The 57,143-nt window shown below is 52.4% G+C and carries 58 protein-coding genes, 1 tRNA gene, 1 other RNA gene and 1 other annotated feature (2 of these 61 running past the window's edge); of the genes, 35 read left to right on the forward strand and 25 right to left on the reverse strand.

Annotated features, from left to right (window positions below; genetic code table 11):
* A protein-coding gene (gene hxpB / locus QMZ30_RS12935) for a hexitol phosphatase HxpB (protein WP_283227688.1) crosses the window boundary here: on the reverse strand, positions 1-473 show its 5' portion. Its footprint begins 196 nt before the window's first position; 473 of the gene's 669 nt are visible here — the first part of the coding sequence; it begins with the start codon at positions 471-473; the stop codon falls past the left edge of the window.
* 143 nt (positions 474-616) lie between these two features.
* On the opposite strand from hxpB, the gene QMZ30_RS12940 reads away from it, so the two are divergent.
* Positions 617-1,153 (forward strand): YniB family protein, encoded by a 537-nt coding sequence (locus QMZ30_RS12940; protein WP_039335910.1) that lies wholly within the window; start codon positions 617-619, stop codon positions 1,151-1,153.
* A 4-nt stretch (positions 1,154-1,157) separates the two neighbouring features.
* Here QMZ30_RS12940 and QMZ30_RS12945 read toward each other — a convergent pair whose 3' ends face one another.
* Both QMZ30_RS12945 and ghoS read right to left on the reverse strand, forming a co-directional pair.
* The gene (locus QMZ30_RS12945; RefSeq protein WP_283227689.1) at positions 1,158-2,051 is read right to left on the reverse strand and encodes a fructosamine kinase family protein; all 894 of its coding nucleotides are present in this window, start codon (positions 2,049-2,051) and stop codon (positions 1,158-1,160) included.
* Positions 2,052-2,140: 89 nt separating this feature from the next.
* Positions 2,141-2,431, reverse strand: a complete 291-nt coding sequence (gene ghoS, locus QMZ30_RS12950; RefSeq protein WP_283227690.1) for a type V toxin-antitoxin system endoribonuclease antitoxin GhoS — start codon at positions 2,429-2,431, stop codon at positions 2,141-2,143.
* A 330-nt stretch (positions 2,432-2,761) separates the two neighbouring features.
* Here ghoS and QMZ30_RS12955 point away from each other — a divergent pair, with 330 nt between their 5' ends.
* From QMZ30_RS12955 to QMZ30_RS13030, 16 genes are all read left to right on the forward strand, one after another.
* Entirely contained in the window at positions 2,762-3,523 is a 762-nt protein-coding gene (locus QMZ30_RS12955; protein ID WP_283227691.1) for a DUF481 domain-containing protein, read from the forward strand.
* 244 nt (positions 3,524-3,767) lie between these two features.
* Positions 3,768-5,696 (forward strand): threonine--tRNA ligase, encoded by a 1,929-nt coding sequence (gene thrS, locus QMZ30_RS12960; protein ID WP_039335731.1) that lies wholly within the window; start codon positions 3,768-3,770, stop codon positions 5,694-5,696.
* Between the two features lie 4 nt (positions 5,697-5,700).
* Positions 5,701-6,252, forward strand: coding sequence for a translation initiation factor IF-3 (gene infC / locus QMZ30_RS12965; protein ID WP_039335733.1), 552 nt, complete (start codon positions 5,701-5,703; stop codon positions 6,250-6,252).
* A gap of 99 nt (positions 6,253-6,351) precedes the next feature.
* Complete coding sequence (gene rpmI / locus QMZ30_RS12970; RefSeq protein WP_006118955.1) at positions 6,352-6,549, forward strand: 50S ribosomal protein L35; 198 nt, start codon at positions 6,352-6,354, stop codon at positions 6,547-6,549.
* A 167-nt stretch (positions 6,550-6,716) separates the two neighbouring features.
* Positions 6,717-7,073: a 50S ribosomal protein L20 gene (rplT, locus tag QMZ30_RS12975; protein WP_283227692.1), complete on the forward strand. Its 357-nt coding sequence runs from the start codon at positions 6,717-6,719 to the stop codon at positions 7,071-7,073.
* Between the two features lie 115 nt (positions 7,074-7,188).
* Positions 7,189-7,314: a sequence feature (Phe leader region), on the forward strand.
* Positions 7,194-7,238 (forward strand): pheST operon leader peptide PheM, encoded by a 45-nt coding sequence (gene pheM / locus QMZ30_RS12980; RefSeq protein WP_123912837.1) that lies wholly within the window; start codon positions 7,194-7,196, stop codon positions 7,236-7,238. It overlaps the preceding feature by 45 nt.
* 71 nt (positions 7,315-7,385) lie before the next feature.
* Positions 7,386-8,369: a phenylalanine--tRNA ligase subunit alpha gene (gene pheS / locus QMZ30_RS12985; RefSeq protein ID WP_039335741.1), complete on the forward strand. Its 984-nt coding sequence runs from the start codon at positions 7,386-7,388 to the stop codon at positions 8,367-8,369.
* Between the two features lie 14 nt (positions 8,370-8,383).
* Positions 8,384-10,771: a phenylalanine--tRNA ligase subunit beta gene (gene pheT / locus QMZ30_RS12990; RefSeq protein ID WP_283227693.1), complete on the forward strand. Its 2,388-nt coding sequence runs from the start codon at positions 8,384-8,386 to the stop codon at positions 10,769-10,771.
* 4 nt (positions 10,772-10,775) lie between these two features.
* A complete protein-coding gene (gene ihfA / locus QMZ30_RS12995) occupies positions 10,776-11,078 on the forward strand; it encodes an integration host factor subunit alpha (RefSeq protein WP_007892687.1) in 303 nt (100 codons plus the stop codon).
* Positions 11,079-11,270: 192 nt separating this feature from the next.
* A complete protein-coding gene (locus QMZ30_RS13000; protein WP_283227694.1) occupies positions 11,271-11,633 on the forward strand; it encodes a DUF2502 domain-containing protein in 363 nt (120 codons plus the stop codon).
* 88 nt (positions 11,634-11,721) lie between these two features.
* Positions 11,722-12,705 carry a vitamin B12 ABC transporter permease BtuC gene (btuC, locus tag QMZ30_RS13005; protein WP_502921479.1) on the forward strand — a complete coding sequence of 328 codons (984 nt, stop codon included), beginning with the start codon at positions 11,722-11,724 and terminating at the stop codon, positions 12,703-12,705.
* Positions 12,706-12,744: 39 nt separating this feature from the next.
* Positions 12,745-13,290 (forward strand): glutathione peroxidase, encoded by a 546-nt coding sequence (locus tag QMZ30_RS13010; RefSeq protein ID WP_283227695.1) that lies wholly within the window; start codon positions 12,745-12,747, stop codon positions 13,288-13,290.
* On the forward strand, positions 13,291-14,037 hold the full coding sequence (gene btuD / locus QMZ30_RS13015) for a vitamin B12 ABC transporter ATP-binding protein BtuD (protein ID WP_283227696.1): 747 nt from the start codon (positions 13,291-13,293) through the stop codon (positions 14,035-14,037).
* A 69-nt stretch (positions 14,038-14,106) separates the two neighbouring features.
* On the forward strand, positions 14,107-14,568 hold the full coding sequence (locus QMZ30_RS13020; RefSeq protein ID WP_039335754.1) for an NlpC/P60 family protein: 462 nt from the start codon (positions 14,107-14,109) through the stop codon (positions 14,566-14,568).
* 312 nt (positions 14,569-14,880) lie between these two features.
* Positions 14,881-15,624: an EAL domain-containing protein gene (locus QMZ30_RS13025; protein WP_349306833.1), complete on the forward strand. Its 744-nt coding sequence runs from the start codon at positions 14,881-14,883 to the stop codon at positions 15,622-15,624.
* Positions 15,625-15,723: 99 nt separating this feature from the next.
* Positions 15,724-17,163: a protein adenylyltransferase SelO gene (locus QMZ30_RS13030; protein WP_283227698.1), complete on the forward strand. Its 1,440-nt coding sequence runs from the start codon at positions 15,724-15,726 to the stop codon at positions 17,161-17,163.
* A gap of 5 nt (positions 17,164-17,168) precedes the next feature.
* Here QMZ30_RS13030 and QMZ30_RS13035 read toward each other — a convergent pair whose 3' ends face one another.
* Together QMZ30_RS13035 and ppsR are read right to left on the reverse strand one after the other, a co-directional pair.
* A complete protein-coding gene (locus QMZ30_RS13035; protein WP_283227699.1) occupies positions 17,169-18,215 on the reverse strand; it encodes a 3-deoxy-7-phosphoheptulonate synthase in 1,047 nt (348 codons plus the stop codon).
* 149 nt (positions 18,216-18,364) lie between these two features.
* Positions 18,365-19,198, reverse strand: a complete 834-nt coding sequence (gene ppsR, locus QMZ30_RS13040; RefSeq protein ID WP_283227700.1) for a posphoenolpyruvate synthetase regulatory kinase/phosphorylase PpsR — start codon at positions 19,196-19,198, stop codon at positions 18,365-18,367.
* Positions 19,199-19,643: 445 nt separating this feature from the next.
* Here ppsR and ppsA point away from each other — a divergent pair, with 445 nt between their 5' ends.
* Complete coding sequence (gene ppsA, locus QMZ30_RS13045) at positions 19,644-22,031, forward strand: phosphoenolpyruvate synthase (protein ID WP_283227701.1); 2,388 nt, start codon at positions 19,644-19,646, stop codon at positions 22,029-22,031.
* 99 nt (positions 22,032-22,130) lie between these two features.
* Here the strand turns inward: ppsA and rprA are convergent.
* Both rprA and ydiK read right to left on the reverse strand, forming a co-directional pair.
* An RNA gene (gene rprA / locus QMZ30_RS13050) (antisense sRNA RprA) lies at positions 22,131-22,239 on the reverse strand.
* Positions 22,240-22,552: 313 nt separating this feature from the next.
* Positions 22,553-23,665 carry an AI-2E family transporter YdiK gene (gene ydiK, locus QMZ30_RS13055; RefSeq protein ID WP_034821692.1) on the reverse strand — a complete coding sequence of 371 codons (1,113 nt, stop codon included), beginning with the start codon at positions 23,663-23,665 and terminating at the stop codon, positions 22,553-22,555.
* A gap of 206 nt (positions 23,666-23,871) precedes the next feature.
* On the opposite strand from ydiK, the gene ydiJ reads away from it, so the two are divergent.
* On the forward strand, positions 23,872-26,925 hold the full coding sequence (gene ydiJ, locus QMZ30_RS13060) for a D-2-hydroxyglutarate dehydrogenase YdiJ (protein WP_283227702.1): 3,054 nt from the start codon (positions 23,872-23,874) through the stop codon (positions 26,923-26,925).
* Positions 26,926-26,955: 30 nt separating this feature from the next.
* On the opposite strand, the gene QMZ30_RS13065 is transcribed toward ydiJ, so the two are convergent.
* Positions 26,956-27,360 (reverse strand): hypothetical protein, encoded by a 405-nt coding sequence (locus QMZ30_RS13065; RefSeq protein WP_039335769.1) that lies wholly within the window; start codon positions 27,358-27,360, stop codon positions 26,956-26,958.
* A 390-nt stretch (positions 27,361-27,750) separates the two neighbouring features.
* Here QMZ30_RS13065 and sufA point away from each other — a divergent pair, with 390 nt between their 5' ends.
* The 7 genes from sufA to QMZ30_RS13100 all read left to right on the forward strand — a co-directional run bounded on the left by sufA (position 27,751) and on the right by QMZ30_RS13100 (position 34,411).
* Positions 27,751-28,125, forward strand: a complete 375-nt coding sequence (gene sufA / locus QMZ30_RS13070; RefSeq protein WP_283227703.1) for a Fe-S cluster assembly scaffold SufA — start codon at positions 27,751-27,753, stop codon at positions 28,123-28,125.
* 7 nt (positions 28,126-28,132) lie between these two features.
* The gene (gene sufB, locus QMZ30_RS13075) at positions 28,133-29,626 is read left to right on the forward strand and encodes a Fe-S cluster assembly protein SufB (protein ID WP_283227704.1); all 1,494 of its coding nucleotides are present in this window, start codon (positions 28,133-28,135) and stop codon (positions 29,624-29,626) included.
* Between the two features lie 39 nt (positions 29,627-29,665).
* On the forward strand, positions 29,666-30,412 hold the full coding sequence (gene sufC, locus QMZ30_RS13080; RefSeq protein ID WP_167143889.1) for a Fe-S cluster assembly ATPase SufC: 747 nt from the start codon (positions 29,666-29,668) through the stop codon (positions 30,410-30,412).
* A complete protein-coding gene (gene sufD, locus QMZ30_RS13085) occupies positions 30,387-31,664 on the forward strand; it encodes a Fe-S cluster assembly protein SufD (protein ID WP_283227705.1) in 1,278 nt (425 codons plus the stop codon). Before sufC ends, sufD begins: the two co-directional genes overlap by 26 nt.
* Positions 31,661-32,884, forward strand: coding sequence for a cysteine desulfurase SufS (sufS, locus tag QMZ30_RS13090; RefSeq protein ID WP_283227706.1), 1,224 nt, complete (start codon positions 31,661-31,663; stop codon positions 32,882-32,884). The genes sufD and sufS overlap by 4 nt, the downstream gene beginning before the upstream one ends.
* Positions 32,885-32,904: 20 nt before the next feature.
* Entirely contained in the window at positions 32,905-33,321 is a 417-nt protein-coding gene (gene sufE, locus QMZ30_RS13095; protein WP_039335784.1) for a cysteine desulfuration protein SufE, read from the forward strand.
* A gap of 61 nt (positions 33,322-33,382) precedes the next feature.
* A complete protein-coding gene (locus tag QMZ30_RS13100) occupies positions 33,383-34,411 on the forward strand; it encodes a L,D-transpeptidase family protein (protein ID WP_283227707.1) in 1,029 nt (342 codons plus the stop codon).
* A 65-nt stretch (positions 34,412-34,476) separates the two neighbouring features.
* Here QMZ30_RS13100 and QMZ30_RS13105 read toward each other — a convergent pair whose 3' ends face one another.
* The 4 genes from QMZ30_RS13105 to QMZ30_RS13120 form a co-directional block, all read right to left on the reverse strand.
* Positions 34,477-34,713 (reverse strand): major outer membrane lipoprotein, encoded by a 237-nt coding sequence (locus tag QMZ30_RS13105; RefSeq protein WP_007374746.1) that lies wholly within the window; start codon positions 34,711-34,713, stop codon positions 34,477-34,479.
* Between the two features lie 305 nt (positions 34,714-35,018).
* Positions 35,019-36,431: a pyruvate kinase PykF gene (pykF, locus tag QMZ30_RS13110; protein WP_283227708.1), complete on the reverse strand. Its 1,413-nt coding sequence runs from the start codon at positions 36,429-36,431 to the stop codon at positions 35,019-35,021.
* A 344-nt stretch (positions 36,432-36,775) separates the two neighbouring features.
* Positions 36,776-36,852: transfer RNA gene (locus tag QMZ30_RS13115), tRNA-Val, on the reverse strand.
* Positions 36,853-37,006: 154 nt separating this feature from the next.
* Entirely contained in the window at positions 37,007-38,380 is a 1,374-nt protein-coding gene (locus QMZ30_RS13120; RefSeq protein ID WP_282996995.1) for an MATE family efflux transporter, read from the reverse strand.
* A 198-nt stretch (positions 38,381-38,578) separates the two neighbouring features.
* Between QMZ30_RS13120 and QMZ30_RS13125 the strand changes: the two genes are divergently transcribed.
* The gene (locus QMZ30_RS13125) at positions 38,579-39,223 is read left to right on the forward strand and encodes a riboflavin synthase (protein WP_058972790.1); all 645 of its coding nucleotides are present in this window, start codon (positions 38,579-38,581) and stop codon (positions 39,221-39,223) included.
* Positions 39,224-39,274: 51 nt separating this feature from the next.
* Here QMZ30_RS13125 and cfa read toward each other — a convergent pair whose 3' ends face one another.
* On the reverse strand, positions 39,275-40,423 hold the full coding sequence (gene cfa, locus QMZ30_RS13130; protein ID WP_282996996.1) for a cyclopropane fatty acyl phospholipid synthase: 1,149 nt from the start codon (positions 40,421-40,423) through the stop codon (positions 39,275-39,277).
* 309 nt (positions 40,424-40,732) lie between these two features.
* The gene (punC, locus tag QMZ30_RS13135) at positions 40,733-41,935 is read right to left on the reverse strand and encodes a purine nucleoside transporter PunC (RefSeq protein WP_283227709.1); all 1,203 of its coding nucleotides are present in this window, start codon (positions 41,933-41,935) and stop codon (positions 40,733-40,735) included.
* Between the two features lie 108 nt (positions 41,936-42,043).
* Here punC and punR point away from each other — a divergent pair, with 108 nt between their 5' ends.
* Positions 42,044-42,955: a DNA-binding transcriptional activator PunR gene (gene punR, locus QMZ30_RS13140; protein ID WP_283227710.1), complete on the forward strand. Its 912-nt coding sequence runs from the start codon at positions 42,044-42,046 to the stop codon at positions 42,953-42,955.
* On the opposite strand, the gene purR is transcribed toward punR, so the two are convergent.
* On the reverse strand, positions 42,952-43,977 hold the full coding sequence (purR, locus tag QMZ30_RS13145; RefSeq protein WP_283227711.1) for an HTH-type transcriptional repressor PurR: 1,026 nt from the start codon (positions 43,975-43,977) through the stop codon (positions 42,952-42,954). The genes punR and purR overlap by 4 nt on opposite strands.
* A gap of 274 nt (positions 43,978-44,251) precedes the next feature.
* Here purR and cydH point away from each other — a divergent pair, with 274 nt between their 5' ends.
* Positions 44,252-44,341 (forward strand): cytochrome bd-I oxidase subunit CydH, encoded by a 90-nt coding sequence (cydH, locus tag QMZ30_RS13150; RefSeq protein ID WP_097119278.1) that lies wholly within the window; start codon positions 44,252-44,254, stop codon positions 44,339-44,341.
* Positions 44,342-44,405: 64 nt separating this feature from the next.
* Here the strand turns inward: cydH and QMZ30_RS13155 are convergent, their stop codons facing one another.
* Positions 44,406-45,194, reverse strand: a complete 789-nt coding sequence (locus QMZ30_RS13155) for a C40 family peptidase (protein WP_039335803.1) — start codon at positions 45,192-45,194, stop codon at positions 44,406-44,408.
* Between the two features lie 365 nt (positions 45,195-45,559).
* On the opposite strand from QMZ30_RS13155, the gene QMZ30_RS13160 reads away from it, so the two are divergent.
* Positions 45,560-45,895 (forward strand): Grx4 family monothiol glutaredoxin, encoded by a 336-nt coding sequence (locus tag QMZ30_RS13160; RefSeq protein ID WP_197063369.1) that lies wholly within the window; start codon positions 45,560-45,562, stop codon positions 45,893-45,895.
* A gap of 42 nt (positions 45,896-45,937) precedes the next feature.
* Here QMZ30_RS13160 and rnt read toward each other — a convergent pair whose 3' ends face one another.
* The 5 genes from rnt to eptA all read right to left on the reverse strand — a co-directional run bounded on the left by rnt (position 45,938) and on the right by eptA (position 50,653).
* Positions 45,938-46,606, reverse strand: coding sequence for a ribonuclease T (gene rnt, locus QMZ30_RS13165; protein ID WP_283227712.1), 669 nt, complete (start codon positions 46,604-46,606; stop codon positions 45,938-45,940).
* Between the two features lie 108 nt (positions 46,607-46,714).
* On the reverse strand, positions 46,715-47,122 hold the full coding sequence (gene gloA / locus QMZ30_RS13170) for a lactoylglutathione lyase (RefSeq protein ID WP_034821634.1): 408 nt from the start codon (positions 47,120-47,122) through the stop codon (positions 46,715-46,717).
* 109 nt (positions 47,123-47,231) lie between these two features.
* Positions 47,232-48,329, reverse strand: a complete 1,098-nt coding sequence (locus QMZ30_RS13175) for an alkene reductase (RefSeq protein ID WP_039335810.1) — start codon at positions 48,327-48,329, stop codon at positions 47,232-47,234.
* Positions 48,330-48,379: 50 nt separating this feature from the next.
* Positions 48,380-48,976, reverse strand: a complete 597-nt coding sequence (locus QMZ30_RS13180; protein WP_283227713.1) for a TetR/AcrR family transcriptional regulator — start codon at positions 48,974-48,976, stop codon at positions 48,380-48,382.
* A 39-nt stretch (positions 48,977-49,015) separates the two neighbouring features.
* Positions 49,016-50,653, reverse strand: coding sequence for a phosphoethanolamine transferase EptA (eptA, locus tag QMZ30_RS13185; protein ID WP_283227714.1), 1,638 nt, complete (start codon positions 50,651-50,653; stop codon positions 49,016-49,018).
* Positions 50,654-50,881: 228 nt separating this feature from the next.
* On the opposite strand from eptA, the gene QMZ30_RS13190 reads away from it, so the two are divergent.
* From QMZ30_RS13190 to QMZ30_RS13205, 4 genes are all read left to right on the forward strand, one after another.
* Positions 50,882-51,121, forward strand: coding sequence for a DUF1289 domain-containing protein (locus tag QMZ30_RS13190; protein WP_039335816.1), 240 nt, complete (start codon positions 50,882-50,884; stop codon positions 51,119-51,121).
* A gap of 72 nt (positions 51,122-51,193) precedes the next feature.
* The gene (locus QMZ30_RS13195) at positions 51,194-52,090 is read left to right on the forward strand and encodes an aldo/keto reductase (protein ID WP_283227715.1); all 897 of its coding nucleotides are present in this window, start codon (positions 51,194-51,196) and stop codon (positions 52,088-52,090) included.
* A gap of 81 nt (positions 52,091-52,171) precedes the next feature.
* Entirely contained in the window at positions 52,172-52,690 is a 519-nt protein-coding gene (gene sodC, locus QMZ30_RS13200) for a superoxide dismutase [Cu-Zn] SodC (RefSeq protein WP_283227716.1), read from the forward strand.
* A gap of 131 nt (positions 52,691-52,821) precedes the next feature.
* Positions 52,822-53,289 (forward strand): hypothetical protein, encoded by a 468-nt coding sequence (locus tag QMZ30_RS13205; protein ID WP_283227717.1) that lies wholly within the window; start codon positions 52,822-52,824, stop codon positions 53,287-53,289.
* Here the strand turns inward: QMZ30_RS13205 and QMZ30_RS13210 are convergent, their stop codons facing one another.
* From QMZ30_RS13210 to QMZ30_RS13220, 3 genes are read right to left on the reverse strand one after another with little or no spacing between them, the layout of a single operon-like run.
* On the reverse strand, positions 53,290-55,290 hold the full coding sequence (locus tag QMZ30_RS13210; protein WP_283227718.1) for an FUSC family protein: 2,001 nt from the start codon (positions 55,288-55,290) through the stop codon (positions 53,290-53,292).
* Positions 55,291-55,297: 7 nt separating this feature from the next.
* Positions 55,298-56,155: an efflux RND transporter periplasmic adaptor subunit gene (locus tag QMZ30_RS13215; protein ID WP_283227719.1), complete on the reverse strand. Its 858-nt coding sequence runs from the start codon at positions 56,153-56,155 to the stop codon at positions 55,298-55,300.
* Positions 56,156-56,161: 6 nt separating this feature from the next.
* Complete coding sequence (locus QMZ30_RS13220) at positions 56,162-56,398, reverse strand: DUF1656 domain-containing protein (RefSeq protein WP_039334194.1); 237 nt, start codon at positions 56,396-56,398, stop codon at positions 56,162-56,164.
* Between the two features lie 152 nt (positions 56,399-56,550).
* On the opposite strand from QMZ30_RS13220, the gene slyA reads away from it, so the two are divergent.
* Positions 56,551-56,988 carry a transcriptional regulator SlyA gene (gene slyA, locus QMZ30_RS13225; RefSeq protein ID WP_039334192.1) on the forward strand — a complete coding sequence of 146 codons (438 nt, stop codon included), beginning with the start codon at positions 56,551-56,553 and terminating at the stop codon, positions 56,986-56,988.
* Positions 56,989-57,029: 41 nt separating this feature from the next.
* Here the strand turns inward: slyA and slyB are convergent, their stop codons facing one another.
* Positions 57,030-57,143 carry the end of an outer membrane lipoprotein SlyB gene (gene slyB / locus QMZ30_RS13230; protein ID WP_283227720.1) on the reverse strand. Its footprint extends 354 nt past the window's final position, so 114 of the gene's 468 nt are visible here — the last part of the coding sequence; its start codon lies off the right edge, out of view; its stop codon occupies positions 57,030-57,032.

Raw genomic sequence — 57,143 nt, forward strand, 5'->3', positions numbered from 1 at the left:
GCAGCGTCCAGATACACCTGAGGATGTGGCTTGCTATAAGGAAGGGCTTCCGCCGACGCAATCGCATCGAAATAGCGACGCAGATCGAACATCTCCAGCACACGCTCTAACATAAACAGAGGGGAGGCAGAGGCGAGGGCGATTTTTAACCCTTGCTGCTGGCAAAGTTGCAGTGCCTGCTCCACACCCGGCAACAGTGGTCGTGTCTCCTCAACCAAGGCCAGCGCACGCGCAATAATCCGCTGCGTCACCTCGGCTTGATCTGGCCCATTCCACGGCAGCGCTTCAAACCACATGCGCACGGTCTGATCAATACGCAGACCTAAGGTATCCGGCAGTTCGTGGCGGCGTGAGATATCCACACCCAGACTGGAAAAAATATCCAGCTCGGCCTGATCCCATAACGGCTCTGAATCGATCAGCAATCCGTCCATATCAAAAATAGCGGCCACGACAGGGCGACGATAAGACATACAACAGCTCCGTTTAAAAATTTGTCATACCTTAACATGGCAGGCCTGGAAAACCGACTCACGGCAGGTTACGCATTTTTCAGGAAAAAATGCATCAGTGCAGGTAGACTTAGGGCAAAACTACTGTATGTGAAGGAAACACCATGACTTATCAACAGGCTGGCCGCATCGCCATCCTTAAGCGAGTGGCCGGCTGGGTCATTTTCATTCCAGCGCTGCTATCGACCATCATCTCAATCCTCGGCTTCATGTTTAAACACAGTGAAAAGCAGCCTGGCATTGATGCCGTCATGCTCGATTTTGTCCACGTCATGGTGGATATGGTCAAGTTCAACACGCCGTTTTTAAACGTATTTTGGCAAAACTCTCCGGTGCCTGAATTTAACGGCGGTGCCAACATCGGCTTCTGGATCATCTACATTCTGATCTTTGTCGGGATTGCGTTGCAGGCGTCTGGTGCTCGGATGTGGCGTCAATCTCGCCATATTAAAGAAGGGATAGAGGATCAAATGATTCTGGAGCAAGCGAAAGGTTCGGAAGGGCGGACTCGCGCGCAGTTGGAAGAAAAAATCCATGTGCCGCGCCACACCATCCTGTTACAGATATTCCCGCTCTATATCCTGCCCATCGTCATTGCGATTGCCGGATACTTTGTACTCAAGCTATTAGGCATGCTTTAAGCGGTCAGGCCGGTTTGGCCTGACGCTGTCCTGCCACATCTTCTTCCAGCAACTGGTCAATGGCGAATTGCGCTTCATTTGCCCAGTTGCCAGCAAACACATTGGCACGGTTCAACAGATAATACAGTTGGTAAACCGGCTGACGCTGTGAAAAACCTTCCGCCAGCGGCCACACGGCGTGGTAACCCTCGTAAATCTGCCGAGGCAAATCGGCGTAATAGCTCAGCATTGCTAAATCACATTCGCGATCGCCCCAATAACAGGCCGGATCAAACAACCATGGACCGCTGCTGCTGCCTGCACAGTTGGCAGGCCACAAATCACCGTGCAACAAAGAGGGCTGAGGATGATGGTTAGCCAGGGCGCGCTGCACACAATCAACTATCAACTCTGTATTGCCGTACTGCACCCCTTTTTCAGCCGCGAGCTGTAATTGCCATCCAATACGCTGCTCAGCGAAGAACACGGACCAGCGGCGTAGCCAACTGTTGGGTTGCGGTGATGTGGTGATGTTATTGTCGTAGTCGAGGCCAAACTGCGGCTGCTCACTCCATTGGTGCAGATGCGCTAATTGCTGACCAAGTTGGAAGGCACTGTGCTCATTGAGAGGGTCGGGATGAATATACTCCAGCAGCAGAAAACTGCTGTCGCGATCGCTTCCTACACCATACACCTTGGGTACGCGAACGGTCTGGGTACGCGCGAGTAAATCAAGTTGATCGGCTTCCCAACTGAACAAGGTGAGCATATCGCGGGTATTACACTTAACGAACACCTCCAATTCACCATAGCGAATACGCCAGGCAGGATGGACATCTCCACCGGGTAACTCGTGACGCTCAGTGATTTCGGCACTGCCGACATGTTCGCTTAACAGACGACTAACGGCTGACCACATTGGGTAATCCTCTTTATTCGCTGCGTAAGTGTGATTGTAACGCGCAAAACTTCAGCAAAACCAGAGCTGCTGCCTAATTTTTGCACGCTTCAGGATTGCGCCTTCAAAAAAGCGTCCAGAGTGGTGACCACCACTTCCGGTTTACGATGCAAAGCCACTTCAGCTAACCCGATTGTTTGCTCGATGACATCCTGCTGTTCCAGTGCACTGATCAGGCCATAACTATTCGTACCCAATTCATGCGCGTGGCCGTTCTCATCGTGCAGCGTGGTGCTATAACCGCCATTTACCATGACACTGTTCAGGGATTGCAAATCACTCAAGCTCGCATCCTGATAATTTAGCGTGACAACGTAACGTTTAAGGTCATGGTCGCTCATCTTTCACCTCATTGTAATGGAACAAATTTCAGCGTAGACCAGCGCAACGGATAGAGCGAATTCTGCTCAATTCTGACGGGGAAGGGGCGTAAATCTGTGTCAGCAGGGTTCGGAAAATTCTTGTAGCAATTAAGCTGCTATTTCGCTAATTGCCTCTTATAATGCGCGCCGGAAATGGGAAAGGTCTCATTCCACGGGCGGTTTCCACACGAAACCTGGCTTTTCTGGCGCTTTCATATTTATTTACAAAACTTACCGTAAATTGCATTGATTGGCCGGGAAAACTCTTCAGACTCATCATTTTTTAAACTGTCGTACGGGTCACATTTAATGAAAGCCTTTAATAAGCTGTCCGCTGTTTTATTGCTCTCTGCTGGAGCATTTTGTCACCAGGCATTTGCAGATAACACCGTATTCACCTCCATGGATGATCCTTCAACGGCGAAAAAACCGTTTGAAGGCAGCGCGTCAGCCGGTTATTTGGCACAGACAGGGAATACCACCAGCTCAGCACTGAGCGCGTCAACCAACATGACGTGGTATCAGACCAATACTGCTTACAGTCTTTGGGGTAATGCCGCGAACAACTCCTCGAATGACGAGCGTTCGTCAGAGACTTACAACCTTGGTGGCCGTACTCGTTACAACCTCAACAGCGCGGACTACCTGTTTGGTCAGGCGAGTTGGTTGAGCGATCGTTTCAACGGATATGATTCTCGTGATGTCCTTACCGCCGGTTATGGTCGTCAGTTGCTAAATGGCCCAGTACATTCACTGCGTGCAGAATTCGGTCCGGGTGTTCGTTACGATGACTTCCATGATGGTGGACATGAAACCAAAGCCTTAGGTTATGGCGCAGTCAGCTATCAGTGGCAGTTGACCGACACCACCAAATTCATCCAGGGTGTTTCTGTGTTGAGCAGCTTCGGTGAAGATACCACGGTTAACTCCGAAACCGGTTTGCAGGTTGCCATTAATGAGCACTTTGCGCTTAAGCTGGCATACAACGTGACCTGGAACAACAATCCGCCGGAATCTGCCCCGGATCGTACCGACACCAAAACCACGATTCAGCTCTCCTACGCGATGTAAGCGAGACAGGATTGAACAACCGCTACCCGGCCTATGCCGCGTAGCGGTTTTTTTTTATCTCTCTTTGGCTTAGCGCATTTTTGATGGGTTTTGCTGGCGAATGAAAGCTGCTATTATCTCCGGCGCTTTACACTCCTGGCGTCATTCCGACAATGTGGGTCTGACATTACGCCGGGCTACTCAAACGAAACTGAATCTTGCATGTAGGCTTTCGTGTGGCTTACCACTGCAATAAGGATATGAAATGCCAGTAATTACTCTTCCTGATGGCAGCCAGCGCGTATTTGACCGTCCGGTCAGCGTGATGGATATCGCTCTGGATATCGGTCCGGGTTTGGCGAAAGCCTGTATTGCCGGCCGCGTAAATGGCGAATTGGTGGATGCGGTTGACCCGATCACCGAAGATGCTCAGGTGGCAATTATCACCGCCAAAGATGAAGCCGGTCTGGAAATTATTCGTCACTCTTGCGCGCACCTGTTAGGGCATGCGATCAAGCAGCTGTGGCCGAATACCAAAATGGCGATTGGTCCGGTGATCGATAACGGCTTCTATTATGATGTCGATCTCGAACACACCCTGACGCAGGAAGATCTTGAGCTGCTGGAAAAGCGCATGCACCAGTTGGCTGAGACAAATTACGATGTCGTGAAGAAAAAGGTGAGCTGGCAGGAAGCACGTGATGTGTTTGCTGAGCGTGGCGAAAGCTACAAAACCACCATTCTTGATGAAAACATCAGTCACGATGATCAACCTGGTTTGTATCATCATGAAGAATACATCGACATGTGCCGCGGTCCGCACGTGCCGAATATGCGTTTCTGCCATCACTTCAAACTGCAGAAAATCTCCGGTGCTTACTGGCGCGGCAACAGCGATAACAAAATGCTGCAGCGTATTTACGGTACAGCGTGGGGCGATAAGAAGCAGCTGGCTGCCTATCTGCAGCGTCTTGAAGAAGCGGCGAAGCGCGATCACCGTAAAATCGGTAAGCAGCTTGACCTGTATCATATGCAGGAAGAAGCACCAGGCATGGTGTTCTGGCACAACGACGGCTGGACTATCTTCCGTGAACTGGAAGTGTTTGTCCGTACCAAGCTGAAAGAGTACGACTACCAGGAAGTGAAAGGTCCGTTCATGATGGACCGCGTGCTGTGGGAAAAAACCGGCCACTGGGAAAACTACAAAGAGGCGATGTTCACCACGTCTTCTGAGAACCGTGAATATTGCATCAAGCCGATGAACTGCCCAGGACACGTGCAGATCTTTAATCAGGGTCTGAAATCTTACCGTGACCTGCCGCTGCGCATGGCAGAGTTTGGTAGCTGTCACCGTAACGAACCATCAGGTGCCTTACACGGCCTGATGCGTGTACGTGGCTTTACCCAGGATGATGCTCACGTCTTCTGTACCGAAGATCAGGTGCGTGATGAAGTGAACAGCTGTATCCGCATGGTGTACGACATGTACAGCACCTTCGGTTTTGAAAAAATCGTGGTGAAATTGTCTACCCGTCCGGAAAAACGCATTGGTACCGACGAAATGTGGGACCGTGCGGAAGTCGATTTAGCAGAAGCGCTGAAGGAAAACGAAATTCCGTTTGAATATCAGCCAGGAGAAGGTGCCTTCTACGGCCCGAAAATCGAGTTTACTCTGTACGATTGCCTCGACCGCGCATGGCAGTGTGGCACCGTTCAGCTAGACTTCTCCCTGCCAAAACGTCTGGACGCCACTTATGTGGGTGAAAACAACGATCGTCAGACACCGGTAATGATCCACCGTGCAATTCTGGGGTCCATGGAGCGCTTTATTGGCATCCTGACCGAAGAGTTCGCAGGATTCTTCCCGACCTGGCTGGCACCCGTGCAGGCTGTAGTGATGAATATCACCGACAGCCAGGCAGATTATGTCAGCGAATTGACAAAGAAATTGCAGAAAGCAGGCATTCGTGTCAAAGCAGACTTGAGAAACGAGAAGATAGGCTTTAAAATCCGCGAGCACACATTACGTCGCGTCCCTTATATGCTGGTTTGCGGTGAGAAAGAGGTGGAAGCAGGCAAAGTTGCTGTTCGCACCCGCCGTGGTAAAGACCTCGGGAGCATGGACGTAGATGTGTTTGTTGAGAAGCTGCAACAAGAGATTCGCAGCCGACATCTTCACCAATTAGAGGAATAAGGTTATTAAAGGCGGAAAACGAGTACAACCGACGCGTCCGAACCGTATCAACGGCGAAATCCGTGCTACCGAAGTGCGCTTAACTGGCGTAGACGGCGAGCAACTTGGCATCGTTTCATTGCGTGAAGCAATTGAGAAAGCCGAAGAAGCTGGCGTAGATTTAGTTGAAATCAGCCCGAACGCCGAACCGCCGGTTTGCCGTATTATGGATTACGGCAAGTTCCTTTATGAAAAGAGTAAGTCTTCTAAGGAACAGAAGAAGAAGCAGAAAGTTATCCAGGTTAAGGAAATTAAATTCCGTCCTGGTACCGATGATGGCGACTATCAGGTCAAACTACGCAACCTGATTCGCTTTCTGGAAGAGGGCGATAAAGCCAAAATCACGCTGCGTTTCCGCGGTCGTGAGATGGCGCACCAGCAGATCGGTATGGAAGTGCTTAACCGCGTCCGTAAAGACCTGTGTGATGATTTAGATCTGGCGATTGTCGAATCCTTCCCTTCGAAGATCGAAGGTCGTCAGATGATCATGGTGCTCGCACCGAAGAAGAAACAGTAGGCCTTCAAGTAATAAACCCGCGCAGCCTTGGCGCTGTGCGGAATTTTATTCGCCTGTCTGGTTCATTTTATTAACAATGCGAAGTGGATATTTGTAAAAATGCCAAAGATTAAAACTGTCCGTGGCGCGGCTAAGCGCTTCAAGAAGACCGCTTCTGGCGGCTTCAAGCGTAAGCACGCGAACCTGCGTCATATTCTGACTAAGAAGTCTACCAAGCGTAAACGTCACCTGCGTCCGAAAGGCATGGTGTCTAAAGGCGATCTGGGCCTGGTTGTTGCCTGCCTGCCATACGCATAAGTAAACCCTTTTTAATTCCCCGATAGATTTCGGGTTGCAGTAAGGCGGCAACGGAATGAATCCCTGAGCTTACATCAGTAAGTGACTGGGATGAATGATGGCAGCCAACGCCACTGCGGCACGAAAGATGATGGGGAAATCACAGAATATGATATAGGAGAGCTCACATGGCTCGCGTAAAACGTGGTGTAATTGCTCGCGCACGTCACAAGAAAATCTTAAAACAAGCTAAAGGCTACTACGGTGCACGTTCACGTGTTTACCGCGTTGCTTTCCAGGCTGTTATCAAAGCTGGTCAGTATGCTTACCGTGACCGTCGTCAACGTAAGCGTCAGTTCCGTCAACTGTGGATCGCGCGTATCAACGCAGCGGCTCGTCAGAACGGTATGTCTTACAGCCGTTTCATCAATGGCCTGAAAAAAGCCTCTATTGAAATCGACCGTAAGATTCTGGCAGACATCGCAGTATTCGACAAAGTGACCTTCACGGCACTGGTTGAAAAAGCGAAATCAGCTCTGGCGTAAGTCAGGTGAAAAAGGGAGCTTGCTCCCTTTTTTATTGTCTGCAACTCACGCAAATGATTGACATTTTAACCGTTGGGCTTTTCAATAGTGCGGTTTCTATCAAGACAAGGTAATGCAAGCATGCACGCTGCTATTTTCCGTTTCTTTTTTTACTTTAGCACCTGAAAATCAGGGGCTTTTGCGCATAAGAAAAGAAACGAAAAATCGCGCTGAAAGCCTCCCCCGTGGAGGCTTTTTTGTTTCTGGCGACACTTAATCGGATCGCAGGATCCCAACAAGAACTGACCAGCCCGGCTGGAAGAAGAGGAAATCATGTCCCAACTCGCAGACCTGGTGGCCCGTGCCACGGCCGCTATCGACGAGGCGTCGGATATCGCCGCCCTGGACGCCGTGCGCGTCGAATTTCTGGGTAAAAAAGGGCACCTGACGCTGCAGATGACCACCCTGCGCGAACTGCCAGCAGAAGACCGTCCAGCGGCAGGCGCGGTGATCAACGAAGCCAAGCAGCAGGTGCAGGACCGTCTTAACGAGCGTAAAAACACGCTGGAAAGCGCTGAGCTGAATGCGCGACTTGCTGCAGAAACCATTGATGTTTCACTGCCGGGTCGTCGTATTGAGAACGGCGGCCTGCATCCGGTCACCCGCACTATCGACCGTATTGAAAACTTCTTTGGCGAGTTGGGCTTTGCGGTGGTAACCGGCCCGGAAATCGAAGATGACTACCACAACTTCGACGCCTTAAATATTCCGGGACATCATCCAGCACGTGCCGACCATGACACCTTCTGGTTCGATGCCACTCGCCTGCTGCGTACGCAGACGTCGGGTGTGCAGATCCGCACCATGAAAAACCAACAACCGCCAATTCGCATCATTGCGCCAGGGCGCGTTTATCGTAACGACTACGATCAAACGCACACCCCAATGTTCCATCAGATGGAAGGTCTGATTGTTGATAAAGACATCAGCTTTACCAACCTGAAAGGCACGCTGCACGATTTCCTGAATAACTTCTTTGAAGAAGACCTGCAGATTCGCTTCCGTCCTTCTTACTTCCCGTTCACCGAACCCTCCGCTGAAGTGGATGTGATGGGTAAAAACGGCAAGTGGCTGGAAGTCCTGGGCTGCGGCATGGTGCATCCAAATGTTCTGCGCAATGTCGGCATTGACCCGGAAGTCTACTCTGGCTTCGCCTTCGGGATGGGCATGGAGCGTCTTACCATGCTGCGCTATGGCGTTAACGATCTGCGCGCCTTCTTCGAAAATGATCTACGTTTCCTCAAACAATTTAAATAAGGGCAGGTTATCCAATGAAATTCAGTGAACTCTGGTTACGCGAATGGGTAAATCCAGCCCTGGACAGCGCTGCGCTGTCTGAGCAAATCACCATGGCCGGCCTGGAAGTGGACGGTGTTGATCCGGTTGCCGGCGCGTTTCATGGCGTTGTTGTGGGTGAAGTGGTGGAGTGTGGCCAGCACCCGAACGCCGACAAATTGCGCGTCACCAAAATCAATGTAGGCGGCGATCGTCTGCTGGATATCGTCTGTGGCGCGCCAAACTGCCGTCAGGGCCTAAAAGTGGCAGTCGCCACCGTGGGCGCTGTGCTGCCAGGTGATTTTAAAATCAAAGCGGCAAAACTGCGCGGCGAGCCTTCAGAAGGCATGCTGTGCTCTTTCTCTGAGCTGGGTATTTCCGACGATCACAGCGGCATCATTGAGCTGCCAGCGGATGCGCCAATCGGCACTGACATCCGCAGCTACCTGCAGCTGAATGACAACACCATCGAAATCAGCGTGACGCCAAACCGTGCAGATTGCCTCGGTATTATCGGTATCGCGCGCGACGTGGCGGTGGTTAACGGCTTGCCGTTAACGGCGCCAACTATCGAGCCGGTTAAGGCGACCATTACGGATACCTTCCCCATTCGCGTAGATGCCACAGATGCTTGCCCACGTTATCTCGGCCGCGTAGTGAAAGGCATCAACGTGCAGGCGGCAACGCCACTGTGGATGCGTGAAAAACTGCGTCGCTGCGGCATTCGTTCAATCGACCCGGTTGTGGACATCACCAACTACGTTCTGCTGGAACTCGGTCAGCCTATGCACGCCTTCGACCTCGACCGCATTGATGGCGGCATCGTGGTGCGCATGGCGGAAGAGGGCGAAGTGCTGACGCTGTTGGATGGCACCGAAGCCAAACTCAGCAGCGACACGCTGGTGATTGCGGACCATCAGAAAGCGCTGGCGATGGGCGGTATTTTTGGTGGTGAGCACTCGGGTGTGAACGATCAGACCAAAAACGTGCTGTTCGAGTGCGCCTTCTTTGAACCGCTGGCGATCACCGGCCGTGCCCGTCGTCAGGGCCTGCATACCGATGCTTCACACCGTTACGAGCGTGGTGTTGATCCTGCACTGCAGTTCAAGGCGATTGAACGCGCGACTCAGCTGCTGCTGGACATCTGTGGCGGTGAAGCGGGTCCGGTTATCGATCAAACTGACGCCAGCAAATTGCCTGAGCGTGCCACCATCACGCTACGTCGTGAAAAGCTGGACCGCCTGATTGGTCACGTGATTGCCGATGAGCAGGTCACAGACATTCTGAAGCGTCTCGGTTGTGAAGTGACCGTGGGCAACGGCGAGTGGAAAGCCGTCGCACCAAGCTGGCGCTTTGATATGGCGATTGAGGAAGATCTGGTTGAAGAAGTCGCGCGTGTATACGGCTACAACAACATTCCTGATGTGCCGGTGAAAGCCAATCTGATCATGACACAGCATCGCGAAGCGGATTTATCCCTGAAACGTGCGCGCAGCTTGCTGGTGGATAAGGGCTATCAGGAAGCCATAACTTATAGCTTCGTTGATCCGAAAGTGCAGCAGCTGCTGCATCCAGGTGAAGAAGCGCTGATTCTGCCAAGCCCGATTTCCAGCGATATGTCCGCGATGCGTTTGTCACTGTGGACCGGTCTGCTAGGGGCTGTGGTGTACAACCAGAACCGTCAGCAGGGCCGTGTACGCCTGTTTGAGAGCGGTTTGCGCTTTGTTCCTGATACTCAGGCCGATCTCGGTATTCGCCAGGATCTTATGCTGGCGGGCGTACTGAGCGGTAATCGCTACGAAGAGCATTGGGATCTGGCGCGTCAGACGGTTGACTTCTATGATTTAAAAGGCGATTTAGAATCGCTGCTGGATTTGACCGGTAAACTTGATGAGATTTCTTTCCGTGCAGAGGCCAATCCGGCGCTGCATCCAGGACAGAGCGCTGCAATTTATTTACGTGGCGAACGAATCGGATTTATCGGGGTGGTTCATCCGGAGCTGGAACGTAAGCTGGATCTCAACGGCCGCACCTTAGTGTTTGAACTGCTTTGGAATAAGGTCGCAGACCGCGTCCTGCCTGACGCGCGCGAGATTTCACGCTTCCCAGCAAACCGTCGTGATATCGCTGTGGTAGTGGCTGAAAACGTGCCCGCAGCAGATATCATCGCGGAGTGTAAGAAAGTTGGCGTAAATCAGGTAGTTGGCGTAAACTTGTTTGACGTGTACCGTGGTAAGGGCGTAAACGAGGGCGAAAAGAGCCTTGCGATTAGCCTGATTTTGCAGGATACCAGCCGGACACTCGAAGAAGAGGAGATTGCCGCGACCGTTGCCAAATGCGTTGCGGCATTAAAAGAGCGATTCCAGGCAACCTTGAGGGATTGAACCTATGGCGCTTACAAAAGCTGAAATGTCAGAGTACCTGTTTGAAAAACTCGGGTTGAGCAAACGCGATGCCAAAGAGTTGGTTGAGCTCTTCTTTGAAGAAGTTCGCCGTGCGTTAGAAAACGGAGAACAGGTTAAACTGTCCGGATTTGGTAACTTTGATCTGCGTGACAAAAACCAACGTCCGGGCCGTAACCCGAAGACGGGAGAGGATATTCCAATCACTGCCCGCCGGGTGGTGACATTCCGTCCGGGGCAGAAGTTGAAAAGTCGCGTCGAGAACGCGACACCGAAGGACGCTGACTAATTTCAGTATGACAAAAAGGCCGCTTAGCGGCCTTTTTTATTGGCTGAAAAACAGGCGATCTACGCAATCTTTTCATATTGTCAGGATTTCGTAAGTATCCGGAAAATAGGATGAAAATCGGCACTCGCCGATAGTGACTGTCTCATTTCATTTGTTATAACAGCGCCATCACATTACAAGAGGTTTTCGCTGATGAAAAAGACAGCACTTTTACTAAGCATCCTGTTAGGAATGCCGCTGCTGGCCAGTGCCAATGTTTCTGTCAATATCAACACCCCAGGGGTATCGATTCATATCGGTGACCAGGATAAACGTGGCTACTACTGGGATGGCTATGACTGGCGTGCGCCTACCTGGTGGAAGCAACATCATAACCAACGTGTTGGTATGAAAGGCCCACACGGTTACTGGAACGGTAACGGCTGGCAGTCACAGCACCCGGGCAATGCGCCGCGTCATGACAACAAACCACAGCCCCGCCAGCAGCACAATGACCAGCGTGATAATCACAATCAGCATGATGATCACGGTCAACCGCTTCCTCCGCGTCACTAAGTCTCCTCAGCGGCACATTCAGGTGCCGCTTTCTTTTTGCCACAATCCCACTACAATCAAATCTCTGTTTTCTCTGCCAATCTTATCTATGACTCTGCTGGACCAGCTTGCCCGACAGGCCGACCGCCGTAGCCAGCGCTGGCTGATGCTACTCAGTGCCGCTGTGCTGCTTCTGTTCATCATTAGCTTGTGTGCCGGTGATAGCTGGATCCCTCCCACACAATGGTTTAGCGCCAATGGCGACCTCTTTGTCTGGCAGCTGCGTTTGCCGCGCACCCTGGCGGTATTGTTAGTGGGTGCTGCGCTGGCGGTGAGTGGGGTGGTGATGCAGGCGCTGTTTAATAATCCGCTGGCAGAGCCCGGCCTGCTGGGCGTGTCCAATGGGGCGGGAATCGGTTTAGTGCTGGGGGTGATGCTGGGTAATGGCTCGCTGTGGAGTCTGGCGTTGGCCGCCATGGCGGGTGCGTTATTCATCACCCTTATTCTGCTGCATTTTGCTCACCGTCAGCTATCGGCTACTCGACTGCTGCTGACGGGCGTGGCGCTGGGCATTATCTGTAGCGCCATCATGACGTGGGCGGTGTACTTTAGCACCAGCCTCGATCTTCGCCAGCTGATGTACTGGATGATGGGCGGTTTCAGCGGTATCGACTGGCGCTATGGCTGGATGATGCTGGCACTGTTGCCGGTGACACTATTGCTCATCGCTACCGCGCGCCCCCTCAATTTACTGGCGCTGGGAGAGACCTCAGCACGTCAGCTGGGTTTACCGCTGCTGCTGTGGCGAAATCTGTTAGTGCTGGCAATGGGATGGCTGGTGGGTGCCAGTGTGGCGATGGCCGGCGCGATCGGTTTTGTCGGTTTGGTGATCCCACATCTGCTTCGGCTGAGCGGCTTGAGCGATCATCGTTATCTTTTACCGGCATCCGCTCTGGCGGGTGCAGCGGTGCTGCTGGGGGCGGATATTATCGCTCGCCTGGTGCTGACCTCCGCGGAATTACCGATTGGTGTGGTGACCGCCACGCTGGGAGCACCGCTATTTATTGTGCTATTAGTGAAGTCTTCGCGCTAGCTGCGGCTGGCATCTTGGGTTCAACAACAGGAATCGACAATGAGTATCTATCAAACTGATCTGGTTACACTGGATGGCGAAAAAACTACGCTGGCGCAGTATCAGGATAAAGTCTTGCTGGTGGTTAACGTGGCGTCCAAATGTGGTCTGACGGCGCAGTATGAGCAGCTTGAGTCATTACAAAAAGCCTGGCAGGACAAAGATTTCAGCGTGCTCGGTTTTCCGTGCAACCAGTTCCTTGAGCAGGAACCTGGCAGTAACGAAGAGATCAAAACGTTCTGCAGCACCACTTATGGTGTGACCTTCCCGATGTTCGATAAAACCGACGTCAACGGTGCGAATCGCCATCCCCTGTATGCGCAATTGACTGCGGCCCAGCCAGAGGCTGAACGTCCGGAAGGCAGTGGTTTCCTGGAACGTATGGTGAGCAAAGGCCGTGCGCCGAAAGCGGAAGGCGATATTCTGTGGAACTTCGAGAAATTCCTGATCAACAAGCAGGGTAAAGTAATTGCGCGTTTCTCACCGGATATGACGCCAGACGATCCGATTATCCTGAAACGCGTTGAGCAGGCATTGGCCGAGTAAATGCTGTTGCAGTGCGAGGGAGTGAGCGTCGCAGGGCGACTGACTCCCGTCGACCTTACCCTTAATGCCGGCTCTCTGGCTCACCTGGTTGGGCCGAATGGCGCGGGCAAAAGCACGCTGTTAAGTGTGCTCTCAGGGTTGCTGCCGGCCAAGGGACGGATTCGGATCGCCGGTCAGCAGCTTGATACCCTGAGTGGGGCTGCACTGGCACAATTGCGCGCGTGGTTGCCTCAGCAGCAGTTGGCATTAGGGTCGATGCCAGTTTGGCACTTTCTGCGGCTACATTGCTCATCGGCGTCTCCCCAGGCAGATGCCACGCTGGCGGATGTTCTCACTCAGCTCAGCTTGCAAGACAAGCTAACCCGTAACCTGACACAGCTTTCGGGTGGTGAATGGCAGCGTGTACGGCTGGCCGCGGTGGTATTACAGATTCATCCGTTGCTCAATCCACGCGGGAAGTTGCTGATTCTGGATGAGCCAATGACCGCGCTGGACGTTGCGCAACAGCGTGCGGTGGACAAGTTACTGAGCAGCCTTTGCCACGCAGGCATCATCATCATTGCCAGTGGTCACGATCTCAATCATAGCCTGCGCCATGCGGATATTGTGTGGTTAATGCATCAGGGGCGTGTGGTGAGCCAGGGTGGCGCACGGGAAGTGCTGACTGCCGAAAAACTGGCACCGCTGTATCAGACACACTTCGAACAAATCGACACCGCGCAAGGTCCGCTGCTGTTTATCCCTTGAATGTCGTTGCCTGAACGGCAGATTTACCGCTAAAGTGTCTGCCGGGCGACGGATTTAAGGATTATTCTGATGCGACTTACGGTTTTTATTCTGGTTCTGCTGTTGGCAGGTTGCAGCAGCCATCGTGCACCGCCGCCTAATGGTCGCCTGTCTGATTCGATTACCGTCATTGCCCAACTCAACGAGCAACTCACACACTGGCGAGGAACGCCTTATCGATACGGCGGGTTGAGCCGCGGCGGGGTAGATTGCTCGGGCTTTGTTTATCTGACTTTCCGTGACCAATTTGCCATGCAGTTGCCGCGATCCACGATTGATCAAACCGATATTGGCACGCGAATCGACAAAAGCGACCTGCTACCCGGCGACCTGGTATTCTTCAAGACCGGCAGCGGTGAAAATGGCCTGCACGTCGGTATTTATGATACTGATAACACCTTTATTCATGCCTCTACCAGTCAGGGTGTAATCCGTTCCTCACTGGACAATGTTTATTGGCGTAAAGTATTTTGGCAAGCGCGTCGCATCTGATTGAGTACCATACTAGGTAATAATGCCATAAAAGGTGCGTGGTTTTATGCACTATTAATTGTGATGGCAAATCCTGACTTAACTCTCATTTAAAATGGAACTTTAAATAGCCTTTCTTTAATACTAAAAAGAGTGCTAAGTTTATTTAATCGGTATGGATATTAACCCCGGTTATTTGGCTTAAGTATTATCTCAGGCTTAAAACCGCTTAATCAGGCATAAAAACAGCGTCTCTTCAAACGTTTGGTCCTATTGCCTGGTGGTTTTCATTGATATACGATGCGCCAATTGCCACTGCTTCTGGCTGTAGAAATGAAAGTCCATTTATCTGCCGACTATCAGTCGGAAACCTGGTTTTATCCAGTTTACTCTCTGGCGGGCCAGCTGACTTCGGTTGAGCTGGTAACGCAATTCGTCCACGACAGCGCACCTATTACGCTGCCGCAGGATTTGTTGTTGCCGCAGTTAGACGATGCGCAGCAATTACGCTTACTGCAGAGCCAGCTTTCACTGCTGGAAAAGTACCGTGAATTTTTTGAGTTACATCAAATTACCGCCTTGGTACGTATTGATGATTCAATGGCCACAATGCTCCTGGAAAGCGAATTTCTGTTAAGGAAATTTAAACAACTTTCTTTTATTATTCTGGATGTCAGCGAAACGTTTCCGCAATTAGCCAAGGGAAAAGCGCAGCCGCTTTTAGCTTCCTTACAGCAAGAATTCCGTTTATCACTCTCGCAGTTTGGGGCGGGAAAAGCGCCTGCAACGGCAGTCTATGATAACCTGTTTAACGTATTGAAACTGGATAAGGTCTTTATTCAGGGGCTTGCAAAACGTGCATCTTTTACACCCTTTATGCAAACGATGATTGATACGTTTTCCGATTTCGCCGAGCAGATAATTATTTGTGGCGTCGACGACAGCCTGCTGCTGGAGAAAGTCAGCCAGTTAAATGGCGCGCAACTGCAAGGAAATTTGTTCCCGGTTGTTAAAGCGGAACGGTTAAGCGATCTTATTTATCCTGATGTGAGCTCACATACACCCTCACAGCAGTAATCCTTTCACCTGTTCTCCACCTCGAGTCAGCGTTACACTTAACCTCACTTCGTACACTCAATGTCGGTGCGTTGCGCACATGCACCTGCTGGAGTATTAATGCAATTTATCAATAGCTGGCAGCAAGAGTTGCCGGCCTTTTACACCGCGCTGGCCCCGACTCCCTTAGCAGGTGGGCGCTTGTTTTATCACAATGCGCCACTGGCGGCTGAAATGGGGCTAAATCCCAACCTGTTTCAAGGCGAAGGCCATGGCGTCTGGAGCGGCCGTGAATTACTGCCGGGTATGGCACCGCTGGCTCAAGTCTACAGTGGCCATCAGTTTGGCGTCTGGGCCGGACAATTAGGGGATGGTCGCGGTCTTTTGCTGGGCGAACAGCAGCTGGACAATGGGCGCAAGCTCGACTGGCATCTCAAAGGCGCAGGACTCACTCCTTACTCACGTATGGGCGATGGCCGCGCGGTCATCCGCTCCAGCGTACGTGAATTTCTGGCTTCCGAAGCATTACACCACCTTGGTATTCCCACCACGCGTGCCCTGGCACTGGCGATTGGTGAAGAGCCGGTGTTGCGTGAAACCCAGGAGCGCGGCGCCATGCTGATGCGCATCGCGGAGAGCCACCTGCGCTTTGGCCATTTTGAACACTTCTATTATGGTGGTGAACAGGAGAAGGTACGCCAACTGGCGGATTACGCCATTCACCATCACTGGCCGCAGTTGCGCGACCAGGTGGACCGCTACCAGCTGTGGTTTAGCGACATTGTCAAACGTACCGCGAGCCTGATCGCTCACTGGCAGAGTGTCGGTTTTGCACACGGCGTAATGAACACCGATAACATGTCGATTCTTGGATTAACGCTGGATTACGGTCCTTTCGGCTTCCTGGACGATTACCAGCCTGATTTCATCTGCAATCACAGTGATTACCAAGGCCGCTATGCGTTTGAGAACCAGCCGATGATTGGGCTGTGGAACCTCAACCGTCTGGCGCATGCGCTGTCAGGGTTAATGTCCACGGATCAGCTTAAACAGGCGCTGAGTCAATATGAAACCGAACTGATGCGGGTTTGGGGTGAGAAGATGCGCGCCAAACTGGGGCTGTTAACGGCGGATGCAAATGACAACGCCATTCTAACCTCGTTGCTGGCTTTGATGACGCAGGAACACAGTGATTATGCGCTAACGTTCCGTTTGTTAAGCGATACGCAACAGCAGGAGAGCCGTTCACCGCTGCGCGATGAGTTTATCGATCGTGAGGCGTTTGATCGCTGGTATGACAGTTATCGCCAACGACTGTTGCAAGATGAAGCAACGGATGAACAGCGTCAAACGGTGATGAAAGCCGCGAATCCCGCGCTGGTATTGCGCAATTATCTGGCTCAGCAGGTTATCGAAGAGGTCGAGAAAGGGGAAAGTGCGGCGTTGGAAACCTTGCATCTGGCATTGCAGCAGCCGTTTAGTGATGCAGCCGTTAGCGCGCAGTTGCGCCAACGACCACCCGAGTGGGGCAAAACGCTGGAAGTGAGTTGCTCCAGCTAAATTAATTAGAAACGGCTGTCTACCGCGGCAGCCAGTTTCTCCAGCACTTCTTCACTATCTTCCCAGCCAAGGCAGGGGTCGGTAATGGACTGCCCGTAAGTTAAGGGTTCACCGCCCACCACTTTCTGGTTACCTTCCTGCAGGAAGCTCTCAATCATCACACCTGCAACAGCACGTGAACCCTGGCGAATCTGCGCGGCAATGTCATCTGCGACGTCACGCTGACGGCGATGCTGCTTCAGACAATTACCGTGGCTGAAATCGATGATCAACTGCTCAGGCAAATTGAAATCACGCAGGTTCGCTGCTGCTGCCGCCACATCTTCAGCATGGTAGTTGGGCTGCCGACCGCCACGCAGGATCACATGGCCGTGCGGATTGCCGCTGGTCTGGTAAATCGTCATCTGCCCATGTTTATCCGGCGAGAGGAACATATGGCTGGCGCGAGAAGCGCGGATCGCATCCACGGCGATCTGCACGTTGCCATCGGTACCGTTCTTGAAACCCACCGGACAGGAGAGGGCCGAGGCCATTTCACGGTGGATCTGACTTTCCGTGGTGCGAGCACCAATAGCGCCCCAGCTGATCAGGTCGGCAATAAACTGGCCGATCACCATATCGAGGAATTCGGTGGCGGTCGGCATCCCCAGCGCATTGATATCCAGCAGCAGTTTGCGGGCGATAGCGATGCCACGGTTGACGTCAAAACTGCCGTCGAGATCGGGGTCAGAGATCAAACCTTTCCAACCCACCACGGTACGCGGTTTTTCAAAATAGGCGCGCATCACGATTTCAAGGCGATCTTTATAGCGTTCACGCAACACATTCAGGCGTTCGGCGTATTCAATCGCCGCTTTGGGATCGTGCAGTGAGCACGGACCGATAATCACCAGCAGACGCGGGTCTTCACCCGTCAGGATACGGGCAATGCGCTGGCGCGCAGCGGTGACATTAGCGGCAATCTCCGCCGAAATAGGGTGTTCTTGCGCGAGGGCAACTGGCGTTAGCAGGCTGCCGATGCGCGCAGTACGCAGTTCATCAGTCTTGTTCATTGGGACTCTCAAAATTCTGTTCTTCGCAGCGGTGAAATACCGGGAAGTGATGGTGGTCACAATAAACCAATAACTCGCGAATTCAACCCGCTAAAAAGAAAGGAGAGTTAATCAAGACGGAAGCCAGGCTTTACGGCCTGGCTTACACTCTAATACATGCTGCGGCGCAGCCCCATAATGTCGAGGATTTTGGTGGCAATCTCCTCGACAGAATAGTTGGTACTGTTGAGGTAGCGAATTTGATGAGTACGGAACAACGCTTCGACTTCACCCACTTCAAGGCGGCACTGACGCATTGACGCATACCGGGTATTTTCGGCACGCTCCTGGCGGATCGCCGCCAGACGCTCGGGATCGATGGTTAATCCAAAGAGCTTATGCTGATGAGCACGTAATGCGGGGGGTAATTTTAGATTATCCATATCATCCGCGATAAAGGGATAGTTTGCCGCACGCACACCAAACTGCATCGCCAGATAGAGGCTGGTCGGCGTTTTGCCACAGCGCGAGACGCCAAGCAGAATGACCTGTGCATCTTCCAGACCGCGCAGAGAAATACCATCATCATGTGCCAGGGTGTAATCAATCGCGGCGATGCGCGCATCATATTTGCCCAGATTGCTGGCAGTGAGTCCGTGAGTACGATGCGCCACGGGCATCGAAGCCACACCGAGTTCGCTTTGCAACGGGGCGACCAGCGCCTGTACGATGTCCTGACAGAAGCCTTCACTCTCCAGAATGATCTCGCGGACGTCAGGCGTCACAATCGAGAAAAACACTAATGGACGCACGCCACTCTGCTGGTACAAGGCATTAATCTGTGCTTTAACCGCCTGCGCGCGCTGGACATTCTCAACAAACGGCAGGGTGACACTGGTAGTACTGACGGGAAATTGTGAGAGCACTGCGTGCCCCAAAACTTCAGCGGTAATGGCGGTGCCATCTGAAATGTAGAACACACTGCGTTCAGTGCTCATAGGCAAGCAATCCTCTCATTTACTTTTACATAACAATCTCACTGCCAATATTTCATTTTAATTCAAAGTAAAATGAAATATCCATATCAGTGGCGGTCACATCACACAAGGCTGTTCTTCAAAAGGGTAATATTAGATGAAATGCTGTTTTGAAAAATGCTATTTACTCGCATTTTCCAGTTAATCTGGGAAATAAAGTCTGAGTCCGTTGCGCAACAAAAAGCAATCTCTAACCCTCTGAAAAAGGGAAAAATATCATTCTAGCCATTTGCGTTGGGTTAATAAGCCTGTTGCGCAACTCGATTTATGACGGGTACTAATCCGATTTTGCGTTTCTTTTTCTGCTTTAACGATTCAACACTTAGTCTTTATTTATTGATTGTGCCAGGCTGTTTTGGCGAATAGCAAATTGTTCCATGTGCTCCAATCATTTAAATGAAGGATAATCTCAATGTCCAATCAAGACCAACAGTCGCTAGTGCTCTGGTACAACCAGCTTGGCATGCATGATGTTGATCGGGTGGGGGGCAAGAATGCTTCCCTGGGAGAAATGATTACGAACTTGTCGTCTCTGGGCGTATCCGTGCCAAACGGTTATGCGACGACATCTTATGCGTTTAATCTGTTTCTCGACCAAAGCGGACTGAACCAGCGTATTTATGATTTGCTGGACATTACGGATATTGATGATGTGGAAGAGCTGGCGAAAGCTGGCAAACAAATTCGTCAATGGGTTGTTGATACGCCATTCTTGCCTGAACTGGAAGAGGCGATACGAACAGCCTATGAGCAGCTCTCTTCTGATGACCCCGACGCTTCGTTCGCGGTGCGTTCTTCTGCAACGGCGGAAGATATGCCCGATGCCTCGTTCGCCGGTCAACAAGAGACATTCCTCAACGTGCAGGGATTCGACGCGGTGCTGGTGGCCGTGAAGCACGTTTATGCTTCTTTATTTAACGACCGTGCGATCTCCTATCGTGTGCATCAAGGTTACGACCATCGTGGTGTGGCGTTGTCGGCCGGGATTCAGCGCATGGTGCGATCGGACCTCGCTTCATCGGGGGTGATGTTCACCATAGATACCGAATCCGGTTTCGACCAGGTGGTGTTTATCACCTCGGCGTTTGGTCTGGGTGAGATGGTGGTGCAGGGCGCGGTTAACCCAGACGAATTTTACGTGCATAAACCGACGCTGGCGGCTAACCGCCCGGCGATTGTACGCCGAACCATGGGCTCGAAAAAAATTCGCATGGTGTATGCCGATTCCCAGGAGCATGGGGAGCAGGTGCGGATTGAAGATGTCGATCAAGAACAGCGTGACCGCTTCAGCCTGACCGATGACGAAGTGCAGGATCTGGCGCGTCAGGCGGTGTTGATTGAGCAGCACTACAAACGCCCAATGGACATTGAGTGGGCCAAAGATGGTCACACCGGCAAGCTGTTTATCGTGCAGGCCCGTCCGGAGACTGTCCGTTCCAATGGTCAGGTGATGGAACGCTACACCTTGCAGGGCAAAGGCAAAGTGCTGGTCGAAGGCCGAGCCATCGGACATCGTATTGGCGCGGGTGAAGTGAAAGTGATTCACGATATCAGCGAAATGCATCGTATCGAGAAAGGTGACGTGCTGGTGACCGACATGACGGACCCGGATTGGGAGCCGATCATGAAGAAAGCCTCAGCGATTGTCACCAACCGTGGTGGGCGTACTTGCCATGCCGCGATCATCGCACGTGAACTGGGTATTCCTGCGGTGGTGGGCTGTGGCGATGCGACAGATCATCTCAAAGATGGCCATAAGGTGACGGTCACTTGTGCGGAGGGCGACACCGGCTACGTTTACCAGGATCTGCTGGACTTTGAAGTCACCAGCTCACAAGTGGATACCATGCCCGATTTGCCGCTGAAGATCATGATGAACGTCGGTAACCCCGATCGTGCATTTGATTTTGCTTGCCTGCCTAATGAGGGTGTCGGGCTGGCACGTCTGGAGTTCATCATCAACCGTATGATCGGCGTGCATCCAAAAGCGCTGCTGGAATTTGACCAGCAGACGCCAGAGATTCAGCAGCAGATTCGTCAGATGATGAAAGGTTTTGACGATCCGGTTGAATTCTACATTGCGCGTTTGACCGAGGGAATTGCCACGCTGGGGGCGGCCTTTGCGCCAAAACGCGTTATCGTGCGTCTCTCTGACTTCAAATCCAACGAATACGCTAACCTCGTGGGGGGTGAGCGCTATGAACCTGAAGAAGAGAACCCGATGCTGGGCTTCCGTGGAGCGGGTCGCTATGTTGCAGACAGCTTCCGTGACTGTTTCGCGTTAGAGTGCGCTGCAGTGAAACGGGTGCGTAACGAGATGGGTCTGACTAACGTCGAAATTATGATTCCGTTTGTGCGTACCGTAGACCAGGCTGCCGCCGTTGTGGAAGAGCTTGGCAAGCAGGGTCTGAAACGTGGCGAGAATGGCCTGAAGGTGATCATGATGTGCGAGATTCCTTCTAATGCCTTGCTGGCGGAACAGTTCCTGCAGTATTTCGATGGCTTCTCGATCGGTTCGAACGATATGACCCAGCTGGCTCTGGGTCTGGATCGTGATTCCGGCGTGGTGTCTGCGCTGTTCGATGAGCGTAACGAGGCGGTTAAAGCGCTGCTGTCGATGTCGATTCAGGCCGCGAAGAAGCAGGGTAAATATGTCGGCATCTGTGGTCAGGGACCCTCAGACCATGAGGACTTTGCCGCATGGTTGATGGAGCAGGGCATTGATAGCCTGTCGCTCAATCCGGATACCGTGGTGCAAACCTGGTTAAATCTGGCTGAGCTGGACGCTGCAAAATCTTAGTCAGCTATTAATTAGGACGCTTTCAGTAAGATTCTGAAGTGTCCTTGCTGAAATCATCAAGGCCAGCTCTGCTGGCCTTTTGTTTATGCATAAAAAAAGCAAAAAAAAAGCCCATCACAGGGGATGGGCAAAGACTACACACAGCAATTCTTTACTTTACTCAGGGGAAAAAGGTTGTTTAAAAATCAGTGGTTTGATCTCAAACTTAGGATTCATGTTATTCACACCGCCTGCTGGCGTCTTTAAGAATCCTCTTATTAGTTTAAAGCTGATAATCTTTCGTGGCCTTTTTCACCGGTTTGACCTGATGATTCAGTGCGAAAAATAATCATTCCGTTAGCGAAACTCTCCTTAATCGGCCAAATCTGCGTTTTTTCTTAAAAATCGCTTATGAAAAATAATGCGTAACGGGAGCAATTAAGTGATGGTGATTAACAGGCATTAATCGCCATCGCGTAAGGCAAATGGGAGAGGAGAGAGACGGTGCGGGTTAACACACCGTGTTGGATGGCGGCAGTTTGTTACGGTTGCTCTTCTTCGTGCTCGGCCAGCGCTTCAATCGCTGTTTGCGGGTCATCATCAGGTGCGGGGGCTTCATGCATCCACACCGAAACCAGACGATAAGAGACCGCCAGCACCACCGGTCCAATAAACAGCCCGATCATGCCGAAGGCGATCAATCCTCCGATAACCCCAGAAAGTATCAAAATCATCGGCAAATCTGCGCCCATACGAATCAGCATCGGACGCAGCACGCTATCAAGCGTGCCGACCACACAACTCCACACCAGTAATATGGTGCCCCAAGTGGTATCGCCACTCCAGTAGAGCCAGATGATGGCCGGCACCAGCACCACCAACGGGCCAAGCTGCACCAGGCACGTCAGAATCATCAGCACGGTGAGCAGGGTGGCATAAGGGATGCCGGAAATCGCCAGGCCAATGCCGCCCAGCACACCCTGTACCAGCGCTGTCACCACCACGCCCAATGCCACGGCGCGGATCGCTTGCCCGGCTAACAGCACCGCCGCATCGCCGCGACGTCCGCCCATGCGATAAGCAAAGTGGCGAATGCCGTGACCGACTTGTTCACCACGCCAGTAAAGCAACACGCTAAACAGCAGCATCACCGCGAGGTGGATCATAAAGCGGCCAAAGTGACCAGCCTGTGCAACAAAGAAGCCCGTGGTGCGGCCAATGTAAGGTTGTAGCTGATTTAGAATCGCCGTACCGCCGCCATCAACCATTTTGTGGTAGCTGGAGTAGGTTTTGTTACCGACATAAGGAATTTCACGCAGCCAGACAAAGTCCGGGAAAACCAGATGGCGTTGCGTGGCCCAGGCAATCACCGGCGCGCTGTTATCGATCAGGCTACTCACCAGCAGGGCAATCGGAATAATAAACAGCAGCAGTAACAGAATGGTCATGGCGATCACCGCCAGCGATCGTCGTCCCCACAGCAGATGCTGCAAACGTATCATTAATGGCCAGGTGGCAATCACCACCATGCTGGCCCAGGCAAAGCCCAGAATGAAGGGTTGTACCACCCACAGGCAGGCGATGATCATAATCAGTATGAACATCAACGAGAACAGCAGTTGCGGTAGATCCATACCGCGTTGCAGGCTTTTCATCACAACGTTTTGACCTCAATTAATCCTTCATGGTGGGCCGCACGGGCCCTGATCAATGATGAGCTATTTCCTGAAAATTAAACAGAAAAAAGCAGGTGTCGCGGAGGTCTTTCCTGAAAAAACAGCAGGCGATAAAAAAATATGATAAAACCAATGGTTGAAAAAAATAACCACGCAAACGTTTACAACATCTCGGTCGCGCAATAATGATCCCACAGATTTCCCAGGCACCCGGCCTCGTTCAACGGGTGCTGACATTCCTGCAGTCATTAAAAGAGCAAGGATTTACCGGTGATACCGCCACGAGCTATGCCGATCGGCTATCACTTTCTACCGATAACAGCATTTATCAGCTGTTACCTGATGCAGCGCTGTTCCCACGCTCGACCGCCGATGTCGCGTTGATTGCGCGTTTGGCTGGCGAGGAGCGGTTCAACAGCCTGACCTTCGCCCCACGCGGGGGTGGCACCGGCACGAATGGTCAATCACTGAATCAGGGTATCGTGGTCGACATGTCGCGCTACATGAATCGCATCCTGGAAATTAATCCTGAACAGGGTTGGGTGCGCGTTGAAGCGGGCGTGGTGAAAGATCAGCTGAATGCCTGGCTGAAGCCTTATGGCTTTTTCTTCTCGCCTGAACTCTCTACCAGTAACCGCGCGACCTTAGGGGGCATGATTAACACCGATGCTTCTGGTCAAGGCTCTCTGGTGTACGGTAAAACCTCCGATCACGTTGAAGGTTTGCGCGCCGTATTAATCGGCGGCGATATTCTTGATACCCGCGCGATGCCGACTACGCTGGCAGAGCAGTTGGCCGCCACCCCGACTGCGGAAGGGCGCATCTATCATGAAGTGCTCAATCGTTGCCGCGACCAGCGCGATCTGATCCTGGAAAAATTCCCTAAACTGAACCGCTTCCTGACGGGCTACGACCTGCGTCACGTGTTCAGTGATGATTTGCAAACCTTTGATCTGACGCGCTTGTTATGTGGTGCCGAGGGCACGCTGGCCTTCATCACCGAAGCGCGCCTCGATATCACACCGATTCCGAAAGTACGCCGTCTCGTTAATATCAAATATGACTCGTTTGACTCCGCGCTGCGTAATGCGCCCTTTATGGTCGAAGCCAAAGCGCTGTCTGTCGAAACGGTGGACTCAAAAGTGCTGAACCTGGCGCGAGAGGATATCGTCTGGCATTCGGTCAACGAACTTATCACCGATGTACCCGATAAAGAGATGCTTGGTCTGAACATCGTCGAATTTGCGGGTGACGATGGTGAACTGATTGAACAACAGGTTAATAGTTTGTGTGCACGGCTGGATGAGCTGATGCAGCAACAGCAAGGCGGCGTGATTGGCTATCAGCTGTGTAACGATTTGGGCGGCATTGAGCGCATCTACAATATGCGCAAAAAAGCCGTAGGCCTGTTGGGTAACGCGAAAGGGCGTGCCAAGCCGATTCCTTTTGTCGAGGATACCGCCGTCCCACCAGAGCAGTTAGCCGATTACATTGTCGATTTCCGTGCCTTACTCGACAGCCATGGTTTGAGCTATGGCATGTTTGGTCACGTTGATGCGGGGGTGCTGCACGTGCGCCCGGCGCTGGATATGTGCGACCCGCAGCAAGAGCTGTTAATGAAACAAATCTCCGATGAAGTGGTGGCGCTGACGGCTCGCTACGGCGGATTACTGTGGGGCGAGCACGGCAAAGGTTTCCGCGCTCAGTACAGTCCAGCCTTCTTCGGCGAAACCCTGTTCAACGAACTGCGTCGTATCAAAGCCGCTTTTGACCCGGATAACCGCATGAATCCTGGCAAAATCTGCACACCTTTTGGCAGCAATGAGCCGATGATGCAGGTGGATGCCGTCAAACGTGGCACCTATGATCGCCAGATCCCGGTCACCGTGCGTAACGACTGGCGGGGAGCCATGGAGTGCAACGGTAACGGCTTATGCTTCAACTTTGATGCGCGCAGCCCGATGTGCCCGTCCATGAAAATTACCCGCAACCGTATCCATTCTCCCAAAGGCCGTGCCACATTAACGCGTGAGTGGCTGCGTTTATTGTCAGAGCAGGGCGTAGATCCCTCTCAACTGGAGCAGGCACTGCCGAAGCAGGGCGCCAGTCTGCGCACCTTGATTCAACGTACCCGTAACTCCTGGCACGCGAAACAGGGCGAATATGACTTCTCGCATGAAGTCAAAGAGGCCATGTCTGGTTGCCTCGCCTGCAAAGCCTGTTCGACTCAGTGTCCTATCAAGATTGATGTGCCGAGTTTCCGCTCGCGCTTCCTGCAGCTTTATCACACTCGCTATCTGCGCCCGTTGAGCGATCATCTGGTGGCAACGGTAGAGAGTTATGCGCCGTTAATGGCAAAAGCGCCGAAGGTGTTCAACTTCTTCCTCAAGCAGCCATGGGTTCGCGAGTTGAGTCAAACCCATATCGGCATGGTGGATCTGCCGCTGCTCTCATCTCCGAGCCTGAAACAGCAGCTCAGTGGTCATCCGGCGATGAGCCTGACGCTGGAACAGCTGGAAGCGATGGATGTGGCGCAGCGTGAAAACTGCGTGCTGGTGGTGCAGGATCCTTTCACCAGCTATTACGAAGCCCAGTTAGTGACTGATTTCGTGAGACTGATTGAAAAGCTGGGCTATCGTCCAGTGCTGCTGCCGTTTTCACCTAATGGTAAAGCACAACACGTGAAGGGCTTCCTGCAGCGTTTTGCACGCACCGCCACTAAAACCGCAGAACTTCTGAACCGTGTGGCAAAACTGGGCATGCCCATGGTCGGTGTCGATCCGGCCACCGTGTTGTGTTATCGCGACGAATATAAAGAAGTCTTGGGCGAGCAGCGAGGTGAGTTCCAGGTGCAACTGGTTCATGAGTGGTTACAGCAAGCGACAGACTCGCGCACCGTGCAAATGGCCAGTGGGGAAGCCTGGTATCTGTTCGCACACTGTACTGAAGTGACCGCGCTGCCCTCTACGCCCAATCAGTGGAAGGATATTTTTGCGCGCTTCGGGGCTAAGCTGGAAAACGTCAATGTCGGCTGCTGCGGCATGGCCGGTACATATGGCCACGAAAGTAAAAACCTGGAGAATTCACTGGGGATTTATGCGCTTTCATGGAATCCACAGTTGCAGAAGCTACCGCGTCAGCGTTGTCTGGCAACCGGCTTCTCGTGCCGTAGTCAGGTCAAACGTGCAGAAGGCAATGGCATGCGGCATCCACTACAAGCGCTGCTGGAAATGATGTAAACAAATTGTAGTAGACGTCACAAAGCTGGATTAGAATATCCAGCCTGCGTGACGGACGAAATCACTTTGCAGGCTGGTGGCTTGGTCCCACTGGCCGCTGAGCGCCAGTTGATGGCACAAGCGAGTCAACGACAGGCGCGCCAGCTGATAAGCCTGGATACGGAACAAACGGTCGCGATCGGCATTGCCCATCTCCTGCACTAAGCGGTGATGGAGCTTGCCCATGGCATGCAAATAGCTTTGATCGTCGCCGTTCAGTTCGCAGATTTCGGCCATGTCGAGGCAGGTATCATTAAAGCGGCGCAGTTGGTCGATAGTACAATCGGTGCGGTTGAGCTTAGCCTGAGCCATATAGAAGTCTACGGTGATATCACGCACCGAAAACTTATATTCATCGATTTTGTGTTGTAACCAGGCCGAGACGGTAAGCGTCATGTCGCTGCTCTAAATGGGTTAATGATAATCATTATCATATTCAACCGCGTCAGGAATGCAATTCCCGCAATGAAATTTTATTGATTTCCTTTGCCTGTTAGTAAAATCGGCAATAACAATCTCTTTACATTGAAGAAAGGCGTAACCTATCAATTGTGACATTATCGTAAAGTTGATTTTTTAAATTTTCCGATATTTTAACGGGTTACGCAGTGTAGGCGCGCACGGGAATGCCGCTCACAAGCTGGTGTGAAGGGACTATGCTTAATAAAGCAGCAGTAAAAAACAGCACGAGATGATTATCCCTGCAAAACAAGCGGTTGAAGTGATATCTGATATCACTACCATAGGGGGATAGCCTGAAAAGGCCCAGACTTACGAGGTAGCACCATGTCATCAGTAAATGCAGCTTCTTTTTCACCCGAAGATTTCGTCTGGAAAGGGCTCACGCTGACCGAATCGGCAGCGAAACAGATTCTTAGCCTGGTTGAGCAGGATCCTGAAATTAAAGGCCTGAAACTGGGTGTGAAGCAGTCCGGCTGTGCCGGTTTTGGGTACGTTATGGATCTGGTGAAAGAGCCTGCCGATGACGACCTGACGTTTGAGCAATTCGGCGCAAAATTGTTTGTGCCACTTCAGGCGATGCCGTTTGTTGACGGTACCGAGCTGGATTATGTCCGTGAAGGCCTGAATCAGATTTTTAAATTCAACAACCCTAAAGCTCAGCACGCCTGCGGGTGCGGTGAGAGCTTTGGCGTCGAGTAAGTGAAATATGTCACGACACAGCGAAGCATCTGACGATGTACAAATGTGGGAAGGTAGCCTGAACTACAAAGAAGGCTTCTTTACCCAGTTGCAAACCGACGAAATGGCTCACGGCATTAACGAAGATGTTGTGCGCGCTATTTCGGCCAAACGTAACGAACCTGAGTGGATGCTGGAATTCCGTCTCAAGGCGTATCGCGCCTGGTTAGAGATGGAAGAGCCGCACTGGCTGAAAGCGAACTACACCAAACTCGATTATCAGGATTACAGCTATTACTCTGCGCCGTCCTGCGGCAATTGTGATGATAGCTGTGCCTCTGAACCGGGTGCGACTCAGACTTCTGGCAGCGTAGCGTCTAGCGACTATCTGACCAAAGAAGTGGAAGACGCGTTCAACCAGTTGGGCGTTCCGGTACGCGAGGGACGTGAAGTGGCGGTTGACGCCATTTTCGACTCCGTATCCGTTTCCACCACTTATCGTGACAAACTGGCTGAACAGGGCATTATTTTCTGCTCTTTCGGTGAAGCCATTCATGATCATCCAGAGCTGGTGCAGAAGTACCTCGGCACAGTGGTTCCGCCTAACGATAACTTCTTCGCGGCACTGAACTCAGCCGTGGCATCTGATGGTACCTTCGTTTACATCCCGAAAGGCGTCCGTTGCCCGATGGAGCTGTCAACGTACTTCCGTATCAACGCCGCCAAAACCGGTCAGTTTGAACGTACAATTCTGATTGCCGATGAAGACAGCTATGTAAGCTACATCGAAGGTTGCTCCGCGCCGGTGCGTGATACCTACCAGCTGCACGCCGCAGTGGTTGAAGTCATCATTCACAAAAATGCGGAAGTGAAGTACTCCACCGTACAGAACTGGTTCCCTGGTGGTGAAGGCGAGGGCGGTATCCTCAACTTCGTGACCAAGCGCGCCCTGTGCGAAGGCGATCACAGCAAAATGTCCTGGACTCAGTCTGAGACCGGCTCTGCCATCACCTGGAAATACCCGAGCTGCATTCTGCGCGGTGATTATTCTGTGGGCGAGTTCTACTCTGTGGCCCTGACCAGCGGTCGCCAGCAGGCCGATACCGGCACCAAGATGATCCACATTGGTAAAAACACCAAGTCGACCATCATCTCTAAAGGGATCTCCGCCGGTAAGAGCGAAAACACCTATCGTGGCCTGGTGAAAATCATGCCAACCGCCACTAACGCGCGTAACTTCACCCAGTGTGACTCGATGCTGATTGGCCCGGACTGCGGTGCGCATACCTTCCCGTATGTGGAAACGCGCAACAATACCGCACAGCTGGAACATGAAGCCACCACGTCACGTATTGGTGAAGATCAGATGTTCTACTGTCTGCAGCGTGGCATTAGCGAAGAAGATGCGATCTCCATGATCGTTAACGGCTTCTGTAAAGACGTTTTCTCCGAGCTGCCACTGGAATTCGCTGTGGAAGCGCAAAAACTGTTGGCTATCAGCCTTGAGCACAGTGTGGGCTGATGCCACACGCGTTGCCGGAAGCAATGTGAAGGAAAGAGTATGTTAAGCATTAAAGATTTACAGGTAAGTGTTGAAGACAAAGAAATTCTGCGCGGACTGAACCTTGAAGTAAAACCGGGTGAAGTGCACGCCATTATGGGCCCTAACGGTTCGGGTAAAAGTACCCTGTCGGCAACACTGGCTGGTCGTGAAGATTACGAAGTCACTGGCGGTTCTGTCAGCTTCAAAGGCAAAGATTTGCTGGAGCTGGAGCCGGAAGAGCGCGCGGGTGAAGGTATCTTCATGGCGTTCCAGTACCCGGTAGAGATCCCGGGTGTCAGTAACCAATTCTTCTTGCAGACTTCTGTCAATGCGGTGCGCAAATACCGTGAGCAAGACGAACTGGACCGTTTCGACTTCCAGGACTTCATCGAAGACAAAATCAAACTGCTGAAGATGCCAGAAGATTTGCTGACTCGTTCAGTCAACGTCGGCTTCTCCGGTGGTGAAAAGAAGCGTAATGACATCTTGCAGATGGCAGCGCTGGAACCTGAACTGTGCATTCTGGATGAAACCGACTCCGGTCTGGACATCGATGCACTGAAAATTGTCGCTGAAGGCGTTAATAGCCTGCGTGACGGTAAGCGTTCATTCATTATCGTAACTCACTATCAGCGCATCCTGGATTACATCAAGCCTGACCACGTTCACGTGCTGTATCAGGGCAAGATCGTGAAATCTGGCGACTTCACGCTGGTTAAGCAGTTGGAGGAGCAAGGCTATGGCTGGCTTACCGACGAAGAGTGATAATGCGCTGCAACAGTGGCACCACCTGTTTGAATCGCGCGGTGAAGCGCGCTCATTGCAGGCACAGCAGCACTGGCAGCAACTGATGCGTCTCGGCTTGCCAACACGCAAGCACGAAAACTGGAAATACACCGCGCTGGATGGTCTGCTGGCCAATCAGTTCGTGTTACCCGAAGAACAGGCGGTGACCGCCGAGCAGGTGGCCGAATTGGCTCTGCCGCTGGACGCTGTTCGTCTGGTGTTCGTTGATGGCCGTTTCCAGCCCGAGCTGAGCGCGCGCGACACCGAACTGTTTGAGGTGCAGCATAGCCGCGCTGCAGAGCGCCGTCCGTTGCCTGCCGCCGTACAGCCGGAAGTGTTTCTGCATCTGACTGAAAGCCTGGCGGAAGAGGTCACCTCTATTCGTCTGGCGCGCGGTAAATCAGCGGCTCGCCCGCTCTATTTGCTGCATATCACTAGTGGCAAGGCTGATGCGCTGAATACGGTGCATCACCGTCATCACCTTGAGCTGGAGCAGAGTGCTGAAGCTGAGGTGATAGAACATTACGTGACGCTGAATGGTGCCTCTCACTTTACCGGCGCGCGTTTTACTTTTGCTGTCGCAGACAATGCTAAGCTGAAGCACATCAAGCTGGCCTTTGAAGAGAGCAGCAGCTATCACTTTGCGCACAATGATATTGTGATTGGTGGTGATGCGCAGGTCAGCAGTACCAGTTTCCTGCTGGGTGCGGGCTTGTCACGTCACAACACCAGCGTGCAGCTCAATGGTGAAAATACTGAGCTGGCATTGAACAGCCTGATATTGCCGATCAATTCAGAAGTGGCGGATACCCGTAGCTATCTGGAGCACAACAAAGGCCACTGCCTGAGTCGTCAGCTGCACAAAACCATTTCGCGTGACAAAGGTCGTTCTATCTTCAATGGTCACATTAAAGTGGCACAGCATGCGCTGAAAACTGATGGGCAGATGACCAACAACAACCTGTTGCTTGGTCGTCTGGCGGAAGTGGACACTAAGCCACAGCTGGAAATCTATGCTGATGACGTGAAGTGCAGCCACGGCGCGACTATTGGTCGTATCGATGACGAGCAGATGTTCTATCTGCGCTCGCGCGGTATCACCGAAGAAGCGGCACAGCAGATGATCATCCATGCGTTCGCGGCCGAATTGACCGAGATCCTGGAAGAAGAGTCACTGCGTCAGGTGGTACTGCAACGCATTACGGCGCGTTTCCCCGGAGTTGAGTTATGAGTTTCGATCTCGAACGAATCAGAGCGGAATTTCCGATTCTGAAACGTGAGGTCAACGGACATCCGCTGGCCTACCTTGATAGCGCGGCCAGCGCTCAGCGCCCGCTCGCGGTTATCAATGCGGAAAGTTATTTCTACCAGCACGGCTACGCCGCCGTGCATCGTGGTATTCACTCGCTGAGTGCCCAAGCCACTACCGACATGGAAAACGTGCGCACCCAGGCTGCGCGCTTTCTTAATGCGGCCTCGCCAGAAGAGATCATCTTCGTTAAAGGCACCACTGAAGGCATCAATCTGGTCGCCAACAGCTGGGGCGGCAGTCAGTTGCAGCCCGGTGATAACATCATCATCACCGAGATGGAGCATCACGCCAACATCGTGCCTTGGCAGATGGTGGCGCAACGCACCGGTGCTGAAATTCGCGTGTTGCCACTGAATGCACAAGGCGAATTGGCGCTGGAGCAACTGGGTGGTCTGATTGATAGCCGCACCCGTTTGCTGGCGGTGACGCACGTTTCCAACGTGCTCGGCACGGTGAACCCGGTCAAAGCCATTGTTGCGCAGGCGAAAGCTGCAGGCGTGGTGACGCTGGTGGACGGCGCGCAAGCCGTGATGCACCACGCGGTGGATGTGCAAGATATTGACTGCGATTTCTACGTCTTCTCCGGCCATAAAATCTATGGTCCGACCGGTATCGGTGTACTGTATGCGCGTAAAGCGCTGCAGGAAATCATGCCGCCGTGGGAAGGTGGCGGTTCAATGATCGATCAGGTTATGCTGCCAACTGGCACCACCTGGAACAGCACGCCATGGCGTTTTGAAGCCGGTACACCTAATACCGGTGGCATTATCGGACTGGGTGCCGCGTTGAGCTGGATCAGCGAACTGGGTTTGGACGCGATCAATGAGCGTGAAAGCGCGCTGATGCGTTACGCACTGGATAAACTGGCCTCGGTGCCTGATCTGGTGATTTACGGTCCCGCGCAGCGTAGCGGTGTCGTGGCTTTTAACCTCGGCAAACACCACGCGTTTGACGTAGGAAGTTTCCTTGATCAATACGGTATTGCCATCCGTACCGGCCATCACTGTGCGATGCCGCTGATGCGTCATTTTGCGGTGCCAGCCATGTGTCGCGCTTCCTTCGCCCTGTACAACAGTGAAGAAGAGGCCGATCGCCTGGCGGCAGGTTTGACCCGTATTCATCGTCTGCTGGGCGGTTGAGCAGATTTCAGGAGTAATCCATGGCGAATTTGCCAGATAAAGAGAAACTGGTGCGCAATTTTAATCGTTGCGCAAACTGGGAAGAGAAGTACCTTTACATCATTGAGCTTGGGGCGAAATTACCAGAATCCTCTGAAAGCTTGCAGCAACCTAAGTACGTGATTTCAGGTTGCCAGAGCCAGGTTTGGATCCGCATGACCCCCCAGGCAGATGGCACCATCGCCTTTGAAGGTGACAGTGATGCCGCTATTGTTAAGGGTTTGATTGCAGTGGTGTTTAGTCTGTATCAAGGGCTGAAATCACAGGAAATTCTCGACCTCGATGTTCGTCACTGGTTTGGCGAATTAGCACTGACTCAGCACCTCACTCCTACGCGTTCGCAGGGACTGGAAGCGATGATTCGCGCGATCCGTCATAACGCACAAAGCCTCAGCTAAGTTACACTCCCCAGACCCCGGCATGACCGGGGTCTGTTCCATCCGACAAAGAGAAAATTGCATGAAACCAGCGTTACGTTTAGCCGGTGCATTGCTGTTGTCCTGCTTCGGGCTTTCTGCACCTGCATTTGCTACGGAATATCCCCTGCCAGCCGATAACAGCCGTTTAATTGGCGAGAATACCCTGACCACCGTGCCGGACGACAAACGGCCCTTAGAGAGCATTGCTGCGCATTATAAGATTGGTATGCTCGGCATGTTAGAGGCCAACCCTGGCGTTGATCCCTGGTTGCCGAAGGCCGGTACCCAATTAACGGTGCCGCTGCAGATGCTGCTACCGGATGCGCCACGGGAGGGGATCGTTGTTAACCTTGCGGAACTGAGATTATATTACTACCCGAAAGGCGAAAATCGCGTGGTGGTCTATCCGATCGGTATCGGTCAGTTGGGTGCAGCGACACCCAATATGGTCACCACTATCAGCCAGAAGATCCCCAACCCGACCTGGACTCCTACCGTCAACATCCGCAAACGCTACGCCAAAGAGGGCATTACTCTACCGGGTGTGGTGCCTGCCGGGCCAGATAACCCAATGGGGCTGTTTGCCATGCGTCTGGCGCGAGGAACCGGGCAGTATCTGATTCATGGCACCAACGCTGATTTCGGCATTGGCATGCGTGTCAGCTCTGGCTGCATTCGTTTACGCCCTGATGATATCGAAGCGCTGTTTAACAGCGTGCCGAAGGGAACCCGCGTACAAATCATCAATGAGCCGATTAAGGTGGCGGTAGAACCGGATGGCAAGCGTTACGTCGAAGTGCATCAGCCACTGTCACGTAATGAGAAGGATGATCCACAGACCATGCCAATTGCGCTGACGGCGAAGATGAAGGCTTTCCTCAATAGCCAGCACAGTGACACGGCATTGATGAAAGAGGCGATTGCACGCCGTTCTGGCATGCCGGTGTTGGTGAGCAGTGGCGAGCCTGTCACACAGGACACGGCGTTACCTGCAGTGCTGCAAACGCAGCAGAAGGGGGAACAAGCCACCATCACCGAGGCATTGGGAGAGGCTAAGACAGCTCCTTAACGCAGGGCCAAAATCAGGACAAAAAAAATGGTGCCACATGGGCACCATTTTTCAAACCAGAACTCTTACTTACGGTAAGAGTGAGCCTGGTTGTCCAGACGCTGGTTAGCGCGAGCTGCGTCATCTTTAGCAGCCTGAACGTCAGAACGGATTGCGTTCACGTCGTTGCTCAGCTGGTCAACTTTAGCGTTCAGAGTCTGAACGTCTGAAGACAGCTGGTCGATTTTAGCGTTGCTTGAGCAACCAGCCAGCAGAGTTGAACCCAGAATTACCGCGCCCAGTACCAGTTTAGTACGATTCATTATTAATACCCTCTAGAATTGAGTTAATCTCCATGTAGCGTTACAAGTATTACACAAAGCTTTTTGAGTTGAGAATAAATTTTTGATGAGAACATGCTTAAATTTGATCGTTCGCTCAAAGAAGCAGCGTTTCGCAGAAGATGATGAAAATATTTAGCTAAAACAGAGAGATTTAATCGGACTAACCTTAATTGTGCGGGATATTGAATAGTTATTATCGATTGGAAAATTCTGGTTTTTGTATTACCGCAAGATTAAAAAAAGCGCCTTAAAAAGGCGCTTTTAAATAAAACTTCAACCAAAAATCAGAGTACGTGCACAGAAGCGGTGTTAGTGGTGCCACTTGGCACCAGTGCGCCAGAAACCATCACCACAACATCACCTTTTTGTGCGTAGCTGCTGTCTAACGCCAGCTCTTTACCAATGCGGTAGAAATCGTCAGTCGAGGCAATTTCAGTGACCAGACGCGTTTCAATACCTTTGCTCAGAATCAACTGGCGCGCGGTGGTAGGATTGGTGGTCAGTGCCAGAATGGTGGCGTATGGGAAATATTTACGCACAGCCTTGGCTGATTTACCGCCTTCGGTTGCCACCACGATCACTGGCGCTTCCAGTTTCTCTGCGGTCTCAACGGCACCGCGACAGACGGCTTCAGTGATACGCAGTTTGCGGGACTCCAGCAGCTCATCGATACGTGATTTCATCACGCGATCGGTACGCTCACAGATGGTCGCCATGATGGTGACGGATTCGAGCGGATACTTACCTTTAGCACTTTCGCCTGACAGCATGACAGCATCGGTGCCATCCAGGATGGCGTTGGCCACATCACCGGCTTCCGCACGGGTAGGGCGCGGGTTTTTGATCATCGAGTCGAGCATCTGCGTAGCGGTAATCACCACTTTGCGTGCTTTATTACACTTCTTGATCATCATCTTCTGAGCGAAGATCACTTCTTCAACCGGGATTTCAACACCCAGATCGCCACGAGCCACCATGATGCCATCAGAAGCTTCCAGAATTTCGTCGAAGTTATTCAGACCTTCCTGGTTCTCGATCTTAGAGATGATCTGAATGTGTTCGCCACCGTGTGCTTTCAGGTGCTCACGGATTTCCAGGACATCTGAACGCTTACGGATAAAGGAAGCGGCAACAAAATCGACGTTCTGTTCGCAACCGAAAATCAGGTCACGCTTATCTTTTTCCGCCAGAGCGGGCAGCTGAATGGATACACCTGGCAGGTTAACGCCTTTGTTCTCACCCAGATCGCCGTTGTTCAATACGGTGCAGACCACGGTGTTTTCAGTGACTTCAGTCACTTGCATCCCGATCAGGCCGTCATCAACCAGAACGGTATTGCCGATTTTCAAGTCTTCAGTGAAGCCCGAATAGGTCACAGCAACACGTTCGTTGTTGCCAATCACTGACTGGTCAGTGGTGAAGGTGAAGGTCTGTCCCGCTTTCAAAGAAACGTCATTACCACCGTCCAGCTTCATGGTACGGATTTCAGGGCCTTTGGTGTCCAGCAGAATCGCGGCCTGACGACCGGTTTTTTCCATGACGGCGCGCATATTGGTAATACGCTGACCATGTTCGGCATAATCACCGTGAGAGAAGTTCAGGCGCATGACGTTCATGCCTGCTTCCAGCAGTTGAGTCAGCATCTCTTCAGATTCGGTTTTCGGACCGATAGTACAAACAATCTTGGTCTTTTTCATGTCAGGTTTTCTGTAAGTTGTGATGGATGATAAAGGTCGGGATTCGCAGCGCAAGGCAGCGAAGTGAAAATGAGTATGGTGTTGGTTCGGATCGTACAGAAGTAAGAATAGGTGACGAAGGCCAGCCGTGCAGAGAAGTTATGCAGTACGCGAGGGAACTGGTTAGACAGTGTTGCGCAAATCATTTGAGTTGTTTGCATAGGCACGTTAGCGCTGAAACCTTTCAGGTGGACAACGCGGCATAGTATAGTCGCTAAGTATGCGAAAACCAATATAAAAGCTAAGAGAGAAAACGATTCAGATCAAGGAAAGGGGTGTTGCGCAAAGAGAGAGAATAAGAAAAGTGGTGCGCTCTAATGGACTCGAACCATCGACCCCCACCATGTCAAGGTGGTGCTCTAACCAACTGAGCTAAGAGCGCAACATGCTGTCAGGGCGACAGCGGGGACGAATATTAACGGCAGGCCGCGATGCTGGCAAGGGAAAAAATGAATTTCCATGACGACTGACCAGCATCTGTGCGACCCGCTGTTTTTTTAAGCGAGAAGGGGCCAAATAACGGCCCCTTCAGCCACTTAGCGCGCTGCACGTGCCAAAATGACCTGCGCGGGCAGGCGCTGTAAACGTCGAATTCGCCAGATCATCATGATGGCGGCGGAAGTCAGGCCAACAATAAATCCACACCAGAATCCAGCCGGACCCAGTTTAGGTACGACCCAGTCCGTCAACGCCAGAATGTAGCCAACGGGTAATCCCAGCACCCAATAGGCAATAAAGGTAATGAAGAAGATCGACCGCGTATCTTTATAACCACGCAAAATCCCGCTACCGATCACCTGAATAGAGTCGGAGAACTGGTATATCGCGGCCAGCAACATTAGCTGGGCTGCGAGCGTAATCACTTCAGGATTCGCGGTGTAGAGCGCCGCAATATCTGCTCTGAACGTCACGGTGAAGATCGCCGTGATCGCGGCCATGCTGATCCCCACACCTTGTCCGGTCCAGGCCGCCACACGTGCTTGCTCTGCGGAGCCTTGTCCCAAACGGTAACCGACACGGATGGTGGTTGCCACGCCGAGTGATAGTGGCAACACAAACATCAGCGAACTGAAGTTCAGCGCTATCTGGTGCCCTGCAACTTTGACAATGCCTAACGGTGAAACCAGCAACGCCACAACGGCGAACAGGGTCACTTCGAAGAACAGCGCCAACGCCACAGGTAAACCTAACGTGAACAGACGCGTTAGCACGGCTTTTGAAGGCGCGGACCAACGTGTGTTCATGCGAATATCGCGCATGCTGGCCATGCGTTTCACCCAGAAGCGCATCACCATGAACATCACCCAATACACCGAGGCTGTTGCCACGCCGCAACCGACACCGCCGAGCGCCGGCATGCCAAAATGGCCATAAATGAAGACATAGTTCAGCGGGATGTTCACCATCAGGCCCAGAAAACCGAGTAACATCGCCGGTTTGGTTTTCGACAAACCTTCACATTGGTTGCGAGCGACCTGGAAGAAGAGATAGCCAGGCGCGCCCCACAATAAGGCATGCAGATACCCCTCTGCTTTAGCCGCCAGTTGCGGATCGATATCATGCATCGCATGGATGAGATAACCCGCGTTCCACAGCACAATCATGATCAGCAACGCCACGGCCAGGGCTAACCAATACCCCTGGCGTACCTGTTCTGCGATGCGTTCACGTCGCCCTGAACCGTTGAGTTGCGCAACGGTTGGCGTCAAAGCCAGTAGAAGACCATGACCAAACAGAATGGCGGGAAGCCAGATAGAGGTGCCGACAGCAACGGCGGCCATATCCGTGGCGCTTACCGCACCGGCCATAATGGTATCCACAAAACCCATCGCTGTCTGAGCCACCTGAGCAAGGATGACCGGGATCGCGAGGGCCAGCAATTGACGCGCTTCTGTTAAATACTTCTGCACGTAACACCTGCTTAAATTATCAAGAGAGTGGGGTGAAATCCCCATAGAATGCGCGGCATAGTGTAACGGGAGCACTCTGTTCCACCAAACTTTGATCGCATTTTGTTAAGTTATTTGTGTAAAGTTTGAACTCCGGCAAATTAAACGCCGCAGGCCAAGCTGTGATAAACTACGGCAAACTTCACCAAGGCTGAGATTATGTTTACTGGGATTGTGCAGGGCACGGCCGAAATTATCGCCGTTGAAGAAAAAGAGCTGTTTCGTACCCATATTGTGCGTTTGCCGGAAGAGTTATTGCCCGGCCTGGCACTGGGCGCATCGGTTGCGCACAACGGTTGCTGCCTGACCGTGACAGCGATTGAGGGCGATCGCGTCAGCTTTGATTTGATCAAAGAGACATTGCGCATTACTAACCTGGGTGAATTACAGGTTGGTGATATCGTGAATATTGAGCGTGCGGCGAAGTTCAGCGATGAAATTGGCGGTCACTTAATGTCCGGCCATATTATGACCACGGCTGAAATTTGCAAAATTATCCAGTCAGAAAACAACCGTGAAGTGTGGTTTAAATTGCAGGATGCATCGCAAATAAAATACATCCTGCATAAAGGCTTTGTGGGCATCGACGGCATCAGCCTTACGGTTGGGGATGTGACGAAAAGCAAATTCTGCGTGCACCTGATTCCGGAAACGCTGGAACGCACCACGTTGGGAGCCAAAAAGCTGGGGCATAAGGTCAACATTGAGATCGACCCGCACACGCAGGCGATTGTCGAAACCGTTGAACGCGTGTTGGCGCAACGTGAAGCAGCAGCGTTAGCTCACCTCGACGACGCGGAATAAAAGAGAGAAAAAAGGCGCCCGCGGCGCCTTTGTTTTTTGTTTCACGCACAATCAACGTGCTACACGTAATCCGCCATCCTTCCCGCGACTGAATACCACCTGCCACAGCTGAATATCACGCGCACGGAAAGCACCCGCGCAGGCGTTGAGATAGTAGCTGAACATGCGTTTAAAACGGTCGCCGTACTTCTCTGACAGCTGTGGCCAGGCCGCCTGGAAACGCTCATACCAGGCCATTAACGTGGTGTCATAGTCAGCGCCAAAGTTGTGCCAGTCTTCCATGATGAAATGTTTCTCGCTGGCATCAGCAATTTGACGCACAGAAGGCAGGCAACCATTCGGGAAAATGTATTTATCAATCCAAGGATCGACGTTCATATCCGTGGTGATGGCACCAATGGTATGCAGTAAAAATATGCCGTCTGGTTTGAGGTTGCGATCAGCGACGTCAAAATAAGTGGCATAGTTTTTCGGCCCCACGTGCTCGAACATCCCAACCGAAACAATGCGATCAAATTGCAGATTCAAGTCGCGGTAGTCTTGCAGCAGAATGGTGACATCCAGGCCTTCACAGCGCTGCTGTGCCAGTTTCTGCTGCTCAGCGGAAATGGTGACGCCATGAACTTTCACGCCATAATGACGCGCGGCAAACTCCGCCAGTCCACCCCATCCGCAACCGATATCCAGTAGTGTCATACCGGGTTCGAGCTGCAATTTGCGGCAAATCATATCCAATTTGGCGTGTTGCGCCTGTTCAAGCGTTTCCGCGTCTTTCCAGTAACCGCAGGAATATTGCATGAAAGGATCGAGCATCAGCGAAAAGAGGTCATTGCCCAGATCGTAATGTTCTTTACCGACAATCCATGCGCGTTTTTTCGACTGCAAATTGGTCAATCGCGCGGCAGCAATGCGCAATGTATCCTTGAAATGGTGAGGCAGTTGTTTGTCCAGATGTTGTTTCAGTACGCGATGGAAAAATACATCCAGCTGTTCGCAATCCCACCAGCCGTCCATATAACTCTCACCTAAACCCAACGATCCTTCTTGCAAAACACGTTTGAAAAAATCAGGGTGCTTAACCTGAACATCCCAGGGGCGTGTGCCATTGATAGTAACATCAGCGCGTTCCAGTAATTCGCTGACGATACGAAACCAGTGGTTTTCTTCAAGGCTCACTTCTTCTATACACGATGAACTCATAGCTTCTCCATCACCTTTCCGATTTGAACCTGAGGAAATAATAGTCAATTTCCTCAGGCCTGTGAGAGAACTCACGGAAATTCCGTGCGCCACATAGCCGACGTTTTACAGAGGTATGAATCTGAATAGAAATGTCTGGCACAAATCAGGAGAGGAAGATCGTGCAGACGCCATCCCAGCGACAGAGTCGCTTAAAATTAGTACAATTATGTTATTGATTTGTTAAGGTAATGCTGACCCACAGAGTATATGCTCACGTGGGTCAATATTCAACGAGTTATCGTTAGTATGCTAACGAAAGTTATTTCGTTAGTGATTATCTTCGCAGGGACGAGAGTTGTGAGCAACATCACTTTGTGCGCAAGGCGAACGCTGCCAGATAAAGCCAGCCCATGCCAGCACGACCGTCGCCACCATCACCAGGGTCGTATTGTGCAGCGCTTGTGCCAATCCGGCGGAGACGAGCAGGCTGGCAATAAAGCACAGGCCGAGTTGAAACAAGTTCTGTAAACCCGCCGCTTTACCTGTGGCCTGAGGGAAGGGGGCCAAAGCACTGGCAACCACTATCGGGTAAATCGCGCCATTCGCCAGCGCCATGCCGCAGAAAGGTAGCAATAATGCCACTAATGATGGCGCAGGCAGCATGGCGACCACAAACAGACTAAGGATGCTCAGGCTATACACCACCAGCAGCCATGGAAGAAGTTGCGCACCCTGATAACGATTGAGCAGCGCGCGGCAGCCGAAGCCACCAATCAGAAAAGCAACGGTCTGTGGGATATAGCTCAAGCCAATGTCTGCGGGTGTTAACCCTGCTGAGGCGAGAATAAAAGGCGAACCGGTTAGCCACGCGAAAAAACTGGCGGAACAGGCTGAGTAAATCAGCACGTTGCCACTGTATACTCGGGTCTTCAGCAGCGTGAGCCAGCCGGGTTGCGCAACATTTGCAGCCTTAACTTTTTTGGGGGCAGTCAGTTGCAGGGTGCCGATGAGCAGCAAAACGGTGATCGCTGTGAGCGCGATAAAAATACTGCGCCAATGGAAGTGTCCCATCAGCCAGGCACCCAGCAGTGGCGCTAATGCTGGCGAGAGCGCGACCAGAGGCATGATAGTGGCAAATACTTTGTTGGCTTGTGCTTTCGGGTAGCGATCCACCACCAGTGCCTGCCAGCTCACGGCCGCCGCACACACGCCCACTGCTTGTACAAAGCGCAATGCCAGCATCAGGTTGACGTCTGTTACCCACAACATACCCAGACAGCCCAGGGCGAAAAGGGTCAAGCCTGCCAACAAAATCGGTTTACGACCAAAGCGATCCGATAAGGGGCCCCAAAACACCTGCGCACAGGCAAAACCACCGAGAAACAGGCTAAGGCTGGCGCTGATCGTACCCGGAGCCGTGGCGAAATCGCGCTGCATGTCACCAAAAGCGGGCAGATACATATCCGTGGCGAGAAAGCCGAGCATACTCAGCACGGCAAGGTAGGGCAGAAATCCTTTCGAAGACAACATAGTGATTCTCATTGGCAGATTGAACGCCGGGGAGTGTAAAAGAGTGCGTTGTGGTTTGTGAAACGCTAATATTTGCATCTTGCTGTTAAAAATTTTGAAGGCAAATGCATGTGGTCTGAATATGCGCTGGAAGTGGTAGATGCGGTGGCGCGCAGCGGCAGTTTCAGCGCGGCAGCACAAGAGTTGCATCGTGTGCCCTCTGCCGTAAGCTATACCGTCAGGCAGCTGGAAACCTGGTTAGCGGTACCGTTGTTTGAGCGTCAGCATCGTGAAGTCGTCTTGACACCAGCCGGTGAGCATTTTGTCCGGGAAGGACGATCTGTTATCAAAAAAATGCTTGCGACGCGTAGGCAGTGCCAACAGTTGGCGAACGGCTGGCGCGGACAGTTGAGCATCGCGGTGGACTGCATCGTCAAACCCCAGCGCACCCGACAGCTGGTGAAAGATTTTTACCGCCATTTCCCGGATATGGAGCTGATTATCAGCTACGAAGTGTTCAACGGTGTCTGGGATGCGCTGGCCGATGGACGTGTCGATGTGGCGATTGGCGCAACGCAGGCGATTCCGGTTGGCGGGCGGTTCGCCTTCCAGGATATGGGCGCATTAAACTGGCGTTGCGTTGTCAGTCCCGATCATCCGTTGGTCAACCATACAGAATTAAATGATGAAGTGTTGCGTGCCTGGCCATCGCTAGTGCTGGAAGACACGTCTCGTGCATTACCCAGACGTATGACCTGGACTTTGGACAATCAGCGGCGTTTGGTGGTGCCAGAGTGGGAAACCGGCATGGATTGTTTGCAGGCGGGATTGTGTGTCGGCATGGTGCCAGGGCATTTAGCGCGACCACTGTTGGATCAAGGCACGCTGGTGGAATTGCCACTGCCGCAGCCGTTTCCTGACAGCCCATGCTGTGTCAGTTGGTCAGAGCAGCGAGCATCACCCGCGCTGGATTGGCTTCTGGCTTATCTGGGTGATGCAGAGACGCTGAACCACGAATGGCTCAGCGAAACGCGAGGTTAGCGGCGATAGTCGCGGAATGGACCATCGGCAACGGAGCGGCGCTCAATTAAGGTCGGTTGAACCTCAATCGTTTGTGGCTCTTCACGCTTACTGGTGATGCGATCCAGCAACATTTCGAGCGCTTTCTCACCCAACTCAGCCTTCGGCTGATGCACGGTGGTGAGAGCAGGCGTGAAAAAGCGTGCGTTGCGCACGTTATCGTAACCGATCACGGATATATCTTGCGGGACGCGCAAGCCCATCTCATCTGCTGCGCAAATCGCACCCATTGCCATGATATCGCCACCACAGAATACGGCAGTTGGACGCTGTTTCTGGTTCAGGATTTGCTGCATCGCCTGATAGCCTGAATCGGGTTCAAAATCACCCTGCACAATCCACTCTGGCCGCACCATGACCCCGGCTTCATTCATTGCCTGCAGGAAGCCAGCGTGGCGTCCACCGCCCGTGTTGCGTTCAAGCTGTCCCGGGATCGCGCCAATATCGCGGTGACCACGTTCGATCAAATAGCGCCCAGCCAAATAACCGCCGTGGAAAGCATTGTCCTGCACGGTGTCGGTAAAGTCACCGCGTGAAGCGCCCCAATCCATCACCACCATCGGGATATTGCGATTCTCTTCCAGCATTTGCAGCAGGTCATCTGGGTATTCGGAGCACATTACCAACAGACCATCGACGCGCTTCTGCGCCATCATCGAGAGATAGGCACGTTGCTTTTGCAGGTCGTTGTGCGCATTGCCAAGAATTAATGTGTAGCCGCGCTCGAAGCAGTGATTCTCAACCGCTTCAATGATCTCAGCAAAGTAGGGGGCTTCACTTGAGGTGGCCAGCAAACCCAATGTTTTGGTGTGATTGACTTTCAAACTGCGCGCAACGGCGCTGGGGGAATAGTGCAACTCTTTAATTGCTTCCCAAACGGCGTTACGCGTCTCTTCTGCGACAAAACGCGTTTTGTTGATGACATGCGAAACCGTGGTGGTGGAGACACCCGCGCGTTTTGCTACATCTTTAATTGTGGCCATGAAAATGGACCTCCCCGGCTTATCGCAAAGTACTGATAAGTATATTGTTAAACGTTTGCGTCTGCGAAGGGTTTTGCACCCGAAAATTTGGGTCAATGCTGCCTGTTCAGGCAGGAAAAATCGCTTCAGCAGGCTGTAAATACAGCATGCGCAAAATGGGTTGCGCAACGAAAGGCGGCGATTCTAGCAAGCTGGCGCGGATAAGACGAGATTTTTGCCTGACGCTGTGCGAAAATTGTTTTAACCCTAATAAAAGTGTGACTAAGGAGTAGTGATGAGTACAGATCTGAAGCTGGCCCTGATGACCACGGTTGGCGCACTGTTAATGATTATTGCGTTTAGCTTTACGGCCATCCTGCATTAAATAAAAGGGTATAAAAAAGCCGGTGCTGTGAAAGCATCCGGCTTTTTTGTGCGTTGCGCAACGACTAACGAATGGTTTTCGGCGTCATCATGCGGCGTGCGCCGACATAATGCTTCTCCCAGTAATCTTCGCCCAACGCACTAATCTGAATGTCTTTACCGGTCCGCGGTGACTGAATAAATTTACCGTTACCAAGGTAGACACCTACGTGGTCGGCAGTGCCACGATTGTTAATACGGAAGAAGACTAAATCGCCTTTTTCGAGCATCTGACGCTTAATCGGTGCCGCATCATGCAAGTGATACATCTCATTTGCAGTGCGCGGGAATTTGTATTTCACTAAATCTTTGTAGGCGTACCATACCAGACCACTGCAGTCGAAACCTGTATTCGGCGAGGTGCCCCCCCACTGATAAGGTTTGCCCAACTGGCCCATCAACTTGGTCATCGCTGTTTCACGCGCCTTTTGATAACGCTGGCGGTGTGATTTGCTCATGCGAATGCCGGTCAGCTCCAGCGCTTCATCATCAACTTCACGCGTTTTTTTGGCTAAGCGTTGATGACCATATTTCTTTGCTGGAGATTTCAGCAGGGATTTCTTGCGGGTGGTTTTGTGCAGCGCGGTTTCTGTCTTGCTTTGCTTCTTCAGTTTGAGTTTTTGCACCGTAGTAGACAGGCGAGACTTTTTAGCCGTAGTTTTCACCGGACGTCGCTTGCGGCGCTCATCTTCACGCGCGCTTTTTTTCTCAGCATTATGCAAACTGGCGTTGACGGGCGCATGCGGTGAAGCAGAGGCCACATTAACGAACAGTTGGGCGAAAGCCAGTATGATAAGCGTAATCAGTAAACGCATAGTCCGGTTACAGGTTAAGCAGTCTGATAAAAAAACAGGCCGCGGCTACGTAAGAGAAATCTGATCAACGATCAGCGCCGAAGTGATTCTAATCCACTTTTTTTCCAAAAGGTAAGGCCTTTTTCTATTAATCTGTTACACGGCTTATTCTGTTGTCTTAATGAGCAATTTCAGCTGGTTAACGCAGCGAAACTATTGCTAATTATTAATTTGTTCATGCCTTTTAATGATATGAAAATGTTATTGAAGTTGGCGGAACTTAACAAACATGGCGATTCGCAGGTCGCGAACGCAAAATCCCGTTTTCAGTGCAGGCCTGAAGTCGCTACAATAAACAAACACGAAGTGATGCTTTAAGGAAGGCAATAATGAGTACTGTTGAAAAAATTCAGCGCCAGATCGCAGAAAACCCAATCCTGCTGTACATGAAAGGTTCCCCGAAACTGCCTAGCTGCGGTTTCTCTGCGCAAGCTGTGCAGGCACTCTCGGCCTGTGGTGAGCGCTTCGCCTACGTCGATATTCTGCAGAACCCGGATATCCGTGCCGAATTGCCAAAAATCGCTAACTGGCCAACCTTCCCGCAGTTGTGGGTGGATGGTGAGCTGGTCGGCGGTTGCGACATCATCGTCGAGATGTTCCAGCGTGGCGAACTCCAGCCGCTGCTGAAAGAAACCGCTGAGAAGTATAAAGAAGCGGAATAAGTGAAAAGGCCGACAAATGTCGGCCTTTTCTTTGGTTGCTGATCAGGCCGACGCGTCGTCTTCTGCCTGCTCATCATTAAACGCCAGCGGCCAGCCGCCCAAACGTTTCCAGCGATTCACCAATTCACAAAACAGCGTTGCCGTTTGCTCGGTATCGTACAGTGCGGAGTGAGCCTGCGTGCTGTCGAAATCCATCCCCGCAGCCTTACAGGCTTTAGCCAGAACGGTCTGACCCAACACCAAACCACTCAACGCTGCCGTATCAAAGGTGGCAAACGGATGGAAGGGATTGCGCTTCAGGCTGGCGCGCTCGGCAGCGGCCATCACAAAGTTGAGATCGAAAGTGGCGTTGTGCGCCACGATAATGGCGCGATTACAGCCGTGATCTTTGGTGCCTTTACGCACCATTTTGAATATCGCATGCAGCGCTTCATATTCGCTCACCGCACCGCGTAATGGGTTGGTCGGGTCAATGCCGGTAAAGGCCAGTGCCGCCGGGTTAAGAATCGCGCCTTCGAACGGCTCCACGTGAAAATGCAGGGTTTCATCACGGTGTAACCAGCCATCTTCATCCATCTTGAGCGTGGTGGCTGCAATCTCAAGCAGCGCATCGGTTTGTGCGTTGAAACCCGCGGTTTCGACATCAATCACCACAGGATAAAAACCACGGAAACGTTGATGGAGAGCGTTTAAGGCGTTCGAATCAGACATCAGGATCTCATAGCTGGAAATGGGGCAGCGCGCATTATGGCAAAAAATACAGCGGGGTGCAGCAGGAGAGGGAGGTCAGCCCGCAAATTAGCAGGCTGACAAACGGGACTAATGACCGAGGCCGTGACCGGCATGTTTGTTTTCGATCAGCTCGATTTTGTAGCCATCGGGATCTTCCACAAACGCAATAATGGTGGTGCCACCTTTGACCGGGCCCGCTTCACGGGTGACGTTACCGCCCACGCTGCGAATGCGCTCGCAGGTTTCCGCCACGTTATCTACGCCCAGAGCAATATGACCATAGGCATTGCCCAGGTCGTATTTATCCACGCCCCAGTTGTACGTCAGCTCAATCACCGCGCCTTCGCTCTCTTCGGTGTAGCCAACAAATGCCAGGGTGTATTTGTATTCGGTGTTTTCGCTCTGGCGCAGCACGCGCATGCCCAGCACGCGGGTGTAGAAATCGATTGAGCGTTGCAGATCGCCAACACGTAACATGGTGTGAAGTAAACGCATAACATCCTCTTTTTAAAAGTCATCAGGGAATGACAAAGACTATCATGTATAGCCAGTTAACGCCCTGAAGAAACAGCACTGCCGCACATCCGGTGCGGCAGCTTGATTCTTACAGGGTTGGATAATCAGTGTAGCCTTCTGCGCCGCCACCGTAGAAACTTTCCGGACGCTGCGGATTCAGCGGGGCGTCTTGTTGCAGGCGAGCCACCAAATCAGGGTTAGCGATAAAATCGCGACCAAAGGCCACGGCATCGATCAGGCCGCGAGCAATCAGGTCATCCGCTTTCTCAACGGTATACGCACCGGCACCAATGATCACGCCAGGGAAGATCGCGCGCACTTTCTCACGGAAGGCGTCGCTGTAGGGCTGACCACCGGCCCAGTCTGGCTCAGAAAGGTGCAAATACGCGAGGCCACGTTTACCCAGTTCCGCGATATACCACAGCGCCGCTTCTTCTTCATCCGGGCCGTTTTCCAGATTCTGGAACGCGCCAATCGGTGATACGCGAATACCGATACGATCGGCAGACCAGTTGGCAATTGCCGCATCGACCACTTCTAAGGCGAAACGGCCACGCTTCTCGATGGAACCGCCATATTCATCGGTGCGCTGGTTAGAACCCGGCGCCAGGAACTGGTGCATCAAATAACCGTGCGCAGAGTGCAGCTCCAGCAAATCGAAGTCGGCTTCACGCGCGTTGGATGCGGCCTGGCCAAAGTCTTTTACGATCTGCTGAATTTCCGCCACGCTCAGTTCACGCGGCAGGGAAGTATCTTCACGATAGACGCTACCATCTGCAGCGCGCAGAGAGGTGCGGGTACCGGCTGCCAGTGCGGAAGGGGCAACCGGCGCTTTGCCTTCTGGTTGAACGCTATTATGCGAAATACGGCCGGTATGCCACAACTGTACGGCACTGTGACCATGGGCAGCATGAATGCTCTCGTTGACCACTTTCCACGCGGCAATTTGTTGTTGCGTATGCAGACCTGGCGCGCCTGCGTAGCCTTTCGCCTGGAAAGAAATCTGCGTGGCTTCGGTGATGATCAAACCGGCGCTGGCACGCTGCTGGTAGTACTCAGCCATCAGCGGGGTCGGAATATCGCCCGGCTCAATGCTGCGCAGACGCGTCAGCGGGGCCATAAATACGCGGTTAGGTACGGTAATCGCACCCACTTTAAGCGGGGAGAACAGCTGTTTACTCGCCATGATGACTCCTGTAAGTAGACCGGTCGTCTAGAAACTGCGGTTTTTAAAAATCAGTAGCCAGTTAGCCACTGTTCGATGGTTTCGAGTGCCAGGCTAATCGGGCCTGGCTCACGGGAAATTTTGCTCTGTAGACTGGCACCGAGCCACAGCAAATAGCAACGTTGCGCCAGTTGCTGGGGCGTTTGCCCGAAAGGTAGAGCCTGTTCAGCTGCGACTTCGGTCAGACAGCGCGCATAGGCGGCGATCATCGCGGTTGCGCCATGTTGCAGCGCATCACGCATCGGCTCGGACAGGTCACACACTTCTGCTGATAACTTCACGCCAAGGCAGCCGACGATATGGCCCTGTTCGGTAAACAAGGTTTCACCATAGCGGAAGTGATTGAGCAGTCGTTCACGCGCGGGGATACCGGGCTGATTCAGTTGCTGCTCAACCTGCTGCAGATAGTTAACGAAATAGCGCTCCAGCAGCGCGACACCGAAAGCTTCTTTTGAGCGAAAGTAGTGATAAAACGATCCTTTCGGCACTTCCGCCAGCGCCAGCATCTCGCTCAGGCCCATTCCGGTAAAACCGCGTTGCAGGCAAACCTGCTCGCCAGTAGCGAGCAGATGTTCACGGGTTTCGTTGCGTTGCACAGTCTTGTTCATGGGCAGCAGGTTATTAGACCGGTCGGTCTAATGCAAACCTTATCCAACATGTTGGCACGATCTGATCATATCCAACTGCGGTTGATACTCGCTTGTCTGGACGTTGAACATGCCTAAAACCGTATGGAAAAGATTATCTTGCGACACTTTTTCGCTCGCAGCCTGCTGACGTAAACAAGACTCATCAATGTGGTAGGTCGCGGCATAACCCGGTGACATCCACATCAGTAAGGGGATGTGCGTTTGCTGTGAAGGAGCAAACAGATAAGGTGCACCGTGCAGATACATGCCGTGTTCACCAAGGGATTCACCGTGATCGGAGAGATACACTAACGCCACATTAAAGCGGTCGCTTAAGGCTTTGAGTTTATCAATCGTGCGACTCACCATATCGTCGGTGTACAGCAGCGAATTGTCATAGGTGTTAACCAGCGCCTGATGATCGCAATCCTGAATCTGATTACTGTCGCAGGTGGGTGTAAAGCGACGGAATGCCGCTGGATAGCGCTGGAAATAGGCCGGACCATGGCTGCCCATCTGATGCAACACAATGATGCCGTCGTTATGCAGGCTGTCTACGTAATTATCGAAACGGTGCAGCAGCACATCATCCAGGCAGAAACCGTCGTGACAATATTGCGGCAATTTCCACTGTGTCATATCGGTGTGCGGGACGCGGTCGCAGGCACCTTTACAGCCACCATCGTTTTCACGCCACAGCACGCTGACACCCGCGTGTGCCAGGATATCCAGCACGCCTTCCTGATGATGCGCTAAATTGGCATCGTAATGTTCGCGCGGCATATTTGAGAACATGCAAGGCACTGAAATCGCCGTTTCGGTACCGCAGGAACTGGCATTAGGATAATAGATAACCTGCTGTTTTTTCAGCTCCGGATTGGTTTCGCGTGCATAGCCGCCCAGTGAGAAATTCTCAGCACGGCCGGTTTCACCCACCACCAACACTACCAGCGTTTTCTTCTGGGCTTGTGCGATCAGCGGGCCTTTCTTCGCATCCAGACCCAATTTCACCAATGCCTGGCTACCTTGCAGATAGCGCTGGTCGACGTAGTGACCGGTGCCGCTGACAATGTTGGCCGGGGTGATCATTTTCACCAGCCCTTTATTGTTGCGGATCAGCGAGGCGTAATCTTTATAGAACAGCACCGCCATCAACAGGATAAGCAAGATGGCTCCCAGTGCACCGGCAAGACGTTGCAACAGGCTCCACCACCAGCGTTGTCCCGTTTTAATCCGCACCAGACAGATTACCGCGACGGGCACGAGGCCCATCAGCACCATCCACACCACATAACTGCTGCTGATCAGTGCCCCGGCTTCTTGTGCATCAGACTCAAACACGTTTTCAATCATGTTGGTGTCGATTACCGTGCCGAAGCTGTGCATGAAGTAATTGGCCGCCGCACTGACCAGCACTAAAACGATCAGCAATGGCTTGCGAACATAGGGCCACGCCAGCAGCGAGAAAATCAGATAAAAAGCCGATGCCAGCACCACAGGAATGCTGGCCGCGAACAGATAATCATGCAGGCGATCATAAGGGATGATCTCCCAGGCCCGCAGCAGAAACAGGGCGTTGAGCACTAAGGTAAAGAACAGGGCGGCAATCAGATTAAAGCGGCTGGCATGGCACTGTGGCTTGATCGGGAATTTCATGAAAACTCAACAGCAAAATGGAATGTGACAATCGTATGAATTCAATATGAGGAAAACCTTAACGTTCCTTAAACACTAATGTTCTAAAGGTTTACCTGCAGCGATCATTGGTAAATATCCATTACCGCCAGAGGTTTCGATTGAAATGTCGACAAATGGCGTTTGCACTTTGCACAATATGACTAAGCTGTTATCAATAAGGCGTGTGTGGTTAACACTGGAGTGGATGTGGCCGAACAATTAGAGTTCTTCCCGGTTCCCAGCCCCTGCCGCGGAATTTGCCAAAGCGATGCGCGGGGATATTGCCGTGGCTGCCTGCGTAGCCGTGAAGAGCGTTTTAACTGGATGAAATTCACTGATGCTGAGAAACGTGATGTGTTGCGTTTATGCCGCCAGCGCTGGTTACGTCTGCATCGCCAGCAAAAAGTGGATGAAAATCATGATCCGGAACAACCGTCGCTGTTTTAAGAAAACGACGATTGGCCTTTCCGTTATACTCCCGAGCTGACGATCCGGATTCGTATCTAAGGGAGTGTATCGATGTTACAACAGCAAACTATCGCCCCACAGGGCCCCCTGTTTTCGCCGCTGATTGTTGGCTACTGGCGCCTGTTGGAGTGGGGGATGACACCGCAACAGGTGGTAGGCTTTATTGAGCATCACCTGTCATTGGGGATCACCACCGTCGACCACGCCGATATTTATGGTGATTACGGCTGTGAGGCGGCATTTGGTGCCGCACTGCGTCTGGCGCCGGGACTGCGTGAAAAACTGCAGATCGTGACCAAGTGCGGTATTGCCACTCGCGCAAAACCAGAGCACAAAATTGGCCACTACATCACTGAAGCCAGCCATATTCTGCACAGCGCTGAAAACTCGCTGCAGCATTTCAACACCGATTATCTGGACCTGCTGCTGATTCATCGTCCGGATCCGTTGATGGACGCGGATGAAATTGCTGAAGCCTTTATGGATCTGCATCAGAGCGGCAAAGTGCGTCATTTTGGTGTGTCTAATTTCACCGCTTCGCAGTTCACGCTGTTGCAATCGCGCCTGCCGTTTAGCCTGGTGACCAATCAGCTTGAGATCTCGCCGCTGGAACAATCCAGTATTCTTGATGGCACGCTTGACCAGTGTCAGCAACAGCGCATGCGCCCGATGGCGTGGTCATGCCTCGGCGGGGGGCGTCTGTTTAATGACCCTGTTTATCAACCGCTGCGCGATGAACTCGAGCAAGTGAAGCGCGAAACGGGCGCCAGCAGCATTGAGCAAGTGGTGTATGCGTGGGTAATGAAGCTCCCTAGCCGGCCATTGCCGATTATCGGTTCGGGTAAAACCTCGCGCGTGGCAGACGCGGTGGGTGCCTGTAATCTGACGTTGGATCGTCAGCAGTGGTTCCGCATACGCAAAGCGGCTATCGGTTATGATGTGCCCTGAAACGTAAAACTAAGTCAAATTACGGCAGCCCGGCGCATTCCAGTTTAGGATTAATGGGCATCTTAACCGTAAGGAGACGTTATGAAGAAAATCCTCATTGCCGCTGTGGCACTGGCCTGTGCCACAGCAGCACAGGCCGCTTCTGAAGAGGTCACGCTGCATGAAGTGACCGCGCAAGGTATTGGCGCGGCAATTGGCAAGGTGACGATCAGTGAAACTCCGTATGGCCTGCAGTTCGCGCCCGCGTTAACCGGACTCAAACCGGGTATTCATGGTTTCCATGTCCATGCCAAAGGCAGTTGTGAACCGGCAACGATAGAAGGAAAAGCCGTTGCTGCGGGAGCCGCTGGTGGGCATTTTGATCCGCAGAATAGCGGGAAACATCTGGGGCCTTATGCTGACGGGCATTTAGGTGATCTTCCTGCTATTTACGTCACTGATGATGGTAAAGCAGATTATCCAGTAGTCGCCCCGCGCATTAAAACGCTTAGTGAAATTAAAGGCAAAGCGTTGATGGTGCATGTAGGGGGCGATAACCATGCCGATCATCCGCAACCATTAGGTGGCGGCGGTGCGCGTTTTGCCTGTGGTGTGATTTAATCGTCAGGCGGCAGATAACCTGTCGCCTTTCTCTCTGCGCTACGAAAAATTCTGCACCACTTTCCCGCTACACTCTACGCCCTATCCATCCTATGATGTTGATTCAGGAATAAAACCGCTCAGGGGCTGGAATGAAAACGCGTGGGATTTTGCTGTTATGTTTTTTGCTGACAGGGTGTGACCAACCTAATGAGACACAGCTAAGGTTGGACGCCAGTCGGCAGTTACAGCGTACCATTGATACCAATCCATTGCGTGGCAGTTGTGAGAGCATCGCCCGTGGACGAGAGTGGTTAACGCCGCGTACCTTAGAGCAGTTGGAGGCCAAAGGCTGCCAGAATGTGTTGCGCAGCGCCACTGAAACCAATTTCACCCACACTGAAACCTTCCACCGTGCCCTGACTACCGTCTGTGGCGGTATACAAGGCAAAAGCTTCACCGGCACCACCCTTAATCGCCGCTTTATCTACTCATCAGATGAAAAAGCGCTGGTGATTGAACCGATGACCGATCAGGACAAAACCCGTTTTGAGGGGCACAAAACCTTGCAGCAGCTGCAGGACGATTTTGATCGTCAGATGACGCAATACTGCCAGTAATCAATCCGGCACCGCCTGGCTTAACTGCGCCAGAGAGCAGCGCAAGCGCCATAAAATCCCGGCGAGCGTGTTGGCTTCACTGTCTGGCTGTGTTTGCAGTTGTGAAATCATGGCTTCCAGCTCATCCAGTGTGGCCTGCAAGGAGGTGTGACGCACTCCGCGCAGGCTCATAATCCTCTGCAGATCTTGCAAGCTGCTGTCTCGCACCTGAGCCAACGTGGCGGAGGCAGGCTGCCATTCACGCAGTTGCCAGACGATATGGGAACAGTTGAGCAACACCACGCCCCAGCGCAGCAGCCAGACACGTGCCTGCTCATCCCGGCTATTGCTCAACTGGCTGATGTGATGATAAATCTGCGATTCAAAATGACTTTCACTCAATCGCGGATGTCGACGCAGTTGGTCGAGAAAGGCATGACGTAACGCGCGGATATGGCGACGGCTGCGACGAGCATCCGAACTGGGGCGCAACACCTGGAAGGCCATCCACGCCAGCATGACGCCGCACACTTTTGCCAGGTTATCGTTGAGGAAACTCTGGTAATCCCAGTCCGGCGGGTTCGTTACCGCAATAAAAGACCCCATGAAGACAATAAACTGGCCCCACATTCCGGCGCGTTTTTTCTGCTGCAGTTTGAAAAGTTGCAAGGTGATCAGCAGGGGAAACAGCACCAGCAGGAATTGCCACAAAGCGCTGATTTGCACCATCAGACCAAACTGCAGCAAAAAACTAAACAGCGACAGCCATAACAAGGTTTTGAGTAACAACGACACGCTGCCGCTGGGTGAGGGCGCAGAGGAGTAGAGCACGCAGGCAATGGCGGTGAGCGTTAATGCCGCGGCACCGGCATCCCACTGGGTGCCAATCCAGAAGGCGCAGCCGAGCATGATCACGCTGAAGGTGCGCAACGCGCTCCAGCCGGCTTCAGCACTGTCACTCTCGCGGGCTAGCGAGGGGGCATAAGGCGGTTGAAAACGGGTATCGGCATCGGCGCGTTCAATCAGGCGAATCCAGCGATTGACGTTAAGATAGACCCAGCAGAAATAGCGCAGGCGCTGTACAAACGCACGCTGACGAAAATCGCCCGTCGCTTCAGGGGTAATGCTGCGCAAAATCAGCGCCAGGCGATACTTGTCGCACTGGGGCAGTGCCAGTTCATGCAACAACTGCTGAATGGCGTGATACAGTTCCGGTGGAGCATCCGGCCAGTTAAGCAGCATGCGGCGCAGGCTGGAGAGCACACTGGTGAGGCGCAACTGCTGATGCAGGACATAGTTGAGCACATTGTTTTGGCGTCGATAGCGGTAGTGGCTCCAGAACGCCTGAATACGCAGCAGGTTCATGGTTAGAATCTGGCTAATGACATTTTCATGCGCGGTGCGCACATTGTCAGTACTGCTCTCTTGTAACAGCAGCACCGCGTGGTCGAGCAGACGCGCATGCATCTGACGTAGCGAGGTCATTAAGGTGTTGCCATCGGAGGTGCTGGGCAAAATCATCATCATCAGCCCGGCGCAAAGAATGCCTGAAATCACCTCGCACACCCGCGCTTGGGTGATATCCCATAGTTGAGTAACGTCCGTGATATTCACGCTGCTGAAGGCAATAATGGCAGCGGTATAACCGGCCAGAGAAAAAGCGTAGGCGACATTATTTTGGTAGTGGTTGGCAATCCAGGTACAGAAAGCCAGCCAACCGGCCATAAAGAAGGCAAACAGCCAGGGTTCGTTCAGGGTATGGCCCGCAATCAGCAGAGCAGCCGTGGCACCGAGCAGACTGCCGACGATGCGTCCTAAACTTTTGCTGATGGCGCCACCCACCGTGGGAAAGCTTACCACCGCAGCAGAGGTCATGGCCCAGTAGGGCTCGTCGAGCTGAAGGGCATAGGCGATGGTCAGCGCCAGACACATGGCGATGGCATTGCGCAAGGCATAGCGCCATTCGCCGCCGGTTGCCTTAATCCACGGCAGGTTTTGCCAGGCCAGCCACTGCAAATTCATCCTGACCTCAGTGCGCAATCGAAATGGTGCAAGTGGTGCCAGCCACCAGCGGCACGTCATCGGGAATGGCGTCTAAGCGAATTCGCACCGGTACGCGCTGTGCCAGACGTACCCAAGGCACGTTGGGTTTGATATCGGGGACCAGTCCGCTATCGGTCGAGACGCTTTGATCGTAAATAGCCCGGCCAATACTTTCCACTTTTCCCTGCAACCTTGTGCCATTGCTGTACAGCACGATATCCGCTTGCGCACCCGGTTCGATATGGCGCAATTTGGTCTCTTCGAAATAACCCATCACGTAATAAGAGTGGCTATCAACCATCGCGAACAGCGGTGTGCCTGCCGTGGCGTAATTGCCTGGGCGTAGTGTGAGATTACTGATCCAACCGTCGGTGGGTGCAGTGATGGTGGTTTGCTGCAGATTCCAACGTGCCTGATCGAGGCTGGCCTGGGCCGCTTTGGTGGTGGCTGCCGCGGCGTTGGCCGTCAGTCGCGCGGCATCCATATCCTCTGCGGAGATGACGTTACGCGGCAGGCTGGCTCGACGATTGGCCTCATGCTGAGCTTTGGCCAGGTCAGATTGTGCCTTGGCCAACTGCGCGTCGGCATTATCCAGCGCAATTTGCCATGGCACGGGATCGATCTTCAGTAGGGTGTCACCTTTGTGCACAAACTGGTTATCGCGGACGGCGAGTTCAATGATGCGGCCAGACACTTCCGGGGTGATATCCACCAGTTCCGCGCGCACTTTGCCATCACGCGTCCAGGGGGATTGCATGTAGTAATTCCACATCCACCAACCGGCAATCAGGGCCAGGGCAAACACCACCAGGGTGGAAAAGTATTTAAAAGGGTTGAATTTCATGGTGATTTATCCGAGGCTCAGTATCCACAGTGCGCCAGTGACGCACAAAACGAACAGGGAAAGATCCATCAAGGTGGGATGCCAGATGTCGCCAGAGTAAATCCAGCCGCGTAGCAATGGGTGAATCAGTAACCAGAAGAAGAAACCCAACAGCACAGCTTTGAACAGCGGCGGAAAGAACAGCGAAGCACCGAAAACCAGGTCGGTAAGCGGAGCGGTGGCGGAAAGTGCGGTTATGGACACGTGTCATCATCCTTCTTTGTCCCAGGTTGTCTCTCAAAGAAGCGTAGAAGAGAGCGTGCCGTCTGGCCTGAGATTTGTAATTTGTCCTGTAAACTCGCAGAATAGTGTAAAATCTGGCTTGATAGCTAGCAAGCTAATTATAAGGAGATGAAATGGATACGCCCCTCGGAACAGACCTGTCTCGCCTGGTACGCATTTGGCGTGCCTTGATCGACCAGCGTTTGAAGCCGCTTGAGTTAACACAAACGCATTGGGTGACGTTACACAATATTCATCAACTCCCGCCAGAGCAGTCACAGATCCAACTGGCGAAGGCCATCGGCATTGAGCAGCCTTCATTGGTGCGCACGCTGGATCAGCTCGAAGATAAAGGGTTAATCACCCGTGCAACTTGCGCCAACGATCGTCGTGCCAAGCGCATTAAGCTGACCAAGCAGGCTGAACCGATTATCGAACAGGTCGAGAGCGTGATTGATGCTACGCGGGATGACATCCTCTCCGGCATCAGCCTGGAGGAGATCAATCAGATGGTAACGCTGATTGCTCGACTGGAAAAAAATATTCTCGAGTTACAAAACCGCGAGAAATAAAAAAACCGACGCGCTGGCGTCGGTTTTTTTTATCTGTTCGCTTAGCGTGGTGAAACGGTCACCTGGCTGCCATTGGAAGCCATCACGACACGCTGGCCCACAGAATAGCGGCTTGCGGCCTGCTTCTGCACCACCATGATGGTGTTGCCATCATC

The sequence above is a fragment of the Pantoea sp. EA-12 genome, from assembly GCF_030053355.1.
Taxonomy (GTDB): Bacteria; Pseudomonadota; Gammaproteobacteria; order Enterobacterales; family Enterobacteriaceae; genus Pantoea; species Pantoea vagans_C.

Coding starts and splice junctions, on each gene's coding strand:
- btuC (WP_502921479.1), top strand. CDS start 11,722: ATGACTCTGCTGGACCAGCTTGCCCGACAGGCCGACCGCCGTAGCCAG.
- QMZ30_RS13125 (WP_058972790.1), top strand. CDS start 38,579: ATGTTTACTGGGATTGTGCAGGGCACGGCCGAAATTATCGCCGTTGAA.
- sufE (WP_039335784.1), top strand. CDS start 32,905: ATGGCGAATTTGCCAGATAAAGAGAAACTGGTGCGCAATTTTAATCGT.
- eptA (WP_283227714.1), bottom strand. CDS start 50,653: ATGAAATTCCCGATCAAGCCACAGTGCCATGCCAGCCGCTTTAATCTG.
- QMZ30_RS13175 (WP_039335810.1), bottom strand. CDS start 48,329: ATGGCGAGTAAACAGCTGTTCTCCCCGCTTAAAGTGGGTGCGATTACC.
- QMZ30_RS13210 (WP_283227718.1), bottom strand. CDS start 55,290: ATGAATTTGCAGTGGCTGGCCTGGCAAAACCTGCCGTGGATTAAGGCA.
- rplT (WP_283227692.1), top strand. CDS start 6,717: ATGGCTCGCGTAAAACGTGGTGTAATTGCTCGCGCACGTCACAAGAAA.
- rnt (WP_283227712.1), bottom strand. CDS start 46,606: ATGTCTGATTCGAACGCCTTAAACGCTCTCCATCAACGTTTCCGTGGT.
- sufC (WP_167143889.1), top strand. CDS start 29,666: ATGTTAAGCATTAAAGATTTACAGGTAAGTGTTGAAGACAAAGAAATT.
- gloA (WP_034821634.1), bottom strand. CDS start 47,122: ATGCGTTTACTTCACACCATGTTACGTGTTGGCGATCTGCAACGCTCA.
- QMZ30_RS13215 (WP_283227719.1), bottom strand. CDS start 56,155: ATGAAATTCAACCCTTTTAAATACTTTTCCACCCTGGTGGTGTTTGCC.
- ihfA (WP_007892687.1), top strand. CDS start 10,776: ATGGCGCTTACAAAAGCTGAAATGTCAGAGTACCTGTTTGAAAAACTC.
- QMZ30_RS13065 (WP_039335769.1), bottom strand. CDS start 27,360: ATGACGCTTACCGTCTCGGCCTGGTTACAACACAAAATCGATGAATAT.
- pheS (WP_039335741.1), top strand. CDS start 7,386: ATGTCCCAACTCGCAGACCTGGTGGCCCGTGCCACGGCCGCTATCGAC.
- rpmI (WP_006118955.1), top strand. CDS start 6,352: ATGCCAAAGATTAAAACTGTCCGTGGCGCGGCTAAGCGCTTCAAGAAG.
- QMZ30_RS13155 (WP_039335803.1), bottom strand. CDS start 45,194: ATGCGTTTACTGATTACGCTTATCATACTGGCTTTCGCCCAACTGTTC.
- QMZ30_RS13000 (WP_283227694.1), top strand. CDS start 11,271: ATGAAAAAGACAGCACTTTTACTAAGCATCCTGTTAGGAATGCCGCTG.
- ghoS (WP_283227690.1), bottom strand. CDS start 2,431: ATGAGCGACCATGACCTTAAACGTTACGTTGTCACGCTAAATTATCAG.
- punR (WP_283227710.1), top strand. CDS start 42,044: ATGTGGTCTGAATATGCGCTGGAAGTGGTAGATGCGGTGGCGCGCAGC.
- QMZ30_RS12945 (WP_283227689.1), bottom strand. CDS start 2,051: ATGTGGTCAGCCGTTAGTCGTCTGTTAAGCGAACATGTCGGCAGTGCC.
- purR (WP_283227711.1), bottom strand. CDS start 43,977: ATGGCCACAATTAAAGATGTAGCAAAACGCGCGGGTGTCTCCACCACC.
- QMZ30_RS13010 (WP_283227695.1), top strand. CDS start 12,745: ATGAGTATCTATCAAACTGATCTGGTTACACTGGATGGCGAAAAAACT.
- sufA (WP_283227703.1), top strand. CDS start 27,751: ATGTCATCAGTAAATGCAGCTTCTTTTTCACCCGAAGATTTCGTCTGG.
- cfa (WP_282996996.1), bottom strand. CDS start 40,423: ATGAGTTCATCGTGTATAGAAGAAGTGAGCCTTGAAGAAAACCACTGG.
- sodC (WP_283227716.1), top strand. CDS start 52,172: ATGAAGAAAATCCTCATTGCCGCTGTGGCACTGGCCTGTGCCACAGCA.
- pykF (WP_283227708.1), bottom strand. CDS start 36,431: ATGAAAAAGACCAAGATTGTTTGTACTATCGGTCCGAAAACCGAATCT.
- QMZ30_RS12955 (WP_283227691.1), top strand. CDS start 2,762: ATGAAAGCCTTTAATAAGCTGTCCGCTGTTTTATTGCTCTCTGCTGGA.
- thrS (WP_039335731.1), top strand. CDS start 3,768: ATGCCAGTAATTACTCTTCCTGATGGCAGCCAGCGCGTATTTGACCGT.
- QMZ30_RS13195 (WP_283227715.1), top strand. CDS start 51,194: ATGTTACAACAGCAAACTATCGCCCCACAGGGCCCCCTGTTTTCGCCG.
- QMZ30_RS12940 (WP_039335910.1), top strand. CDS start 617: ATGACTTATCAACAGGCTGGCCGCATCGCCATCCTTAAGCGAGTGGCC.
- QMZ30_RS13035 (WP_283227699.1), bottom strand. CDS start 18,215: ATGAACAAGACTGATGAACTGCGTACTGCGCGCATCGGCAGCCTGCTA.
- sufB (WP_283227704.1), top strand. CDS start 28,133: ATGTCACGACACAGCGAAGCATCTGACGATGTACAAATGTGGGAAGGT.
- QMZ30_RS13180 (WP_283227713.1), bottom strand. CDS start 48,976: ATGAACAAGACTGTGCAACGCAACGAAACCCGTGAACATCTGCTCGCT.
- slyA (WP_039334192.1), top strand. CDS start 56,551: ATGGATACGCCCCTCGGAACAGACCTGTCTCGCCTGGTACGCATTTGG.
- QMZ30_RS13025 (WP_349306833.1), top strand. CDS start 14,881: ATGAAAGTCCATTTATCTGCCGACTATCAGTCGGAAACCTGGTTTTAT.
- cydH (WP_097119278.1), top strand. CDS start 44,252: ATGAGTACAGATCTGAAGCTGGCCCTGATGACCACGGTTGGCGCACTG.
- QMZ30_RS13100 (WP_283227707.1), top strand. CDS start 33,383: ATGAAACCAGCGTTACGTTTAGCCGGTGCATTGCTGTTGTCCTGCTTC.
- ppsA (WP_283227701.1), top strand. CDS start 19,644: ATGTCCAATCAAGACCAACAGTCGCTAGTGCTCTGGTACAACCAGCTT.
- ydiK (WP_034821692.1), bottom strand. CDS start 23,665: ATGAAAAGCCTGCAACGCGGTATGGATCTACCGCAACTGCTGTTCTCG.
- btuD (WP_283227696.1), top strand. CDS start 13,291: ATGCTGTTGCAGTGCGAGGGAGTGAGCGTCGCAGGGCGACTGACTCCC.
- sufS (WP_283227706.1), top strand. CDS start 31,661: ATGAGTTTCGATCTCGAACGAATCAGAGCGGAATTTCCGATTCTGAAA.
- QMZ30_RS13020 (WP_039335754.1), top strand. CDS start 14,107: ATGCGACTTACGGTTTTTATTCTGGTTCTGCTGTTGGCAGGTTGCAGC.
- QMZ30_RS13105 (WP_007374746.1), bottom strand. CDS start 34,713: ATGAATCGTACTAAACTGGTACTGGGCGCGGTAATTCTGGGTTCAACT.
- QMZ30_RS13030 (WP_283227698.1), top strand. CDS start 15,724: ATGCAATTTATCAATAGCTGGCAGCAAGAGTTGCCGGCCTTTTACACC.
- pheT (WP_283227693.1), top strand. CDS start 8,384: ATGAAATTCAGTGAACTCTGGTTACGCGAATGGGTAAATCCAGCCCTG.
- punC (WP_283227709.1), bottom strand. CDS start 41,935: ATGTTGTCTTCGAAAGGATTTCTGCCCTACCTTGCCGTGCTGAGTATG.
- QMZ30_RS13205 (WP_283227717.1), top strand. CDS start 52,822: ATGAAAACGCGTGGGATTTTGCTGTTATGTTTTTTGCTGACAGGGTGT.
- sufD (WP_283227705.1), top strand. CDS start 30,387: ATGGCTGGCTTACCGACGAAGAGTGATAATGCGCTGCAACAGTGGCAC.
- ydiJ (WP_283227702.1), top strand. CDS start 23,872: ATGATCCCACAGATTTCCCAGGCACCCGGCCTCGTTCAACGGGTGCTG.